This is a genomic window from Delftia acidovorans NBRC 14950, assembly GCF_001598795.1.
Lineage (GTDB): Bacteria > Pseudomonadota > Gammaproteobacteria > Burkholderiales > Burkholderiaceae_C > Comamonas > Comamonas acidovorans.
In genome coordinates, this window is record NZ_BCZP01000025.1 from 1 (window position 1) to 56155 (window position 56155).

At 65.8% G+C, this 56155-nt stretch carries 52 protein-coding genes and 1 riboswitch; of the genes, 21 read left to right on the forward strand and 31 right to left on the reverse strand.

The window, feature by feature from the left end:
- Positions 1-1131, forward strand: a 1131-nt coding sequence (locus DA1_RS30920) for a LysM peptidoglycan-binding domain-containing protein (protein ID WP_162269886.1), incomplete at its 5' end; no start/stop codon positions are given.
- Positions 1132-1162: 31 nt separating this feature from the next.
- Here the strand turns inward: DA1_RS30920 and DA1_RS23810 are convergent.
- From DA1_RS23810 to DA1_RS23865, 12 genes are all read right to left on the reverse strand, one after another.
- The gene (locus DA1_RS23810; RefSeq protein ID WP_034393543.1) at positions 1163-1924 is read right to left on the reverse strand and encodes an enoyl-CoA hydratase; all 762 of its coding nucleotides are present in this window, start codon (positions 1922-1924) and stop codon (positions 1163-1165) included.
- Positions 1921-3108 (reverse strand): CaiB/BaiF CoA transferase family protein, encoded by a 1188-nt coding sequence (locus DA1_RS23815; RefSeq protein ID WP_034393540.1) that lies wholly within the window; start codon positions 3106-3108, stop codon positions 1921-1923. Before DA1_RS23815 ends, DA1_RS23810 begins: the two co-directional genes overlap by 4 nt.
- A gap of 9 nt (positions 3109-3117) precedes the next feature.
- On the reverse strand, positions 3118-4101 hold the full coding sequence (locus DA1_RS23820; RefSeq protein ID WP_034393539.1) for a Bug family tripartite tricarboxylate transporter substrate binding protein: 984 nt from the start codon (positions 4099-4101) through the stop codon (positions 3118-3120).
- Between the two features lie 108 nt (positions 4102-4209).
- On the reverse strand, positions 4210-5109 hold the full coding sequence (locus DA1_RS23825) for a LysR family transcriptional regulator (protein ID WP_034393537.1): 900 nt from the start codon (positions 5107-5109) through the stop codon (positions 4210-4212).
- 70 nt (positions 5110-5179) lie between these two features.
- Positions 5180-7477, reverse strand: a complete 2298-nt coding sequence (locus tag DA1_RS23830; protein ID WP_034393534.1) for a putative bifunctional diguanylate cyclase/phosphodiesterase — start codon at positions 7475-7477, stop codon at positions 5180-5182.
- 110 nt (positions 7478-7587) lie between these two features.
- Complete coding sequence (locus DA1_RS23835) at positions 7588-7854, reverse strand: hypothetical protein (protein ID WP_373861124.1); 267 nt, start codon at positions 7852-7854, stop codon at positions 7588-7590.
- A gap of 398 nt (positions 7855-8252) precedes the next feature.
- The gene (gene eda / locus DA1_RS23840; protein ID WP_034393529.1) at positions 8253-8891 is read right to left on the reverse strand and encodes a bifunctional 4-hydroxy-2-oxoglutarate aldolase/2-dehydro-3-deoxy-phosphogluconate aldolase; all 639 of its coding nucleotides are present in this window, start codon (positions 8889-8891) and stop codon (positions 8253-8255) included.
- Complete coding sequence (edd, locus tag DA1_RS23845; protein ID WP_034393526.1) at positions 8876-10702, reverse strand: phosphogluconate dehydratase; 1827 nt, start codon at positions 10700-10702, stop codon at positions 8876-8878. The genes eda and edd overlap by 16 nt, the downstream gene beginning before the upstream one ends.
- 110 nt (positions 10703-10812) lie before the next feature.
- Complete coding sequence (locus DA1_RS23850; protein WP_034398544.1) at positions 10813-11832, reverse strand: TRAP transporter substrate-binding protein; 1020 nt, start codon at positions 11830-11832, stop codon at positions 10813-10815.
- 28 nt (positions 11833-11860) lie between these two features.
- The gene (locus DA1_RS23855; RefSeq protein WP_012205589.1) at positions 11861-13141 is read right to left on the reverse strand and encodes a TRAP transporter large permease; all 1281 of its coding nucleotides are present in this window, start codon (positions 13139-13141) and stop codon (positions 11861-11863) included.
- A 12-nt stretch (positions 13142-13153) separates the two neighbouring features.
- Positions 13154-13660, reverse strand: a complete 507-nt coding sequence (locus tag DA1_RS23860) for a TRAP transporter small permease (RefSeq protein WP_034393523.1) — start codon at positions 13658-13660, stop codon at positions 13154-13156.
- 18 nt (positions 13661-13678) lie between these two features.
- Positions 13679-14266, reverse strand: a complete 588-nt coding sequence (locus DA1_RS23865) for a gluconokinase (RefSeq protein ID WP_505538455.1) — start codon at positions 14264-14266, stop codon at positions 13679-13681.
- Between the two features lie 156 nt (positions 14267-14422).
- Here DA1_RS23865 and gntR point away from each other — a divergent pair, with 156 nt between their 5' ends.
- A complete protein-coding gene (gene gntR, locus DA1_RS23870) occupies positions 14423-15517 on the forward strand; it encodes an HTH-type transcriptional regulator GntR (RefSeq protein ID WP_051940755.1) in 1095 nt (364 codons plus the stop codon).
- 36 nt (positions 15518-15553) lie between these two features.
- Here gntR and DA1_RS23875 read toward each other — a convergent pair whose 3' ends face one another.
- The 5 genes from DA1_RS23875 to scpA form a co-directional block, all read right to left on the reverse strand.
- Positions 15554-16525, reverse strand: coding sequence for a chemotaxis protein (locus tag DA1_RS23875; RefSeq protein WP_012205585.1), 972 nt, complete (start codon positions 16523-16525; stop codon positions 15554-15556).
- Positions 16526-16677: 152 nt separating this feature from the next.
- Positions 16678-18726, reverse strand: coding sequence for an acetyl-CoA carboxylase biotin carboxylase subunit (gene accC / locus DA1_RS23880; protein ID WP_034393517.1), 2049 nt, complete (start codon positions 18724-18726; stop codon positions 16678-16680).
- A gap of 211 nt (positions 18727-18937) precedes the next feature.
- Positions 18938-20470 (reverse strand): acyl-CoA carboxylase subunit beta, encoded by a 1533-nt coding sequence (locus DA1_RS23885; RefSeq protein ID WP_034393514.1) that lies wholly within the window; start codon positions 20468-20470, stop codon positions 18938-18940.
- A gap of 56 nt (positions 20471-20526) precedes the next feature.
- Entirely contained in the window at positions 20527-21573 is a 1047-nt protein-coding gene (meaB, locus tag DA1_RS23890; RefSeq protein WP_034393511.1) for a methylmalonyl Co-A mutase-associated GTPase MeaB, read from the reverse strand.
- Between the two features lie 25 nt (positions 21574-21598).
- Complete coding sequence (scpA, locus tag DA1_RS23895) at positions 21599-23776, reverse strand: methylmalonyl-CoA mutase (RefSeq protein ID WP_034393507.1); 2178 nt, start codon at positions 23774-23776, stop codon at positions 21599-21601.
- 114 nt (positions 23777-23890) lie between these two features.
- Here scpA and DA1_RS23900 point away from each other — a divergent pair, with 114 nt between their 5' ends.
- Complete coding sequence (locus tag DA1_RS23900; RefSeq protein ID WP_012205578.1) at positions 23891-24526, forward strand: GntR family transcriptional regulator; 636 nt, start codon at positions 23891-23893, stop codon at positions 24524-24526.
- Between the two features lie 276 nt (positions 24527-24802).
- A complete protein-coding gene (locus DA1_RS23905; RefSeq protein WP_034393504.1) occupies positions 24803-26746 on the forward strand; it encodes an AMP-dependent synthetase/ligase in 1944 nt (647 codons plus the stop codon).
- Positions 26747-26884: 138 nt separating this feature from the next.
- On the opposite strand, the gene DA1_RS23910 is transcribed toward DA1_RS23905, so the two are convergent.
- From DA1_RS23910 to DA1_RS23925, 4 genes are all read right to left on the reverse strand, one after another.
- Entirely contained in the window at positions 26885-28486 is a 1602-nt protein-coding gene (locus DA1_RS23910; RefSeq protein WP_034393501.1) for a methyl-accepting chemotaxis protein, read from the reverse strand.
- Positions 28487-28766: 280 nt separating this feature from the next.
- A complete protein-coding gene (locus tag DA1_RS23915) occupies positions 28767-29111 on the reverse strand; it encodes a FlxA-like family protein (protein ID WP_012205575.1) in 345 nt (114 codons plus the stop codon).
- Positions 29112-29174: 63 nt separating this feature from the next.
- The gene (locus tag DA1_RS23920) at positions 29175-29471 is read right to left on the reverse strand and encodes an AzlD family protein (RefSeq protein WP_034393499.1); all 297 of its coding nucleotides are present in this window, start codon (positions 29469-29471) and stop codon (positions 29175-29177) included.
- A 3-nt stretch (positions 29472-29474) separates the two neighbouring features.
- Positions 29475-30212: an AzlC family ABC transporter permease gene (locus DA1_RS23925; RefSeq protein ID WP_034393497.1), complete on the reverse strand. Its 738-nt coding sequence runs from the start codon at positions 30210-30212 to the stop codon at positions 29475-29477.
- Between DA1_RS23925 and DA1_RS30690 the strand changes: the two genes are divergently transcribed.
- The 10 genes from DA1_RS30690 to DA1_RS23975 all read left to right on the forward strand — a co-directional run bounded on the left by DA1_RS30690 (position 30203) and on the right by DA1_RS23975 (position 42067).
- Complete coding sequence (locus tag DA1_RS30690) at positions 30203-30406, forward strand: hypothetical protein (protein WP_155294243.1); 204 nt, start codon at positions 30203-30205, stop codon at positions 30404-30406. The genes DA1_RS23925 and DA1_RS30690 overlap by 10 nt on opposite strands.
- A 126-nt stretch (positions 30407-30532) precedes the next feature.
- Positions 30533-30847: a DUF4148 domain-containing protein gene (locus DA1_RS23930; protein ID WP_034393495.1), complete on the forward strand. Its 315-nt coding sequence runs from the start codon at positions 30533-30535 to the stop codon at positions 30845-30847.
- 164 nt (positions 30848-31011) lie between these two features.
- Positions 31012-31548 (forward strand): MarR family winged helix-turn-helix transcriptional regulator, encoded by a 537-nt coding sequence (locus tag DA1_RS23935; RefSeq protein WP_013802445.1) that lies wholly within the window; start codon positions 31012-31014, stop codon positions 31546-31548.
- A 69-nt stretch (positions 31549-31617) separates the two neighbouring features.
- On the forward strand, positions 31618-33093 hold the full coding sequence (locus DA1_RS23940) for an efflux transporter outer membrane subunit (RefSeq protein WP_034398541.1): 1476 nt from the start codon (positions 31618-31620) through the stop codon (positions 33091-33093).
- Positions 33094-33225: 132 nt separating this feature from the next.
- On the forward strand, positions 33226-34587 hold the full coding sequence (locus DA1_RS23945; RefSeq protein WP_034393493.1) for an HlyD family secretion protein: 1362 nt from the start codon (positions 33226-33228) through the stop codon (positions 34585-34587).
- Positions 34588-34632: 45 nt separating this feature from the next.
- Complete coding sequence (locus tag DA1_RS23950) at positions 34633-36267, forward strand: DHA2 family efflux MFS transporter permease subunit (RefSeq protein WP_034393491.1); 1635 nt, start codon at positions 34633-34635, stop codon at positions 36265-36267.
- Between the two features lie 168 nt (positions 36268-36435).
- Complete coding sequence (locus tag DA1_RS23960; RefSeq protein ID WP_034393484.1) at positions 36436-37527, forward strand: MBL fold metallo-hydrolase; 1092 nt, start codon at positions 36436-36438, stop codon at positions 37525-37527.
- An 82-nt stretch (positions 37528-37609) separates the two neighbouring features.
- On the forward strand, positions 37610-38020 hold the full coding sequence (locus tag DA1_RS23965; RefSeq protein WP_034393482.1) for a polyhydroxyalkanoate granule-associated phasin: 411 nt from the start codon (positions 37610-37612) through the stop codon (positions 38018-38020).
- Positions 38021-38286: 266 nt separating this feature from the next.
- Complete coding sequence (gene cycA / locus DA1_RS23970) at positions 38287-39735, forward strand: D-serine/D-alanine/glycine transporter (RefSeq protein ID WP_013802451.1); 1449 nt, start codon at positions 38287-38289, stop codon at positions 39733-39735.
- A gap of 334 nt (positions 39736-40069) precedes the next feature.
- Entirely contained in the window at positions 40070-42067 is a 1998-nt protein-coding gene (locus DA1_RS23975) for a TonB-dependent receptor domain-containing protein (protein WP_034393479.1), read from the forward strand.
- Between the two features lie 81 nt (positions 42068-42148).
- Here the strand turns inward: DA1_RS23975 and DA1_RS23980 are convergent, their stop codons facing one another.
- Positions 42149-42640, reverse strand: a complete 492-nt coding sequence (locus DA1_RS23980) for a rod shape-determining protein (protein WP_230355448.1) — start codon at positions 42638-42640, stop codon at positions 42149-42151.
- 3 nt (positions 42641-42643) lie between these two features.
- Positions 42644-43093: a winged helix-turn-helix transcriptional regulator gene (locus DA1_RS23985; RefSeq protein WP_034393475.1), complete on the reverse strand. Its 450-nt coding sequence runs from the start codon at positions 43091-43093 to the stop codon at positions 42644-42646.
- Between the two features lie 76 nt (positions 43094-43169).
- Here DA1_RS23985 and DA1_RS23990 point away from each other — a divergent pair, with 76 nt between their 5' ends.
- On the forward strand, positions 43170-44381 hold the full coding sequence (locus tag DA1_RS23990; RefSeq protein WP_034393472.1) for an MFS transporter: 1212 nt from the start codon (positions 43170-43172) through the stop codon (positions 44379-44381).
- Here DA1_RS23990 and DA1_RS23995 read toward each other — a convergent pair.
- Entirely contained in the window at positions 44378-45145 is a 768-nt protein-coding gene (locus DA1_RS23995) for an AraC family transcriptional regulator (RefSeq protein WP_013802455.1), read from the reverse strand. The genes DA1_RS23990 and DA1_RS23995 overlap by 4 nt on opposite strands.
- A gap of 128 nt (positions 45146-45273) precedes the next feature.
- Between DA1_RS23995 and DA1_RS24000 the strand changes: the two genes are divergently transcribed.
- Positions 45274-46080: a sulfite exporter TauE/SafE family protein gene (locus tag DA1_RS24000; protein ID WP_034393464.1), complete on the forward strand. Its 807-nt coding sequence runs from the start codon at positions 45274-45276 to the stop codon at positions 46078-46080.
- Positions 46081-46089: 9 nt separating this feature from the next.
- On the opposite strand, the gene DA1_RS24005 is transcribed toward DA1_RS24000, so the two are convergent.
- Positions 46090-46281, reverse strand: coding sequence for a helix-turn-helix transcriptional regulator (locus DA1_RS24005; protein WP_012205558.1), 192 nt, complete (start codon positions 46279-46281; stop codon positions 46090-46092).
- Positions 46282-46359: 78 nt separating this feature from the next.
- Complete coding sequence (locus DA1_RS24010) at positions 46360-46749, reverse strand: hypothetical protein (protein WP_012205557.1); 390 nt, start codon at positions 46747-46749, stop codon at positions 46360-46362.
- Positions 46750-46845: 96 nt separating this feature from the next.
- A riboswitch (cobalamin riboswitch) is annotated at positions 46846-47071 on the forward strand.
- Positions 47072-47141: 70 nt separating this feature from the next.
- Here DA1_RS24010 and DA1_RS24015 point away from each other — a divergent pair.
- Together DA1_RS24015 and DA1_RS24020 are read left to right on the forward strand one after the other, a co-directional pair.
- Positions 47142-49064, forward strand: a complete 1923-nt coding sequence (locus DA1_RS24015; protein WP_034398536.1) for a TonB-dependent receptor domain-containing protein — start codon at positions 47142-47144, stop codon at positions 49062-49064.
- 5 nt (positions 49065-49069) lie between these two features.
- A complete protein-coding gene (locus DA1_RS24020) occupies positions 49070-50011 on the forward strand; it encodes an ABC transporter substrate-binding protein (RefSeq protein ID WP_034393462.1) in 942 nt (313 codons plus the stop codon).
- A gap of 57 nt (positions 50012-50068) precedes the next feature.
- Here DA1_RS24020 and DA1_RS24025 read toward each other — a convergent pair whose 3' ends face one another.
- Complete coding sequence (locus tag DA1_RS24025; RefSeq protein ID WP_012205554.1) at positions 50069-50389, reverse strand: heavy metal-binding domain-containing protein; 321 nt, start codon at positions 50387-50389, stop codon at positions 50069-50071.
- Positions 50390-50715: 326 nt separating this feature from the next.
- On the opposite strand from DA1_RS24025, the gene DA1_RS31415 reads away from it, so the two are divergent.
- The 3 genes from DA1_RS31415 (at position 50716) to DA1_RS24040 (ending at position 52427) form a co-directional block, all read left to right on the forward strand.
- On the forward strand, positions 50716-51186 hold the full coding sequence (locus DA1_RS31415) for a hypothetical protein (protein ID WP_230590794.1): 471 nt from the start codon (positions 50716-50718) through the stop codon (positions 51184-51186).
- A gap of 281 nt (positions 51187-51467) precedes the next feature.
- The gene (locus DA1_RS30695; protein WP_155294242.1) at positions 51468-51770 is read left to right on the forward strand and encodes a hypothetical protein; all 303 of its coding nucleotides are present in this window, start codon (positions 51468-51470) and stop codon (positions 51768-51770) included.
- Between the two features lie 315 nt (positions 51771-52085).
- Complete coding sequence (locus tag DA1_RS24040) at positions 52086-52427, forward strand: H-NS histone family protein (RefSeq protein WP_034393459.1); 342 nt, start codon at positions 52086-52088, stop codon at positions 52425-52427.
- 213 nt (positions 52428-52640) lie between these two features.
- Here DA1_RS24040 and DA1_RS24045 read toward each other — a convergent pair whose 3' ends face one another.
- From DA1_RS24045 to DA1_RS24060, 4 genes are all read right to left on the reverse strand, one after another.
- The gene (locus DA1_RS24045; RefSeq protein WP_012205544.1) at positions 52641-53009 is read right to left on the reverse strand and encodes an antibiotic biosynthesis monooxygenase family protein; all 369 of its coding nucleotides are present in this window, start codon (positions 53007-53009) and stop codon (positions 52641-52643) included.
- Between the two features lie 94 nt (positions 53010-53103).
- Entirely contained in the window at positions 53104-53808 is a 705-nt protein-coding gene (locus tag DA1_RS24050) for a glutamine amidotransferase (protein WP_034393456.1), read from the reverse strand.
- 50 nt (positions 53809-53858) lie between these two features.
- Positions 53859-54938, reverse strand: a complete 1080-nt coding sequence (locus tag DA1_RS24055; protein WP_034393452.1) for a 2Fe-2S iron-sulfur cluster-binding protein — start codon at positions 54936-54938, stop codon at positions 53859-53861.
- Positions 54935-55897: an AurF N-oxygenase family protein gene (locus tag DA1_RS24060; RefSeq protein WP_012205541.1), complete on the reverse strand. Its 963-nt coding sequence runs from the start codon at positions 55895-55897 to the stop codon at positions 54935-54937. Before DA1_RS24060 ends, DA1_RS24055 begins: the two co-directional genes overlap by 4 nt.
- Between the last annotated feature and the right edge of the window lie 258 nt (positions 55898-56155).

Genomic DNA, 56155 nt, shown 5'->3' on the forward strand with positions numbered 1-56155 from the left:
AAATGGTGGCAATCGCCTGGCTGGTACGACCAGGTGGACAATGCCAGCGTAACGACCTATGCATACGACGCCATGAACCGGCAGACTGTCAGCTTCGAATGGCAGATCCAGAAGGTAGGACTTGAGCAAATCACCTCCACCACCCTCAAGCACAACTACGCCTACGACCTGGCCGGCAACCGCACCAGCGACATTTCCAGTGAACAGACCTCTGGCAAGGCCGCCCAGGAAACGGTCAACAACTACGTCTACGACGACCTGCACCGGCTGGACAGCTTCAGCATCAGCCAGTCGGGCAAGGCCACGCAGTCCGGCCAGGTCCTCTACGACGGAGCCGGCCGCCAGGTCTATGCCAAGACGCTGAGCAGCACCGGCGAAGCCGAACACCGCTACAACCAGTACGACACCCTGGGCCGCGTGCAGGACACCCGCGTCGTCATGCGCCGCGCTGACAACCAGTCCAGGATCCAGCACACCGACGTCGCCTACCATGGCGCCCCCGGCACCACCGACCCCAGCCTGGGCTACGACGCCGCTGGCAACCTGCGCGGGCAAGTGCAGACCACGAATGGCAACACCGGTGATGCCACGCGCACCACCTACAAGTACCAGTTCAACGGCAGTTACCAGCAGACCGAGTCCACCACCACCCAGGGCGGCCGCACGGCCACCACCAACACGTGGCGCGACGCCAACGGCTTCATCAGCAACATCGAGCAGAAAGGGGAGGTCTACGACACCCGCTACAACCGGGCCTTCGTCAATGATGCCCAGGGCAATGCGCTCTACGTCAACCAGAGCGCCGGCTCGGCCTCGGACAAGGGTGGCCGCATAGAAAATCGCCCCCAGAACGGCGAAGTACCCAAATACGTCAACACCGTCGAATTCCACCTGAACGCCTCTGCCTTGAAGCTGCGCTACACCAACTTCAGCGCCATGAACTACACCGTGGTCGGCGGTGAAACCCTCAAAACCATCGCCCGCAACGTGCTGGGCGACAGCAGCCTGTGGTGGCGCATCGCGGGAGCCAACGGCCTGGCCGTCTCGGGCGACCGCGAGTTGCAGGCCGGCCCTCCGCATCCCCAAGCTGGCCCTGAACGCCAACAGTACCGGCAACTTCCAGCTGAATGACCCGAGCGGGATCACACTCGGTGTTGCACCATCACCCCATAAACCGCGCCACCCCCGCCCGAAACTCCCCACTCCCATAAACCGCCGACACCAGATCCTCATCATCCAGCCGCTGCTCCACGACGATGCGCCTCAGGCTTTCCTTGACCGCTGACTGGGTGGTTGCCGACAAGGCCATGAGCTGCTCGGCCAGCGCCTGTGCCTGGGCTTGCAATTGATCTGCCGGCACCACCGCATGCACGAACCCGCAGGCCTCGGCCTGCTCGGCTGAGAGGTAGTCCGCCAGCAGCAGCATGCGCTTGACGCGCGGCACGCCCAGGCTGGCCACCAGGCGCGCGATGTTGCGTGATGACAGCGTGTTGGACAGCGTCTTGGCAATCGGCGCACCGAAGCGCGAGCCGGTGCTGCAGATGCGAAAGTCGCATGCCGTGGCCAGGGCCAGGCCGCCGCCCACGGCCCAGCCGTCGATGACGGCGATGGTGGGCACGGCGATGCGCTCCACGGCATCGATCACGCGCTCCACGAATGCTTCGTAGGCAATGCCTTGCTGGCCGTCACAGAAGTCCTTGAAGTAGGCAATGTCGGTGCCCGAGATGAAGGATTTGCCGCCCGCGCCGCGCAGCATCACGCAGCGGATGGCCGGGTCGGCCTGGCAGCGCTCCAGGGCTGTGAGCAGTGCCTCGTACATGGGCAGTGTCATGGCGTTGTGGCGTTCGGGGCGGTCGATGAGGATCTCGGCCGCGCCCCCGGCGTGAAGGGTCAGCGCCACGGATTCATGCAGGGCCGTGCTCATGCGGCGGCCTTCAGTGCCTGGAGTTCGGCCATGATTTCTGCGTTGTGCTCGCCCAGCAGCGGCGGATGGCGGCGCACCTGCTGGGGCGTGCCGAGCATCTTGACGGGAAAGCCGATGTTCTTGACCTTGCCTTCGATGGGATGGTCGATCTCCATGCACATGCCGCGGTGCTGGCCGTGTTCCCCCTCGAAGGCCTGCGGATAGGTGAGCAGCGGGCCTGCGGGAATGCCTGCCTCCAGCATGCGGTCCACCCAGTCGGCGCTGTCGTGGTGGGCAAACTCCGCTTCCAGTGCCTCTATCAATGCCTCCCGGTGCTTGAGGCGCAGCGCCACGGTGGCGTAGTCCGGATGTTCCACCAGGTCCGGGCGCTCGATCAGCGCGCACAGCCTGGCCCAGAGTTTCTGATTGGTGGCGCCCATGACGAAATAGCCGTCGCGCGCCTTCACGGCCTGGTAGGGGGCGCTCATCTTGTTGCTGGTGCCCAGCGGCGCGGGCGGCACGCCGGTGCCCCAGTATTCGGACATGTCCCAGATCGAGAAAGCCATGGCCGAGTCGAACAGCGAGGCGTCTATGTGCTGGCCCTGCCCTGTCTTCTGCGCGCCGATGTAGGCGGCCAGCAGTCCGTAGGTGGCGAACAGTGCGCAACCGATGTCGGCCACGGGCACGCCGGCCTTGACGGGTTTCTCTCCCTTGTAGCCGGTGACGCTCATCACGCCCGACATGGCCTGGGCCATGAGGTCGAACCCCGGCCGCTGGGCCCAGGGGCCGCTTTGGCCGAAGCCCGAGATGCTGACATAGACGATGCGCGGGTTGATGCGGCGAATGCTTTCGTAGTCGATCTTCAGGCGCTGGACCACGCCTGGCCGGTAATTCTCGACGATGACATCGGCTGTCGTAGCCAATTGGTAGAAGGCCTCACGCCCCTCCTCGCTCTTGAGGTCCAGCGTCAGCGACCGCTTGTTGCGGTTCATGTTCAGAAAGCCCATGCTGTCCGGGCCCTTCATCTTGAAGCCCATGGCGCCGCGCGTCTGGTCGCCGGTGCCCGGAGGCTCGACCTTGATGACATCGGCGCCGAGGTCGGCCAGCAGCATGCAGGCAAATGGGCCGGCCATGACCTGGCTGACGTCGAGCACGCGGATGCCTTGCAGGGGCAGTTGCAGCGGGTTGGATTGGGGATTGCTCATGCCGGGTCCTCAGCTTTCTTCGGTGATTTTTGCGGCGCGCACCACGTCGCCCCACTTCTTGTATTCGGCAGCCATGAAGGCCGCGAACTTGTCCACGGAGCCGCCACCGTCCTCCACGCCGTATCCGTCGAAGCGGCTGACCACGTCGGGCATGGCCAGCACGCGGTTGATGTCGGCATTGATGCGCTGGGCCAGTTCCCTGGACATGTCGCGCGGGCCGACGACGCCGTACCAGCTCGATGCGTCAAAGCCCTTGAAGCCCTGCTCGTCCATGGTGGGCATGGCCGGGAATCCCTTGGCACGGTTCACGCGGGTCTGGGCGATGCCCAGCATTTTTCCTGCGCGGACCTGGGCAGTGGCGGCCGTCATGGTGTCGAAGCTGAAGTCGATCTGACCGCCGATCAGGTCGGTCTGCATGGGACCGGATCCTTTGTAGGGAACGTGGATGCTCTTGACACCTGCCGCCATGTTGAACATCTCGGCCGCAAGGTGCTGCACCGAGCCTGTGCCCGAAGAGCCGAAGCTGACCTTGCCGGGGCTTTTGCGGCACAGCTCCACCACCTCCTGCACCGAGGCATGGCCGTTCCTGCTGCTGGTCACCAGGATGTGGGGCGTTGCGCCGATCAGGGCAATGGGCGCGTAGTCCTTGAGCGGGTCATAGGTGATGGATCTGAAGATCTGCGGCGAGATGGCGTGCGTGTTCACATGGGCCATCAGCAGGTTGATGCCTTCTGTGAAGCGGGTCTTGGCAAAGTATTCGGCCGCCAGCGAGCCCGTGGCGCCGGGCTTGTTCTCCACGATCACGGGCCGGCCCCAGATCTCGGACAGCTTTTGGCCCACGATGCGCGCGAACACATCGGTGCCGCCGCCCGGTGCCCAGCCAACCAGGATCTTGACGGGCCCCTTGGGCAGTTCGGGGGCCGGGGGCGCGGCCCCTGCCCAGGGTGCGGCCAGCGCGGTGGCGCCGGCCGCGATGAAGTCGCGGCGTTTCATGTCTGTCTCCTGCACATCGTTGTTGTGCAGTCACTGTCGCCGGGCGCCGATATCGCGGCAAGCCTGTGTGCCGCATGCCTGGTTTCGCAATCTGCGAAACCAGAAGGGTCAGATCGCGCGCTCACCCTGCAGCAGGGCGGCGACGACGTTGCGCAGCGCCTGTTCCTGGGCTTGGCCTTCGATGAAGGACAGCACGTAGCTGCGCTCGTGCCAGTCGCCTTCCAGGGTGGCCCAACCCAGGTCGGGCTCAGGGTGGAAGCTGCGCAGCACACCGGGTGGCATCAGTCCCACGCCCAATCCTTCGCGCACCAGGGCCAGCATGGTGTCGAAGCCGCTGACGGCGAAATCGTTGCGAAACACCCTGCCCCGGCTGCGGTGGGCGCGGCGCAAAGCGGCCAGGATGGCCGAGCCCCGGCCCAGGCTGACGATGGGGCAGTCCAGCAACTGATCCAGCACCACCGGCTCGACGGCAAAGCTGAAATGCCTGCGGCTGTAGACCAGCACCAGGCTGTCCTTGCGGTAGTCGGAGCGTGGCAGATCCACGAAGCCGCTGGTCTTCTCGAAGATGCCGATGTCGATGACCTTGTCGCGCAGCAGTTGCTGGACGATGCGGCTGTTCTCCTCCATCACCTGCAGCGTGATGTGGGGATAGCGCCGCTGGGTGACGGCGATGTCGGCAGCCAGGAACTGCAGGATGGCGGATTTGGGGGCGCCGATGATGATGCGGCCGTCGCGCCCGCGGCCCAGCGCCTGGGCGTCGGCTTCCAGCCGCTCCACCAGGTTGCCTATCTGGCGGATATGGGCCAGCAGCTTGAGGCCAGGCTCGGTGGCGCGTACTCCATGGGGCTGCCGCTTGAACAGCCTGGCGCCCAGTTGCTGCTCCAGGTCACTGAGCCGCCGCGAGGCCGCTGCCACCGCCAGTTGCAGCCTGTCGGCCGCGCGCGAAATGCTGCCCTCCTCGGCAATCGCAAGCACAAGCTGCACGGTGGTGGAGTCGATCTTCATCATGGCGGCAAGGCACTCTTGCGCAGGCGGCGTCTGCTGAGGGCGCGATTGTGCCCCAGTGCAGCAACTGTGCTCAGGCCTGTGCGGGACACTCCAGCACGTCGCTGAGGCTGAAGCTCTCCAGGAACGGCAGGACATGCTCCTCGTTCATCGGGCGGGCGATCAGGAATCCCTGGACATACGTGCACCCGAGTTGCTGCAGGTACAGAAACTGCTCCGTGGTTTCCACGCCTTCCGCGACGACTTCAAGGCCCAATCTGCGGCTCAGTGCCAGGGTGGCCTCGACAATCGCGGCAGCCCCGGCGTCCTTGTCCATGGCCTGTATGAAGCTGCGATCGATCTTGATCAGGTTGAAGGGAAAGCGGTGCAGGTAGGAAAGACTGGCATGGCCGGAGCCAAAGTCATCGATGGCGAGATTCACACCCAGTGCCTTGACTTGCCGCATGACGGACAGCACCTGCTCATCATCTTGAAGCAGGGCCGATTCCGTCACCTCGATGTAGCAGCGCTCGGGGTTCAGGCCGGCGCGGTCCAGATGCTCCTTCAATTGCACCGCCATGCCTGGATCGAGAAATTCAAAGGCCGGGCAGTTGATGGACACCGAGATATCGGACGGCCATCCGTTGGCAACCAGCAGCGGGGAGCGCTCCACCATTTGGTCGATGGGAAGCAGCAGGCCGCGCCGCTCTGCCATGGCAATAAAGACTCCTGGCGGGACAGACCCTCTGGCCGGGCTGTTCCAGCGCATCAGCGACTCGAACCCCGATATTTTTCCCGTGGCCACATGGCAGATCGGCTGGTACGCCATGAACAACTGGCTTGTTCCGATGGCGGACCGGAAATCCTGCTCCAGCAGCAGTTGCTCCTGCATGGGGCCATCGGCGGAAGGCTCGAATTTCACGAATCGCCCACGTCCCTGGGATCGCGCCCGCTCCATTGCCGCGCGCCCGTCGCGCAGCAGCTGATTCCAGTCCTCGGTGTTCTTGCAGACCGCCGTCCCTACGCAGACAGACAGCAAAATGCTGCGCTCACCCAGCATGTAGCGCTTTTTACCCAGTCGGATGGAGAGTGTTTTCGCCATGGAATCGGGGTTCCCTTCATATTGGGCGACACAGAACTCCTCGATGGCAAGGCGGGCGGCTACGTCATTCTGTCCAATACAGGAGCGCAATTGTTTTGACAGTTGCGAGATCAGTGGGTTGTCCATTCCAGGAACCAGCGTATCTGCCAGCACTTGCAAATGCTCGATACCGATGACATGGATGGCAACAGGACGCCGCTGTGCTTGCGTTCTGTTCAGAAGTTGCTCAAATCCGGTTGAATTGAGCAATTCGGAAGCAGGGTCATGGAAAAGATGGTGCCTCAGCTGTGAATGCACCTGTACCAGATCCCTCGCCTCGAAATAGGATCTTCTGCGCTCACGCATCCACAATTGCGCCAGTAATAAAAATGAAACCAGGCTGATGGCCGCCCATGCCATGATGGTTTTGCCAAACCTCCACCATGGAGCCGCGAGCTTTGCCTTGGCGGCCAGCGTGGCATAGGCGAGATCCATGCCGCCTTGGCTGGAGCGGTGCATGGCGACGATCCAGGGGTGTCCTAAGCCATCGTCAGCGTCCAATATGCCCTCGCCTGCCGCCATCATTTTTGCAAGCCCGGAATCCATTCCGTCCAGAATGTGCGGATGCTCCTGGGGGATTCTGACCAGGTCTTTGCCGTTTGGCAGGCTGACCATGACCTGATGGCCATCCAGCAGCAGTGAACCGAATGCTTGGCGAATGGAATCCACGGAAATGAAGGCCACCACAATGCCAGTCAGCGCCCCACTGGAGTCACGTACCGGACGCCCCAGCACCAGGGACGGTATATCGAAGACCGGCGATCTGCTTGAATCCAGCAAGAAGAAGCCGCCAGGCTTTGTCTGCAGCGCTGCATTCCAGATGGGGCGCTCGGGGTTGTCGGGAGACAGCGGCAGCTTGCTGAAACGTGAGGAAATGGACCATTTCCCATGTCGATCAAGCACGCTCATGCTGATGACGCCGGGCAGCGCCGCCACCTCCTGGATCAAGGCATTGCGGATATCGGTGCTGGCATCAGGGTCTGCCGTGATTTCGCCTTGGCGGCCCGGTGCCAGCAAAAGTTGTTCTGTTCTCTCTACCGCCAAAGAGGTGGCAAGAATGATCTTGTTGGTTTCAGCGGCAGAGGCAGAGAGCGCATGCAGGAGATTCGATTTCTCTTCATGCAGCGATGTCTCGTAGCTGGAGATCAGAGAAACGCCCGCAACGCCAATGATCACCAAACATGCGATGAAAATACAGGCATACCAGCGCCTGGGCTGCCAGCTTGGAGGTCTTCTCTCTGCATGCATCATTCAACGCTCATCTGGTCAAAGTACCAGCGAACAGGCACCGTTCTCCCGGCAGGCAAGCCTGCCAGGAGAAACGTTTCCCGTTGGCTGTGACGCACTGGTCTGAATTTCCGTCAGGACGCGGAAAGACTCAGCGGCCTCATGGGTGAGGGGATTTTCCTCAAGACAGGGGCCTCCTTTTCCGCGGGGTCCAGCTTGAAAATGGAAACTGCCGAAACCAGGGCCTGCGCCTGCTGGCTGAGACTTCCGGCTGCCGCTGCCGACTCTTCCACCAGAGCGGCATTTTGCTGGGTGACCTGGTCCAGCTGGATGATCGCATCATTGATCTGATCGATGCCCTGGCTTTGCTCCCTGGTGGCCCTACTGATCTCTTCGATCATGTCTCGATACTCGACCAATAAAAATTGGCACTGGCGCCGCGAGGCGCCAGTGCCAATTTTTATTCTCAGGCCCTGCAACGACAATTGCATTTTTCTTGGTCGGTAAAGAATGATTGCGGCGGAAACTTCAGGCGGCAATTATTCTTGTGCATATGCGAGTGTTTCAAGACAGCCTATTGATATTGTCTTATCAAAAGGCTGTTTGAAGGATAAGCAATGATTGTAACGTTGTGTTATGAAATCAATTACTCCTTTCCTCGCACCTTGACTTTGCATTTTGCGCAAACATTGCCGCAATACGCATAATTTTCAATGGATTCAAGTCCCCATCCCCAATCGATGGCCCAGACAAACAAAAGCGGCCCCTTGGGGGCCGCTGGTTCCGGGGCAATGGCGACTCAGGCGCTGCGCAGGCTTTTGGCTGCGCCGGCCAGTGCGGTGATCCGCTTCCAGTCACCCTGCTCCAGCGCATCGGCAGGCACCAGCCAGGAGCCACCCACGCAGACCACGTTGGACAGCGCCAGGAATTGCGCCGCATTGTCCGCAGACACGCCGCCCGTGGGGCAGAACCGCACGTCGCCGAAGGGGCCTTGCCAGGCTTTGAGCATGGCCGTGCCGCCCGCCTGTACGGCGGGGAAGAATTTCAGCTCGTTGAAGCCGTCGTCCTGGGCGGCCATGATTTCGCCGCTGGTGGCCACGCCGGGCAGCAGCGGCAGCTGCAGGGCCTGGCAGGCCTGGCCCAGTGCGCTGGTGTAGCCAGGGCTCACGGCAAAGCGCGCACCAGCGCTGGCGGCGGCACGGGCATCGGCGGCGCTGCGCACGGTACCGGCGCCCACGATGGCCTCGGGCACGGCACGTGCGATGGCTTCGATGCTGGCCAGGCCCTCGGGCGTGCGCAGCGTGACTTCCAGTACGCGGATGCCGCCCGCGACCAGGGCCTGGGCCATGGGCACGGCATGTGCGACGTTGTTCAGGACGATGACCGGGATGACCGGCGCGTCCTGCATGATGGCCAGTGCCGTCAGTCGTTGATCCATGTGCAAGCTCCCTCTTCTGCGCTGAGCGCGTGGCGCCGGAATCCGGCAAACAGTTCGCGGCCAAAACCCCGGCCGTTGGCCTGGCGCAATGCCTGCGGCATGGTGGCCAGGGGCCGCTGCTGCCATTCGGTGTCATCGACCAGCACGGCCAGGGTGCCGGCCACGGCGTCCAGGCGTACCAGGTCGCCGTCTTGCAGGCGCGCCAGCGGTCCGCCCACGCAGGCCTCGGGCGAGACATGGATGGCGGCGGGCACCTTGCCCGAGGCGCCGCTCATGCGGCCGTCCGTGACCAGGGCCACCTTGTAGCCCTTGCCCTGCAGCACGGCCAGCGGTGGGGTGAGCTTGTGCAGCTCGGGCATGCCGTTGGCGCGCGGACCCTGCCAGCGCACCACGCAGATGACATCGCGGTCCAGCTCGCCGGCCTTGAAGGCCTGCTGCAGCGCTTCCTGCGAGTCGAAGATGCGCGCGGGCGCCTCGACCACATGGCGGTCCTCGGGCACGGCGCTGACCTTGATCACGCTGCGCCCCAGGTTGCCGGACAGCAGCTTGAGCCCGCCCGTGGCGCTGAAAGGCGCATCGGCCGGGCGCAGCACGGACAGGTCGCCGGAGACTTCGGCCTCGTGCCAGACGAGATGGCCGTCTTCCACGGCGGGAATGCGCGCAAATTCCTGCAGGCCCTCGGGCCGCACGGTGAGCACATCGCCATGCATGAGGCCGGCCTTCAGCAACTGGCCGATCACATAGCCCGGCCCGCCTGCGGCCTGGAACTGGTTCACGTCGGCGCTGCCGTTGGGATAGACGCGGGCCAGCAGCGGCACCACGCCCGAGAGTTCCGAAAAATCATTCCAGTCGATGACGATGCCTGCCGCACGTGCCACGGCCACCCAATGGATCAGGTGGTTGGTCGATCCGCCCGTGGCCAGCAGGGCCACCATGGCGTTGACGATGCAGCGCTCGTCCACCACATGGCCAATGGGTGCGAAGCGGCGGTTCTTGGTGATGGCCAGCACGCTGCGCATGGCCTCGCGCGTGAGCAGTTCGCGTTCGCCTTCGGCCGGGTTGATGAAGGCCGTGCCCGGCACATGCAATCCCATGGCCTCCAGCAGCATCTGGTTGCTGTTGGCCGTGCCGTAGAAGGTGCAGGTGCCTTCGCCGTGGTAGGCAGCCGTTTCGGCGGCCAGCAGCTCCTTGCGGCCCACCAGGCCCTGCGCGGCCTGCTCGCGCACCTTGGCCTTTTCGCCATTGGACAGGCCCGAGGTCATGGGGCCGGCCGGCACGAACACCGTGGGCAGATGGCCGAAATGCAGGGCGCCGATCAGCAGGCCCGGCACGATCTTGTCGCAAATGCCCAGCATCAGCGCGGCGTCGAACACGTCATGCGACAGCGCGATGGCCGTGCCCATGGCAATGGCGTCCCGGCTGAACAGGCTCAGTTCCATGCCGGGCGCGCCCTGGGTCACGCCGTCGCACATGGCCGGCACGCCGCCGGCGACCTGCGCCGTGGCGCCGAGCTTGCGCGCCTCGTCCTTGAGGATGTCGGGATAGCGTGCCAGCGGCGCATGGGCCGAGAGCACGTCGTTGTACGCGGTGACGATGGCGACGTTGGGCGCCTTCTCTTCCACGATGCGTATGCGGTCGCCGCCTGGAATGCCCGCAAAGGCATGGGCCACATTGGCGCAGCCCATGGACTGGGCGCCGGGCGGGCGCGCGGCCATGGCGTCCACCTGCTCCAGGTAGGCGGCGCGTGATTGGGCACTGCGCTCGCGGATGCGGCGCGTGACCTGCTCGACGATGGGGTGGATGGTGCTCATGCGGGGTTCCTGCGGATGCGCTGGCGCGCGTTTTCTCTCTGTCGCGTTGTCTTTATGGGAAATGTCGGCCGGGGCATCCCTCCCAGGTGCGTCCGGCCCTGCTCCGAAGCTTACTTCACTGTGCGCGCCTGCTTGACGGCGGCCTGCACCTCGTCCCATGTGCCTTGGCCCACGGTCTTGGCAATGCCGGCATTCACCGCCGCGAGCTTGTCGCGCATGCGGCTGGCTTCTGCGGCGGGCAGCTCGTTGACCTGCATGCCCTTGGCCTTGATGTCGGCCAGGGCCTTGGCGGCTTCCTCGCGCGTGTCCTTGCGTTCGAACTCGCGGCTCTTGACGGCGGCATCCTGCAGCACCTTCTTCTCGGCCGGGCTCAGCGTGTCCCACCACTTCTTGCTGACGGTGACGATCCAGGGGCTGTAGACGTGGTTGGACACCGTGAGGTACTTCTGCACTTCATAGAACTTGCTGGACAGCACGGTGTTGAAGGGGTTTTCCTGGCCATCGACGGCACGGGTCTCCAGCGCCGTGAACAGCTCGGAGAACGGCAGCGGCACGGCATTGGCGCCCAGGGCCTTGAAACTGTCCAGGAAGACGTTGTTCTGCATCACGCGCAGCTTCACGTCGGCCAGGTCTTCCATCTTGGCGATGGGGCGCTTGTTGTTGGTGAGGTTGCGGAAACCGTTTTCCCAATAGACCAGGCCCACCATGCCCTTGGGCTCCAGCGTGGCCTTGACCTTCTCGCCCACGGGGCCGTCCAGCACGGCGTCGGCTTCCTTGACATTGCTGAACAGGAAGGGGGTGTCCCAGACGGCCATCTCGGGCGACAGGCCCACCAGGGTGGCGGTGGAGCCGACCATCATTTCCTGTGCGCCGCCGATCAGCGCCTGCTGCATCTGCGTGTCCGAGCCCAGCGAGGCATTGCCGATGGCACGCACCTTCATCTTGCCGCCCGTGGCCTTCTCGACCTCCTTGGCAAAGAAGCGCGCCGCGCGGCCCTGGTTGGACTCATCGACCAGGCCATAGCCGAAGCGCACGATGCGCGGCTTGAAGTCCTGGGCCATGGCCTGGCCCGTGGCGGCCAGCGTGGTGACGGCGGCCATCAGGCCGGCGAGTGCAAAGGGAATACGCATGTTCATCTCCTTGGGTTGTAGTGAGGGATCAATGCATCCAGCGCAGAGGGGCCAGGATGATTTGCGGAAAAATCACGAAAAGCACGGCAAGCAGCACATAGACCATCAGGAACGGGTTCGTGCCCTTGATCACGGTCTCCATGCGCAGCCGGCCCACCCCGGCGACCACGTTCTGCACCGTTCCCACGGGCGGCGTGATCAGGCCGATGCAGCCCACGTAGATGAACATGAAGCCGAAGTAGATGGGATCGATGCCGGCCTTGACGGCCAGCGGCGCGCACACGGGGCCGAAGATCAGGATGGTTGGCGTCAGGTCCATGGCCGTGCCCACCACCAGCAGGAACAGCATCATCGTGGCCATGAACAGCACGGGACTGCCCAGCAGGCCCGAGAAGCTGTCGGCCAGCATGTTGGGCAGGTCGGCCAGGGTGATCATGTAGGCCGTCACCGTGGCGGCGCCGCACAGGAACATGACCACGGCCGTGGTCTTGGCGGCGGCCAGGAACACGGCGTACAGACGGCTCCATGTCATCTCGCGGTAGATCACCATGGACACGAACAGCGCATAGACGGCTGCGACCACGGCCGCCTCGGTGGGCGTGAACACGCCGCCCTTGAGGCCGCCCAGGATGATGACCGGCATCATCATGGCCCAGAAGCTCTTGGCCAGCGCCTTCAGGCGCGGGCCCCAGGCCATGCGCTCGCCGCGCGACAGGTCGTACTTGCGGGCGATGGACCACCAGGCAAAGATCAGGAACACGCCCATGATCAGGCCCGGCACCACGCCCGACAGGAACAGCTTGCTGATCGAGGTGTTGGTCGTCACGCCGTAGATGACGAAGGGCATGGACGGCGGAATGATGGGCGCAATGATGCCGCCTGAGGCCAGCAGGCCCGCGCTGTAGCTGTCGGGATACTTCTGGTCGCGCATCATGGGCAGCAGGATGGTGGCCAGGGCGGCGGTATCGGCAATGGCCGAGCCGCTCATGGACGCCAGCAGCACCGCCGCGCCAATGGCCACATAGCCCAGGCCGCCACGGATATGGCCCACATAGGCACGTGCCAGGTCGATGATGCGGCGCGACAGGCCACCCGCGTTCATCAGCTCGCCGGCCAGGATGAAGAAGGGCACGGCCAGCAGCGGGAAGTTGTCGAAGCCGGCCTGCAGGTTCTGCGCAAGCAGCTGCGAGTCGAAGAAGTCCAGGTGCCACATCAGCGCCACGCCGGTCAACACCAGCGCCTGGGCGATGGGCATGCCGATCACCATGCCGCCAATCAGCACGGCCAGAAAGATCAGGGTCACAACCATGGTGCGTACTCCTTACTCGACCGTCGTTTCGGCATGGTTTTCAGCCGGCGCGCCACGGCGCAGGTCGCGCAGCGTCACCACCAGCAGGCCCACGGCCAGCACCAGGGTGGCCGCAGCGCCCAGGGCCAGCGGGTAGCCCAGCACCGTGCTATAGCTGTTCAGTCCGGCCTCCACCTGGGCCCAGGAGCCCCACAGCAGCAGGCCCATGCAGACCAGGATCAGTGCCTGCGACACCCAGAACAGCGCCTTGCGTGCGCCAGGCCCCACGCGGGAAGTCACGAGGTCGAAGCCCAGGTGGCTGCCCTCGAAAGCGGCCACGATGGCGCCAATGGCCACCAGCCAGACGAAGAGCAGGCGCGAGATTTCCTCATAGGAAACGATGCTGGTATGGAACACATAGCGCAGCACCACGTTGATGAACACGGCAATGACCATGCCGGCCAGGGCCAGCACCATCAGCACCTCGGCAAAGTGCTGCAGGCGCGGCTTGGGCCGGACTGCGGTGGAATCGGATTGCATGGGGCTTGTCTCCTGGCGTTATGGGTTTTGGGAGAAGGTGTCGGCCTGCGCCGCGGGCAGGAGCTGCCAGCTTTGGGCGCGGTGCACGATGTCGGTCAGCGGCAGCGTGGCGTCCACGGACAGCACGGCGCACTCGCCATCAGGGCGTTCCAGCGTGGCGAACTGGTTGGCCACCAGCTCGGGCGAGAAGAAGTGGCCGGCGCGCTCCTGCACGCGCTGCAGCGCCGTCTCGTAGTTCAGGTCCAGGAACACGAAGCCCACGGCACCGGCCGGGCCGGCGGCACGCAGCCGGTCGCGGTACTTGCGCTTGAGGGCCGAGCAGGTCAGCACCACGCCCTGCCCCGGCATGGCCTGGGCCAGCAGCTGGGCCAGCCGGTCCAGCCAGCCGCTGCGGTCGTCGTCGGTCAGGGGGATGCCGGCCTGCATCTTGCGGATGCTTTCCTCGGCATGGTGGGCATCGCCCTCGTGCAGGGTCCAGCCCAGGGCATCGGCCAGGGCCTGTCCCACGCTGGACTTGCCGCAGCCGGAAACGCCCATGACGACCAGCGCCCGTGGGCGGGTGTCTGCGGGGGCGGTCGCGGTGATTGTTGGGATAGCGCTATCCATGTTCTTGCAAAAATTGGCAGACCAGGGTCTGCCTTGGATTTCGTTGTGCTTCAGAGGCCTTCGTCCGGGTTTACACGCAGGAGCAAGGGCCTTCGAATGATTGGGATAGCGCTATCATAATCTTCAACCCTCCCGCCCCCGACCTAGGACAATCCCTTGGCCCGTCAGATTCCGCCTGCCTCCCCAGAATCGCCCTCCGCCGATGTTTCCGGCCCGGCCCTGCCCGCCACGGGCCGCGCACGCTCCTCGCGGGCCAGCGGGCGCATCACGCTCAGCGATGTGGCACAGGCCGCTGGCGTCAGCCCCATGACGGTCTCGCGCGCCCTGCGCGGCGAGCGCCGCGTGGACCCGGCCCTGGTCGAGAAAATCCGCACGGCCGCCGCGCAGATGGGCTACGTGCCCGACCCCGCCGCACGCGCCCTGGCCTCGCAGAAAAGCGCCCAGGTGCTGGTGCTGGTGCCCATGCTGTCCAACACCCTGTTCGTGGACCTGATCGAGGCGGTTCACAAGGTGCTGTTCTCCGCGGGCTACCACGCGCTGATCGGCGTGACCCACTACGACCGGGCCGAAGAAGAACAGCTGCTGCGCACCTACCTGCCCATGCGCCCGGCCGGCCTGCTGCTCACGGGTTTTGACCGCAGCCCCGCTGCGCGTGAACTGGTACAGGCCAGCAAGGTCCCCTGCGTGCACCTGATGGAACTGGGCGGCGAGCCTGGTGCGCCCAGCGTGGGCTTTTCGCAGGCCGAGGCCGGAGCCGCCATCACGCGGCACTTGATGGAGCGCGGACACAGGCGCATTGCCTTTTGCGCAGGCCAGCTCGATGCCCGCGTGATGCAGCGCGCCGCGGGCTACCGCCATGCCCTGCAGGCGGCGGGCCTGCATGACCCCGCCCTGGAACTGCTCTGGCCCCGCCCCACGTCGATGGCGCTGGGCGCCGAGCTGCTGGACGCGGCCCTGCGCCTGGACCCTGCCGTCGATGCCCTGTTCTTCTGCAACGACGACATTGCCCAGGGTGCGCTGCTGGAGGCTCTGCGCCGGGGGATACGCGTGCCCGAGCAGATCGCCATCGCAGGCTTCAACGACCTGCCCGGCAGCGACCAGATGGTGCCGCCGCTGACCACCATCCGCACGCCGCGCGGCCATATCGGCACCGAAGGTGCGCGCATGCTGCTGCAGCTGATGCGTGGCGACGCTGTGGAGCCGCCCAGCGTGGATCTGGGCTACGAACTGGTGGTGCGGCAGAGCAGTTGAAGCGAAGAGGGCTTTGTGCGCCCTCCTCCGTGGCCATCAGCCCGGCAGCAGGCGGCGCAGGGTCTCGGCCAGATCCTCTGCCGCGAACTTGGCCACGTAGCCGTCCGCGCCAACGCTGCGCACATGGTCTTCGTTGGCCGATCCGGACAGCGAGGAATGGATGAGCACGGGAATGGAATGGAAGCGCGCGTCCTGCTTGATGTGGCGGGTGAGCGTGAAGCCGTCCATCTCGGGCATCTCCAGGTCGGTCAGCACCAGGGCGACCTTGTCGGCCACAGTCAGGCCCTCTGCCTGGGCGCTGTCGGCGATGGCGTTGAGGCGGTCCCAGGCCTCCTTGCCGGACTTGAGCATTTCATACGGTGCCTGCAGGACCTTGAGCTCCTTCTCGATCAGCGAGCGCGCCACGAAGGAATCATCGGCGGCCAGCACGATGGCGCCGGGCTTGAGTTTGAGCCTGGCGCCCACTTTTTCCGGCGTGATTTCCTGGGCGTCGGTGGGAGACACCAATTGCAGGATGGCCTCCACATCCAGCACCTGGGCCAGGCGCGAGTTGTCGGTGTCGCCATCCAGGCGGGCGATGCTGGTGACCAGCTTGCCGCCGGTGCCGCTGGCCTCGGCCGACAGCACCTGCTTCCAATCCAGGCGCACGATGTCCTCGACGGACTCCACAGCGAATGCCTGGGTGGTGCGCGCATATTCGGTGACCAGCATGATGTTCAGGCCGGTCTGAGGCTTGCAGCCCATGATGGCGGGAAGATTCAGCACCGGGATCACCTGCCCGCGCAGGTTTGCCACACCCAGCGAATGGGCCGTGCCCCCCGCGATGGGCGTGATGTGCGGCATGGCCACGATTTCGCGGACCTTGAACACATTGATCCCGAACAGCTCGGACTGGCCCAGGCCGGAGTCGCTGCCCAGCCGGAACAGCAGCAGCTCGAACTTGTTGTTGCTGGTGAGGTTGGTGCGCTCGTCGATCTCTCTTTGAGCTGCCTTGGAATTGAGGTTCATGCCGGTCCTGGAGAGTGACACATATTTTTACAAATTCTAAAGCGAGCGCCTCGGATTTAGCAAAAATTTATTGCACCTGAGTCGGAACAGCAACGCCGGGCGGCCGGCGACATGCTTCATGCATGCCACGGCCCCGCCCCGCGGCGCAGAAATCACTCGAATTCCAGGATCACATCGTCCACGGCCAGCGAATCGCCCTTGCTGGCGCTGATCTTGCCGACCACGCCGTCCTGCGAGGCGAACAGGATGTTCTCCATCTTCATCGCCTCGATCACCGCCAGCTTCTCACCGGCCTGCACCTTCTGGCCCGGCTGCACGGCCACGTCCACCAGCAGGCCCGGCATGGGCGACAGCAGGAACCTGGACAGGTCCGGCGGCGCCTTGTAGGGCATGAGGCGGTGCAGTTCGCCGCCGCGCGGCGAGAGCACCAGGGCGTCGATCTGCGTGCCGTTGTGGATGACGCGCAGGGCCAGCGGGTTCCTGGCCGTGCCGCGCTCGACCTGGGCCGTGAAGGGCTTGCCGTTGCAGCTGCCCTGCACGCACATGGCACGCATGGGGGTCTCGCTGCGGAAGGTGTAGGGCTTGCCATCCACCGTGACGGTGCTGGCGCGGCTTTCGGCGTCGAAGTCCGAGACCTGCACGGCGCGGTACTGGTGCTGGCCTTCGGCGCCCAGCACGACCACGCAGTAGTCGGCCGAGACCTTGAGCTCGTGCCCCCGCATCTGGCCGCTGATGGTGGCGGCGCGCGCGCGGTAGCGGCGGTTCATGTGGCCGGCCAGGGCGACCAGGAAGTCCGGGTCGCCGTGGGGCACGTCCTCGGCGTGGAAGCCGTGGGAGTAGTGCTCGGCGATGAAGCCGGTGTTGAAGTCGCCGCTCTTGAACTTGGGATGGGCCAGCAGCGCGGCCTGGAACGGGATGTTGGAGCTGATGCCCCGGATCACGAAGGCGTTGAGCGCCTCGCGCATCTTGGCGATGGCGTCGTTGCGGTCGCTGCCGTGCACGATGAGCTTGGCGATCATCGAGTCGTAGAACATCGGAATTTCGCCGCCTTCATACACGCCCGTATCCACGCGCACGCCGTGCAGGTGGCCGGTGTCGGCCTGCCACATGGTCTGCTCGGGCGGCGAAAAGCGCACCAGGCGGCCGGTGGACGGCAGGAAGTTGCGGAACGGGTCCTCGGCGTTGATGCGGCACTCGATGGCCCAGCCATTGCGCTTGACGTCTTCCTGCGCGATGGCCAGCTTCTCGCCAGCGGCTACGCGGATCATCTGCTCGACCAGATCCAGGCCGGTGATGCACTCGGTCACCGGGTGCTCCACCTGCAGGCGGGTGTTCATCTCCAGGAAGTAGAAATCCTGGTCCTTGCCAACCACGAATTCCACCGTGCCCGCGCTCTGGTAGCCCACGGCCTTGGCCAGGGCCACGGCCTGCTCTCCCATGGCGCGGCGTGTGGCGTCGCTGATGAAGGGGGACGGCGCCTCTTCGATCACCTTCTGGTGTCGGCGCTGGATGGAGCATTCGCGCTCGTTCAGGTAGATCACGTTGCCGTGGCCGTCGCCCAGCACCTGGATCTCGATGTGGCGCGGCTCCTGCACGAATTTCTCGATGAAGATGCGATCGTCGCCAAAGCTGTTGCGTGCCTCGTTCTGGCAGCTGGCAAAGCCCTCGAAGGCTTCCTTGTCGTTGTAGGCCACGCGCAGGCCCTTGCCGCCGCCGCCGGCGCTGGCTTTGATCATCACGGGGTAGCCGATGCCCTTGGCGATTTCCACGGCGGCCTCGGGGCCGGCAATGGGGTCGTTGTAGCCGGGGATGGTGCTCACGCCGGCCTTGTCGGCCAGCTTCTTGGAGGCGATCTTGTCGCCCATGGCCGCAATGGCCGCGTGCTTGGGGCCGATGAAGGTGATGCCCTCTTCCTCCACGCGCCGGGCGAAGGCCTCGTTCTCGGACAGGAAGCCGTAGCCCGGGTGCACGGCCTGGGCGCCGGTCTGCTTGCAGGCGGCAATGATGCGGTCGGCCTGCAGGTAGGACTCGCGGCTGGGCGCGGCGCCGATGTGCACGGCCTCGTCGGCCAGCTTGACGTGGCGTGCCTCGCGGTCCGCATCGGAGTACACCGCCACGGTCTGTATGCCCATCTTGCGGGCGGTGGCGATAACGCGGCAGGCAATCTCGCCGCGGTTGGCAATCAGGATCTTCTTGAACATCTTCTTAGCCCATTCTTGGAACTAAATCATGGGAACCGGAGCTGTCGTCAGCTTCGCTGTCCCTGTTTTGCGCTTCGCCAGCACTGTCAGTAACCGGCGCGACCAAAGCGAGGGACACCGAGGAAGGGCCGCCCCGCACCGAGGGTGTCGTCCCCCTCCCTCGCGAAGCGAGTTAGAGAGGGGGAAGCGGCGGAGCCGCTCAGGGGGTGCTTCACAAGGGGATGTTTCCATGCTTGCGCCACGGATTTTCCAGCTGCTTGTTCTTGAGCATCTGCAGCGAGCGGCAGATGCGCTTGCGCGTCTCATGCGGCTGGATCACATCGTCGATGAAGCCGCGCGCGCCTGCCACGAAGGGGTTGGCGAAGCGGGCCTTGTACTCGGCCTCGCGCGCGGCCAGCTTGGCAGGGTCGTTCTTGTCCTCGCGGAAGATGATCTCCACGGCGCCCTTGGCGCCCATCACGGCGATCTCGGCATGGGGCCAGGCCAGGTTGACGTCGCCGCGCAGGTGCTTGGAGGCCATCACGTCATAGGCGCCGCCGTAGGCCTTGCGCGTGATGACGGTGATTTTCGGCACCGTGGCCTCGGCATAGGCGTACAGCAGCTTGGCGCCGTGCTTGATGATGCCGCCGTACTCCTGGCTGGTGCCTGGCATGAAGCCGGGCACGTCCACGAAGGTGACCACGGGGATGTTGAAAGCATCGCAGAAACGCACGAAGCGCGCCGCCTTGATGGAGCTCTTGATGTCCAGGCAGCCGGCCAGCACCAGGGGCTGGTTGGCGACGATGCCCACGGTCTGGCCGTCCATGCGCGCAAAGCCGGTGATGATGTTCCTGGCGTAGTCGGGCTGCAGCTCGAAGAAGTCGCCGTCGTCCACGGTCTTGAGGATCAGCTCCTTCATGTCGTAGGGCTTGTTGGCGTTGTCGGGCACCAGGGTGTCCAGCGACCTGTCGGCGCGGTCCACGGGGTCCGAGGTGTAGCGCACGGGCGCTTTCTCGCGGTTGTTCAGCGGCAGGTAGTTGTAGAGGCGGCGCAGCATCATCAGCGCCTCCACATCGTTGTCGAAGGCCATATCGGCCACGCCGCTGCGCGTGGTGTGGGTGATGGCGCCGCCCAGCTCCTCGGCCGTGACCTCCTCGTGCGTCACGGTCTTCACCACTTCGGGGCCGGTGACGAACATGTAGCTGCTGTCCTTGACCATGAAAATGAAGTCCGTCATGGCCGGCGAATACACGGCGCCGCCCGCGCAGGGGCCCATGATCATGGAGATCTGCGGCACCACGCCGCTGGCCAGCACGTTCTTCTGGAACACGTCGGCATAGCCGCCCAGGGAGGCCACGCCTTCCTGGATGCGGGCGCCGCCCGAGTCGTTGAGGCCGATCACGGGGGCGCCGACCTTCATGGCCTGGTCCATGATCTTGCAGATCTTCTCGGCATGGGTCTCGGACAGCGCGCCGCCGAAGACGGTGAAGTCCTGGCTGAACACGAAGACCAGGCGGCCGTTGATCATGCCGTAGCCGGTGACCACGCCGTCGCCGGGGATCTTGCTGTTTTCCATGCCGAAGTCGGTGCAGCGGTGCTCGACGAACATGTCCCATTCCTCGAAGGTGCCGTCGTCCAGCAGCAGCTCGATGCGCTCTCGCGCCGTGAGCTTGCCCTTCTTGTGCTGTGCGTCTATGCGCTTTTGGCCGCCACCCAGGCGGGCCTGTTCGCGCTTTGTCTCCAGTTGATCCAGGATGTCTTGCATGCTGCGATTCCTCTAACGTCTAACGATACGGGTTGCTGGTGTTGTCTTGTCTGCTGTCACTGCGGCGCTGCGGCGGGTGCTGTCGCCGGCGCTGAAGATGGCGCCATCGCGGGCCCGGCCTGCGCCTGCAGCAGGTTTCTGGCGGCCGTGCTGGCCGCGATCCGCCCTGCTGCCACGTCGGCCTGCAGTTGGGGCAGCAGCGCCCGCACCTGCGGATGCTGCCGGAAGGCCTGCTTGAGGCCGGAGTCGATGCGCTCCCACATCCAGGACAGGGCCTGGCGTTCGCGGCGCAGCGCCAGGCGCCCGTTGGCCTGCTGCAGACGGCGAAATTCCTCCACCGCGCTCCAGAAGCCGTCAACGCCCTCTTGCTTGAGCGCGCTGATGGTGATGACCCTGGGCTGCCACAGGCGCTCGTCGTGGTGGGCGTGCTCGGGGTTGCCGTGCATGCCCAGCAGGCGCAGGCTGGAGGTGATCTGGGCCTGCGCGCGCGTGGCGGCATGGGGATCGATGTCGGCCTTGTTGATGACGACCAGGTCGGCCAGCTCCATCACGCCCTTTTTGATGGCCTGCAAGTCATCGCCCGCATTGGGCAGTTGCAGCAGGCAGAACATGTCGCACATGCCCTGCACGGCGATCTCGCTCTGGCCCACGCCCACGGTCTCGACGATGACCACATCGTAGCCAGCCGCCTCGCAGACCAGCATGGCCTCGCGGGTTTTCTCGGCCACGCCGCCCAGGGTGCCGCTGCTGGGGCTGGGGCGGATGTAGGCGTCCAGGTGGACGGACAACTGCTCCATGCGCGTCTTGTCGCCGAGGATGGAGCCGCCCGACACGGTGGATGAGGGGTCGATGGCCAGCACCGCTACCCGGAGGCCGCGTGCGATGAGGAACAGGCCCAGCGTTTCGATGAAGGTGCTCTTGCCCACGCCCGGCACGCCGCTGATGCCCAGGCGGAAAGACCCGCCCGTATGCGGCAGCAGGGCCGTGAGCAGCACATCGGCCGCCGCACGGTGGTCGGCGCGCGTGGATTCCAGCAGGGTGATGGCCTTGGCCATGGCCCGGCGCTGAACGGCGGGGTTGCCGTTCAGGATGCCGTCTTGCATTTGCTCGGGAGTCACTGCGGCGGGCTCAGAGGCTGTTGGCCTGGCGGATCTGTTCGAGCACATCCTTGGCGCTGGCCGGTATGGGGGTGCCCGGGCCGTAGACGCCCTTGACGCCGGCGTTGTAGAGGAAGTCGTAGTCCTGCGCGGGAATCACGCCGCCCACGAAGACGATGATGTCGTCCGCGCCCTGGCGGCGCAGTTCCTCGATGATGGCCGGCACCAGGGTCTTGTGGCCGGCCGCCAGCGTGGACACGCCCACGGCGTGCACGTCGTTCTCGATGGCCTGGCGCGCGCATTCCTCGGGTGTCTGGAACAGCGGTCCCATGTCCACGTCGAAGCCCAGGTCGGCAAAGGCCGTGGCCACCACCTTGGCGCCGCGGTCATGGCCGTCCTGGCCGAGCTTGGCGATCATCACGCGCGGGCGTCGGCCCAGCTGCTCGGACGATGCGTCGATCTCGCCCTTGAGCTTTTCCCAGCCCTCGGCCGAGTCGTAGGCTGCTGCATACACGCCGGTCACCTTCTGCGTATCGGCGCGGTGGCGCCCGAAAACCTTCTCCAGCGAATCCGAGACCTCGCCCACCGTGGCGCGCAGGCGCACGGCCTGGATGGCCAGGTCCAGCAGGTTGCCCTCGCCGCTCTCGGCGGCCTGGGTCAGCGCCTGAAGGGCGGCCTCGACCTTGGCTGCATCGCGGCTGGCCTTGATCTGGTTCAGGCGTGCGATCTGGCTGTCGCGCACCTTGACGTTGTCCACCTCGAGGATGTCGATGGCATCTTCCTTGGCCAGCTTGTACTTGTTGACGCCAACGATGACATCCTTGCCCGAGTCGATGCGCGCCTGCTTCTCGGCGGCGGCGGCCTCGATCTTGAGCTTGGCCCAGCCCGAATCCACGGCGGCGGTCATGCCGCCCATGGCCTCGACCTCCTCGATGATCTTCCAGGCGGCGTCGGCCATGTCCTGGGTCAGCTTCTCCATCATGTAGCTGCCGGCCCAGGGGTCGATCACATTGGTGATGTGGGTCTCTTCCTGGATGATCAGCTGCGTGTTGCGCGCAATGCGGGCCGAGAACTCGGTGGGCAGCGCGATGGCTTCGTCAAAGCTGTTGGTGTGCAGGCTCTGCGTGCCGCCGAACACGGCGGCCATGGCCTCGATGGTGGTGCGCACCACGTTGTTGTAGGGGTCCTGCTCGGTCAGCGACCAGCCGGAGGTCTGGCAGTGCGTGCGCAGCATCAGGCTCTTGGCCTTCTTGGCGCCGAAGCCCTTCATGATGCGGCACCACAGCAGGCGGGCCGCGCGCATCTTGGCGATTTCCAGGTAGAAATTCATGCCGATGGCCCAGAAGAAGGACAGCCGGCCCGCGAAATCGTCCACATCCATGCCCTTGGCCGTGGCGGTCTTGACGTACTCCTTGCCGTCGGCCAGCGTGAAGGCCAGTTCCAGCGCCTGGTTGGCGCCCGCCTCCTGCATGTGGTAGCCCGAGATCGAGATCGAGTTGAACTTGGGCATGTTCTTGCTCGTGTACTCGATGATGTCGCCGATGATGCGCATCGACGGCTGGGGCGGGTAGATATAGGTGTTGCGGACCATGAACTCCTTGAGGATGTCGTTCTGTATGGTCCCCGACAGCTGGTCCTGGGCCACGCCCTGCTCCTCGGCCGCCACCACGTAGCCGGCCAGCACGGGCAGCACGGCGCCGTTCATGGTCATGGACACGCTGATCTTGTCCAGCGGGATCTGGTCGAACAGCACCTTCATGTCCTCGACCGAATCGATGGCCACGCCGGCCTTGCCCACGTCGCCCGTCACACGCGGATGGTCGCTGTCGTAGCCGCGGTGCGTGGCCAAGTCGAAGGCCACCGACACGCCCTGCCCGCCGGCGGCCAGCGCCTTGCGGTAGAAGGCGTTGGACTCCTCGGCCGTGGAAAAGCCCGCGTACTGGCGAATGGTCCAGGGCCGGCCCGCGTACATGGTGGCCTGCGGGCCGCGGATGTAGGGCTCGAAGCCTGGCAGGCTATCCGTATGGGGCAGGTTGGCCGTGTCTGCCGCCGTGTACAGCGGCTTGACGTCGATACCGTCGGGCGTGGTCCAGTGCAGTGCCTGGATGTCGCCCCCGGGAGCGGCCTTGGCGGCCGCCTGGGCCCATTTCTGCAGGTCGGCAGTTGCGAATTCCTGGCCGTTCTGCGCTGTCGGATGGTCTTGTCTCATGTTCTCAGGCTCGTGAATGACAGGTGCCCTTGAGGGCATGCCCCAGAGCTGCCGCAGTTTACATCATTCATAATTATTCATTCAAAATATCTTTGCCGATACAATCCGGGCCACATGTCGACAAACACCCTCACTCCCCGCGCTCTCTACGAACAGGTTGCAGAGAAGCTGCGCCTGCGCATCTTCGAGCACGAGCTGGCGCCCGGTGACTGGATCGACGAACTGAAGATTGCCGAGGAATACGGCATCAGCCGCACCCCGCTGCGCGAGGCCCTGAAGGTGCTGGCCGCCGAGGGCCTGGTCACCATGAAGGTGCGCCGTGGCGCCTATGTGACCGAGGTGTCGTCCAAGGACATTGCCGATGTCTATCACCTGCTGAGCCTGCTGGAATCCGATGCCGTTCAGGTGGTGGCCGAATCGGGCAGCGACGAAGAGCTTGCCGCCCTGCAGCAGACCCACGAGGAACTCAAGGCGCAGACGCGCGATGCAGACCGCTTCTTCGAACTCAACGAAAGCTTTCACATGCAGCTGCTGCAGATTGCCGACAACCGCTGGCGCAACCAGCTGGTTGCCGATCTGCGCAAGGTGATGAAGCTCAACCGCCACAAGTCGCTGTTCAAGCAGGGCCGCATCGAGGATTCGCTGGCCGAGCACGAGACCGTCATGCAGGCCCTGCTGCGCCGCGATGGCGCTGCAGCGGCCCAGGCCATGCGTCAGCATTTCCAGAACGGCCTGGCTGCGGCGTCCTGAAGCCTGCCGTTCGGCGCTCTTGCACAGCCGGCACCATCTGGCGCGGCCATGACGCGCAGGCGGCCGCTCCGTCTGGAATCGGGCCCGATGTGCAACGGTGGCGACGTAGGCAGACATGCGGCTCCTGGTTGGTTTCAGAGTGGACACACGAAAACGCTGCAGTGCAGCATAAACGCGTGCGCCGCACCCTCTCATGTCCGATGCTGACGCCAGGGCCTGCGGAAAGCCCCGGCTATCATCAGCGGCTACATACACTTCGGCCTGCACCCTCCTCGCATGAGCATCCAAGACCCAGCCCGCGCCCCTTCCCTGGCCATGAGCCTGCCAGCCGATGCCAGCATGGCCACGGCCTCCACCCTGGTGGAAATGCTGGCCCTGCGCGTGCGGCAAACGCCCGCAGGCGAGGCCTACCGGGCCTATGACGAGGATGCGCGCAGCTGGAAGACGCTGAACTGGGCACAGGCCGGCGAGCGCGTGGCCCTCTGGGCGCAGGCGCTGGCCGCGCAGGAGTTGCCGGCAGGATCGCGCATCGCCATCCTGCTGCCCAACGGTCTGGACGCCATGTCCATCGACCTGGCCAGCCTGCGCTGCGGCCATGTGCCCGTGCCGCTGCACGCCATAGACAACGCGGGCAGCATTGCCTACATCCTGGCCAACGCCCAGGTGTCCATGCTGTTCGTGGCACAGCAATCCACCTGGGACAAGATCTGCGCCACGGGCCAGGCCCTGCCTGCGCTGCGCAAGGTGGTCGTGGCATCGGCCAAGCCGGCTTCCCGGGCCGCAGAGCCTGAAACCGAAGGCGATGCCGCCGCACTGGAGGCCCTGCGCCAGATCCCCGTGCAGCCGCTGGCCCAATGGCTCGCTGAAGGCGGCGCAGTCCCCCTGCCCCCGCCTCCCTCTGCCGAGGACCTGGCCGCCGTGGTCTACACCTCGGGCACCACGGGCAAGCCCAAGGGCGTGATGCTCACGCACCGCAACGTGGTCTCCAACGTGCAGGCGGTGATGCAGCGGCTGCAGCCGCGCAGCGATGATGTTTTCCTCTCCTTCCTGCCGCTGTCGCACACCTTCGAGCGCACGGCTGGCTACTACCTGGCGCTGGCCGTGGGCGCCTGCGTGGCCTATGCGCGTTCTGTGGCCCAGCTGGCCGAGGATCTCAAGACCCAGCGCCCCACGGTGCTGGTGTCCGTGCCACGCATTTACGAGCGCGTGCACGCCAAGGTCATGGAGACGCTGGCCCGTGCACCGCTCAAGGCCCAGCTGTTCGAGCTGGCCCAGGCCAGGGGCTGGCAGCGCTTTTGTGAAACACAAGGCATTGCCGATGCGCAAGCGCCCCAGCCCGAAGTGCCGGTCTGGATGCAATGGCTGCCCTGGCCGGTGCTCAACCACCTGGTGGCCAAGCCGCTGCTGGCCCAGTTCGGTGGCCGCGTGCGCGTGGCCGTCAGTGGCGGCGCGCCGCTGTCGCCGACGATTGCGCGCTGTTTTCTCGGCCTGGGCCTGCCGCTGATCCAGGGCTACGGAATGACCGAGACCTCGCCCGTGGTCTGTGCCAACACGCTGGAGGACAACCACCCCGCCACCGTGGGCCACGCCTTGCCCGGCGTGGAGGTGCGGATTGGCGAGAACCGGGAGCTGCAGGTGCGTGGCCCCTGCGTGATGCGCGGCTATTGGGAGCGCCCCGAAGACACCGCCAAGACCTTCACCGACGACGGCTGGCTGCGCACGGGCGACCAGGCGGTGATCGAGGACGGGCGCGTGCGCATACAGGGACGCATCAAGGAAATCATCGTAACCTCCACCGGCGAAAAGATTCCGCCGGCTGACCTGGAGCTGGCCATTACCGGCGACCCGTTCTTCACCCAGGTCTTTGTCGTGGGCGAAGACCGCCCTTTCATCGCCGCCGTGGCCGTGATCGAACGCGGCGAATGGCAGGCCATGGCCCAGCGCCTGGGCCTGGATCCCGAAGACCCCAAGAGCCTGAATCACTCCGCCGCCGAACGCGAGGCACTGGCACGCATCGAAAAGCAGGTGGCCAGCTTTGCCCGCTATGCCGTGCCACGCGCCGTGCATCTGGAGCTGGAGCCCTGGACCATAGAAAACGGGCTGATGACGCCTACTCTCAAGCTCAAGCGCAACAACCTCATGACGCGGTTCGAGTCGCAGATCGCCGCCATGTACAGCAAGCCTGCCGAGCGCTGGCAAGGCCGCAACAGCGCGGGTTGACCCCCTGTTCCTGATAAGCAGCCGCCGCTCAAAACGGCGGCTTTTTTTATTCTTGATATGGATTCAATTCATGTAAGTTACATTGAATTGATCAAAAGAAAGGAAGAGCGCACTGCGCACGCTCTTCCTGGGTCTGCGTCAAGCAGCTGCCAGTGTCAGGCCAGGGCTCGCCATGCCGATCTCCTTCACCGAGCTGATCTGGAACGTGGCCACCGCCTGTGCCAGCACCCGCGCCTGCCGTTCCAGGCTGGCTGCAGCGGCTGCCGACTCTTCCACCAAGGCGGCATTCTGTTGCGTGACCTGGTCCATCTGGGAGACGGCCTGGGTGATCTGCCCCAGGCCACCGCTCTGCTCCACGCTGGAGGCGGAGATGGCCTCGATCAGCGACGCCACCTCGCTCACCTGGGCTTCAATGGCATCCATGGCCTTGCCTGCTTCCCGGACCTGGTTTCCGCCTGTTCGCACCTTGTCGGTGGATGCCGTGATCAGTGCCTTGATCTCCCGCGCCGCTGCGGCGCTGCGCTGGGCCAGGGAGCGCACTTCCCCGGCCACCACGGCAAAGCCCCTGCCCTGCTCGCCAGCCCGCGCGGCCTCCACCGCTGCATTGAGCGCCAGGATATTGGTCTGGAAGGCAATGGAGTCGATCACGCCCGTGATCTCGGCAATCTTTCCACTGCTGGCCGAGATTTCGTCCATGGTGCCGATGACCCTGGCGACCGCGCCGCCGCCCACGCCGGCCACCTCCTTGGCACGCACGGCCAGGGCGCTGGCCTGCCGCGCGTTCTCGGAACTCTGGCCCACGTTGCCGGCCAGCTGCTCCATGGACGCCGCCGTTTCCTGCAGGCTGGAGGCCTGGTGCTCGGTGCGGCTGCTCAAATCCTGGTTGCCGGCAGCGATCTGGCTGGAGGCCGTGGTCACCGACTCCACGCCGCGCCGCACATCGCCCACGATGTTTGCCAGCGACTCGCGCATGGCGCTCATGGAGCGCAGCAGGTCGCCGACCTCGTCACGCCCAGTGGCCTGGATTTCCGAAGCCAGGTCGCCCTGCTCGATGTGCCGGGCCACTTCCACGGCCGACTTCAACGGCACCGTGATGGAGCGCGTGACCATGTAGCCCAGGGCCACGGCCAGGATGACGGCCGCCGCCACAAAACCGTAGATCAGCATCTGCGACCGTGCAAAAACCTCCCTGGAGTCCCCATAGACATCCTCCGACGTCTTGAGCTGCAGCTCAACCAGCTCGCCGATCTTGGCGCTGATGGGGTCGATGCTGGCATACAGCGCGCCGTCGAACTCATCCAGGCTGCCGGCTTTCTTGCCGTCCAGCTGCTTGAGGCGCTGCAGCAGTTTGTCGATGCTCTGGTTGGCCGGCGCGAACAGTGCCTGGGCCTGCTTGGCCAGCACGGCCTCCTGCGCTGTGAGCTGGGTGGACGAGTAGCTGCGCCAGGCGGCCTCGATCGCGGGCAGCGTGCCCGAGATGCTGGCCGATGCCTCCTGCGCCGTGATCAGGCCCGCATTGGCTTTATTGACCGTGTCTATGACGTTGACGGCATAGGCATCCGCAATCTGCTTGAGCTGCTTGAGTGGAACCACACGGTCCTGGTACAGGGTCTCCGTGCCCGAAAACACATGGCCCAGCGCCCTTGCGCCGACGCCCCCTACGGCCATCAGGCAGACCAGCAGGACAAGAAAGACGGCTGTAAGCCGGGTACCGATACGCACATCGCTGAGTTTTTTCATCGCAGAACCTCTGGCCCAGTGCTGCCGTCGGTATAGGCCATCGCTATCGCATCCAGGCAGTCACATTAGCTGCCTTATCGGTAGCGCTGGCCGATTTCTTGAGAGACAAAACTCAATAAGTTCCGCGAGATGTGTAAAGACGCCCGCCACAGTGAGGATGCCCAGCCCCTGCCCTCAACCCCGTTGCCAGGCCAACCCATCCAAGGCACGGCCAATCCATTCATGTAAGTTACATTAATATCATCAAAAAATGGCCCGTGAAAGCACGAGCCATTTCCACTCAGACGTAGACGTCGACCACGCCACCCAGTCCGGGCGCCTTGTTGCTCTTCGGCTGGGACGGCGACTTGGCTTCGGCCGCCTGCTGCTGCTCGCGCTGCTTGTCGATCTGGGCCTGCTGCCTGGCGCGCATGAGCGCCTCGATCTGGCTTTGCACCATCATGATCTGCGACTGCAGCAGCTTGGCCTTCGTCTGCTTGGCCTTGGCGTCGATGTTCTCGGAAGACACTTCCTTGAGCGCCTGCTGCAGCTCCTTGAGCTTGCGCTGCAACGCAACGATGTCATTGCCGCCGGAGGATGAAGCGGCTCCCGAGGCGGAAGCCGATGTGGAGGATGAGACTTGCATGCCCCGTACATCGACCACCGGCGCACGAACTGAAGGCCAAAAACACCGCTGACCCGCCCGCAATCACCCCAGCACATGCCGCAGCGCTGCCGCCGATGCAATGCCGATCAGCACCGTCGGCAGAATGGGCAGCCGGCTCGCCGCCACCATCGTCACCACCAGGGCCAGCAGATCGGCCGGCCGCTCGGACACAAACGCCGGGGCGATCACCGAGATCAGCACGCAGCCCGGCAGGCTTTCCATCACGTACTGCATGCGCGGGCTCAGCGTGCGCCCGCGCAGCAGCAGGTAGCCGATCACCCGCGTGAAATACGTGCTGCAGGCCATGAGCACCAGCGTCAGCAAGGTTGTGGCTTCCATCGCTCAGCTCCTGGGCGCCAGCAAGGCCGCGCAGACCAGGCCAGAGACGGCGCCGGCCGCCACATACCAGGCGCCAGGCACCAGCTTGTAGACCAGGGCCGCCGTCAGCAGGCTCACCAGCCAGGGCCGGCAAGGCCTGACGCCCTTCCACATGCCGCGCAGCAGCACCAGAAACACGGCGGTGAACGCCATGTCGAAGCCGTACTGCTCCAGGTCGCCAATGCGCGGCCCCAGAAAGGCACCGGCCGCCGTGCACGACACCCAGGCCATGTACAGGCCCGCCGACACGCCCATGTAGTAAGGCAGGCTCACGCGCCGGGCGGCACTGCGCTGCGCGTCTGCGAGGGCCAGCGCCCAGCTTTCGTCACACATGAAGAACAGGGCCGGCAGCGCCCGGCGCCTGGGCAGATGGCGCAGATAGGGCGCCAGCGCCGCACCCATCAGGATGTGCCGGCAATTGACCAGGAAGGACATGGCGACGATCAGCAGCACATGCGGCGGCGAGGTCCACAGCCGTATGGCCGTGAACTCCGAGCCGCCGCCGAAGTTCATCCCGGTCATGAGAGGAACTTCCAGCGGTGCAAGCCCCTTTTGCACGGCCTGCGCGCCCAGCACCAGGGCAAAGGGCACGAAGCCCAGCATCACGGGAATCGCATCCCTGAAGCCGCGAAAGGCCTCGGAACTGCAGGAGACGGAATCTGCCGAAACGGCAGCGGGGGAAAGTGGAATGGATGAAGACATGGAGAGCGGCGATTGTCGGCCTGCGGCGCTGGAATTTGCTGCCGATTCATGCTTCCATCAGCCATTTCACGGACGTTTATGCCGATTTATTCGAGCAACTGGAAATAATCTGCCGCACAAGCGCTGCACAAGCGCCGCTCAACCCATTTCCATGGCTGGCGGCGCTCCTCGGATGGCCGCGCCTGCCCTCCTGACATTTCACGAAACCCAACAGCCATTGGCTCCCGCCATGCTGCAGTGCGTCGCAAACGGCTGTGCCGGCCAGGGCGGCGGCGGGACCATGAAGCCCTCATCACTTCGCTTCACCTGAAAGGTTCCCCATGCGCACTTCCCACTTCACCCGCTTCATCACCCTGACCGCCCTCAGCCTGGGCCTGGCCGGCACGGCACTCGCCCAGGACGCCACGCCCTCCTCCACTGCTGCCCCCACCGACCTCAGCCGCGCCCAGGTGCTGGCCGACCTGGAAATGTGGCACCGCGCCGGACTCACCTATGTCTCGGACCGCGAGATCGATGTCCGCTCCACCGAATACCAGCGCGGCCTGGAGCGTTACCAGCAACTGCGCGCCAGCCCCGCCTACCGCGAGGCCGTGGCAAGGCTGGAGAAGGGACATGCGGTGGCCCAGGACAAGTGAGCTTGAAGGCGGCCGGTGGCGGATCTGAGGAGCTGAAAGCCACCGGCGGGTCTGGATAACCCTGATCCCGTCCCCGGCACCCTCGCGTCACACGGTCAACAGGTGTTTCTGCAATAATTGCCGCAACAATCATTGCGCAGTCAATTATTTCACCCGCAGACACCATGACCCAGCCTCCCCTGCCCAACGGCCTGCAGCCCTCGGACTTCTACAGCCCAGGCAGCTACACGCCCTTCGAGAGCGTGGGGTTCCTCATGCGCAAGGTGCTCAGCTCCATCCTCCAGCAGGCCGATGCGCAGTTGGCCGAGCATGAGCTGACCTATGTGCAGTGGCTGCCGCTGTACAAGCTGCTGCTGTGCAGCGACGCCACGAATGCCGGCATGGCGCGTGACCTGGGGCTGGATCCGGCCTCCATCACGCGGGCGCTGGACCGGCTCGAATCCAAGGGCATGCTGCGGCGCGAGCGCTCCACGGTGGACCGCCGCGTGGTCAAGCTGGTGCTGACCGATGAAGGCCGTGCCATGGCGGCCAAGGTGCCGCAGGTGCTGTCCAGCGTCATGAATGCCCATATGGCCGGCTTCAGCCATGACGAGTCGCGCCAGTTGCTGGACATGCTGCGCCGCCTGCTGGCCAACGGCGATGCGATGCGCGCGCCGGAGGCTGCGCCGCCGGCCCCTGCGCCTGCCACGCCCGCGGCCTGACAGCGCCAGCCCCCTTTTCCGCCCCGGTTTCCGATTTCCTGATTCTTGACCCCCAACAGGCAGACCACCATGCCCAAATCCTTTGTTTCCGTGTCCGCCGCGCCCCGCCGCGTGGCCGCCGCAGCGGCCACCCTGTGCGCCGCGCTGGCCCTGGCCGGTTGTGCTTCCCAGGGCCCGGCCCATGAGCCGCTGGCCCGGCTGGGCGCCGCCGAACTGGGTCTGACGGCCCAGTCCGAGACAGCCGCCAATACCAGCCTGCCCGCCGCCGATTGGTGGAAGTCCCTGGGCGATGCCCAGCTGGATGCGCTGATCGCCCAGGCGCTGCAGGGCAGCCCCAGCCTGGCCATGAGCCGCGCCCGCTTCGACAAGGCGGCCGCCCTGGCCACGGCCACCAGCACGGCCACCGATGTGCGCGGCACGCTCGGCGTCGACGCCACGCGCCAGCACTACAGCGCCAACGGCCTGGTGCCCGCACCCATTGCCGGCCATACCTACAACACCGGCAACCTGCAGGCCGGCCTGAGCTGGACGCCGGATTTCTTTGGCCGCCATGCCGCCGACCTGCAGGCCGCCCTGGGCCAGGCCCGTGCCGCCCAGGCCGACAGCGCCGCCGCCGCCAACCAGCTCGCCGCCCAGGTGGCGCGCAGCTATGTGGCGCTGGCTCGCCTGATTGCCCAAAAGGATGTGGCTGGCCGTACGCTGACCCAGCGCCAGTCGCTGCTGGACCTGAGTCAGCAGCGCACGCGCGCCGGGCTGGACAGCCAGGTGGAGCTGACCCAGGCCCAGGCCGGCCTGCCCGATGCCGGCACCCAGATCGAGATGCTGGACGAGCAGATCACGCTGGCGCGCCGCACCATCGCCGTGCTCTGCGGCCAGGCGCCCGAGGCGCAGCTGCAGCTGGCGCCCCGTCTGGCCGCGCTGCAGATCCAGGCCATGCCCGGCCAGTTGGGCGCAGACCTGCTGGGCCGCCGCCCCGATGTGGTGGCCGCGCGCTGGCGCGTGGAGTCCGCAACGCAGGGCATAGAGAGCGCGCGGGCGGATTTCTACCCCGATATCAATCTCACGGCCTTCATCGGCCTCAATGCCGTCGGGCTGGACAACCTGTTCAAGGGCAGCTCGCGCCAGATGGGCGTGACGCCCGCGCTGCGCCTGCCCTTGTTCGACGGCAAGCGCCTGCGCGCCCAGTTGCGCGGCACGCAGGCCGATCTGGATACCGCCATTGCCCAGTACAACGGCGTGGTGCTCGATGCGGTCAAGGAAGCGGGCGACGCCATCACTTCCGTGCAATCGCTGGTGCGCCAACAGCAGCTGCAGGCCGAGTCGCTGGAGAAGGCCGAACGCGCCTACGACTTTGCCGTGCAGCGCTACAAGGCCGGCCTGGCCAGCCAGGTGACGGTGCTGAACACCGAAACCCAGGTGATCACCCAGCGCCGCCTGGACGTGGACCTGCGCGCCCGCGCGCTGGACACGCGCGTGTCGCTGATGAAAGCGCTGGGCGGCGGCTGGACCGATGGCACGGCTGCCGTGCAGGTCAGCCAGCACTGAGATCGCAACCCGCACAGGAATCCACCGCACTCTTGACCCTCCACCGGGCAGACCGCCAGCCAGCGTGACAGACCGCCAGCTCCCTGCCCCGGCCGCAAAACCACATTCACAGATAACAAAGCGCCGTACACCATGACTGACACCAACAAGCAAGCATCCAGCCCTGCCGCCGCACCGGCCGCAGCCTCGCCCGTGGCCAATCCGCAGGGCCGCCGCAAGGGCCTGACCCTCATCGCCGCCGCCGTTGCGGTGGCCGCCGTCGCCTGGGGCGGCTGGCACTGGATGGTGGCCCGCAACTACCAGACCACGGACAACGCCTATGTGGCGGGCAACGTGGTGCAGATCACGCCGCAGATCGGCGGCACGGTGATCAGCATCGGCGCCGACGACACCGACTACGTCAAGCCCGGCCAGCTGCTGGTGCAGCTGGACTCGGCCGATGCCCTGGTCGCCCTGTCCCAGGCCGAGTCCCAACTGGCCCAGACCGTGCGCCAGGTGCGCACGCTGTACGCCAACAATGCCCCCCTGGTCGCCCAGGTGGCCCAGCGCGAGGCCGATCTGGCCCGGCTGCAGGCCGACGCTGCCCGCGCCCGCGAGGACGTGGACCGCCGCCGCCCGTTGCTGGCCACGGGCGCCGTGGGCAAGGAAGAGTTCGACCACGCCCAGTCCCTGGCCCGCACGGCAGGCAATGCCGCCTCTGCAGCAGAAGCCGCCGTGCGCGCCGCCAAGGCGCAGCTGACCGCTGCCGAAGCCCAGACCAAGGGCAGCAGTGCCGAAGAGCACCCCAGCGTGATCGCCGCTTCCGCCAAGGTGCGCGAGGCCTATCTGGCGCTGCAGCGCACGCGCCTGGTCTCTCCCGTGGAAGGCTATGTGGCCAAGCGCGGCGTGCAACTGGGCCAGCGCGTGGCCTCGGGCGCGCCGCTGATGACGGTGGTGGGCCTGCACAACCTCTGGGTGGATGCCAACTTCAAGGAAAGCCAACTGGCCCAGCTGCGCATAGGCCAGAAGACCGAGCTGACGGCCGATGTGTACGGCGACAAGATCAGCTACCACGGCACCGTGGTGGGCATGGGCGCAGGAACCGGCGCGGCCTTCTCGCTGCTGCCCGCGCAAAACGCCACCGGCAACTGGATCAAGGTGGTGCAGCGCGTGCCCGTGCGCATTGCCCTGTCGCCGGAAGACCTGGCCCAGCACCCGCTGCGCGTGGGCCTGTCGATGGAGGCCAAGGTGGACGTGCGCGACCAGCAGGGCGAAGTACTGGCAACCGCCACGCGCAATGCCCCCGTGGCCCAGACCTCCATCTACGACATGGCATTGCCCCAGGCGGAGGAACGCATTGCCCACATCGTGGCAGGCCAGAACGTGGCGCCGCTCAAGCAGTTGCCCGAGCTGCCGCCCGTCGCCATGGCCGATGCGCAAGACAGGTCACAGGGCAAGGCGCCAGCCGCAGTGGCCTCCGCGCCGGTTGACGCGCAGGCCACGCAGTCCAAGTAAGCAGGCATTGCTTCCCCGCCTTCCCAGAACCTACGCGGACTGCCTATGACTTCCTCTACCACCGCCGTGCCGGAGCCGGCGCAGCCGGGTGGGCCGACCGTGCCGCCTGCCGCGCCACCCTCGGCACCGCCTGCCATGCCCGCACGGCCCGCACCGCTCAAGGGCGCCCAGCTGGCCCTGGGCACGCTGGCCCTGTCGCTGGCCACCTTCATGAACGTGCTGGACTCGTCCATTGCCAACGTCGCCATTCCGGCGATCTCGGGCGACGTGGGCGTCAGCCCCAGCCAGGGCACATGGGTGATCACCAGCTTTGGCGTGGCCAATGCCATCTCGGTGCCGCTCACGGGCTGGCTCACGCAGCGCTTCGGCGCCGTGCGCCTGTTCACCATGAGCGTGCTGCTGTTCGTGCTGACCTCCTGGCTGTGCGGCTTTGCCTCGTCGCTGGAGATGCTGGTGCTGTTCCGCGTGCTCCAGGGGCTGGTCGCCGGGCCCATGATCCCGCTGTCGCAGACACTGCTGCTGTCCAGCTACCCGCCGGCCAAGGCCGGTGTGGCGCTGGCGCTTTGGGGGATGACCACCCTGGTGGCGCCCGTGGTCGGCCCGCTGCTGGGGGGCTGGATCACGGACAACATCTCCTGGCCCTGGATCTTCTACATCAACGTGCCCGTGGGCCTGCTGTCGGCCCTGATGACCTGGAGCATCTACCGCAGCCGCGAGACCCCCACGCGCAAGCTGCCCATCGACTCCGTGGGCCTGGCCCTGCTGGTGCTGTGGGTGGGCGCGCTGCAGCTGATGCTGGACAAGGGCAAGGAGCTGGACTGGTTCGCCTCGGGCGAGATCGTCACGCTGTGCGTGCTGGCCATCGTGAGCTTCGTGGTCTTCCTGGTCTGGGAGCTGACGGATGCGCACCCGGTGGTGGACCTGCGCCTGTTCATGCGCCGCAATTTCGCGGCGGGCTCGGTGGCGCTGTCGATTGCCTACGGCCTGTTCTTCGGCAACGTGGTGCTGCTGCCGCTGTGGCTGCAGCAGTGGATGGGCTATACCTCCACCACGGCCGGCATGGCGCTGGCGCCGGTGGGCATCTTCGCCATCATCCTGACGCCGCTGGTGGGCCGCAAGGTCACGCAGTGGGACCCGCGCAAGATGGCCACGGGCGCCTTCGTCGTGTTCGCCCTGGTGCTGTGGATGCGCTCGCGCTTCACGGTGGAGACGGACTTCATGCACATCCTGGTGCCCACGCTGGTCCAGGGCGGGGCCATGGCGTTCTTCTTCATCCCGCTGACGACGATCACGCTGTCGGGCATCTCGCCGGACCGTATCCCGGCCGCCGCCGGCCTGAGCAACTTCGTGCGCATCACGGCGGGTGCCATGGGCACCTCCATCGCCACCACGCTCTGGGAAAACCGCGCCGCGCTGCACCACGCCCATCTGACCGAAGGGCTGATCCAGGGCCAGGGCGTGTTCGGCGTCACCCTGCAGGGGCTGCAGGCCGCAGGTCTGAGCCAGGCGCAGGCGCTGGCCCAGATCAACCGGCTCATCGACCAGCAGGCCTATACGCTGGCGGCGGACGACATCTTCCTGGCGTCGTCCGTGCTGTTCCTGGTGCTGATCGTGCTGATCTGGATGACGCGGCGGCCCGCAGGCCATGCCGGCGGTGCCGAGGCGGCCGGCGCCCATTGAGGCCCAGCTTGCGGCCATCACGACAAGGAGCTGCCTGCAGGGGCAGCTCCTTTTTTGTTTACATGACGACACGCAAGGCGCCTTGAATCGGGCCGCCAAGACCACCATCTCGACAGGGCTGCGCCACCGGTTCCATGATGGCGGCGGCCTGAACACCGACGGAGCACCGTGAAAACACCCCGCATCTTCCGCGCCCCGATTGCCGACTACGCCCAATCACCCCAGTCGGTGGGCGGGCGCTTTCGCAACGTCCATCCCCGCCCCGCCAACGCGCCCCAGCCCGACGCCAAGGTGATGTGGGACTTCTTCTTCAACAAGCCCAAGGACACCGAGCCTGCCGCGCCCCTGCCCGTGCAGCGGCTCACCCCGGCCGACCTGGCCGCCGCGCCCGAGCGCAGCCTGTACCGCCTGGGCCACTCCACGCTGCTGATGAAACTGCGCGGCGGCTGGTGGATCACCGACCCGGTGTTTGCCGAGCGCGCCTCGCCCTTCTCCTTCATCGGCCCCAAGCGCTTTCATGCGCCGCCCATCGCCCTGCATGAACTGCCTGCGCTGCGCGGCGTGGTGCTCTCGCACGACCACTACGACCATCTGGACCGTGCCACCATCCGCGCCCTGGCGCCCCGGGTCGACTTCTTCCTGTGCACGCTGGGCGTGGGCGACCGGCTCATGGACTGGGGCGTGGCCCCCGAGAAGGTGCGCCAGTTCGACTGGTGGCAGGACGTGCAGGTGGACGGCCTGCGCTTCACGGCCACGCCGGCCCAGCATTTCTCGGGCCGGGGCCTGCGCGACGGCAACCGCACGCTGTGGGCGTCCTGGGTCATCGAGGACCTGGAAAGCGCCGACACGCTGCGCGTCTTCTTCAGCGGCGACGGCGGCTATTTCGACGGCTTTGCGGAAATCGGCCGGCGCTTCGGTCCCTTCGACCTCACGCTGATGGAAACCGGCGCCTACGACCCGCACTGGCCCTATGTGCACATGCACCCAGCCCAGACCGTGCAGGCCCATCGCGACCTGGGCGGACGCTGGCTGCTGCCCATTCACAACGGCACCTTCAGCCTGGCCATGCATGCCTGGTGGGACCCCTTCGAGCGCGTGCTGGCCCTGGGTGCCGAGCACGGCATTGCCGTGGCCACCCCCATGATGGGCGAGCGCGTGGACCTGGATGCCCCCCATGCAGGCGAGCGCTGGTGGCGTGCCCTGGTATCCCCTGCCGTGCAGGACGCAGCCGCGTCAGCGCCACAGGCCCAGCCGCGATAAATCCGTTTTTGCTGCATTGCGTCATCGGCCTACGCGGGCGGGCATCCATCTGGATAAAGTGAACCCAGCTTCAGGAGTGCACATGGCAAATCGCAAAAATCCCCGGGCCGCCCTGGTCGCCCGCCAGGCCACCGACCTGGCCGTCGCAGCGCCCCAGGTCGTGGCCCATCGCCTCACCCGCATGGCCATGGCAGGCGCCAATCCCTCCGCGCGGGACCGGCGTGAATTCACACGCATGGTGTCCGAGAAACAGACAGCCTTCCAGCAATCCTGGACGGCGATGGGCATGCAGTCCATGGTTGCCAGCCAGGCCTTGATGCAGGCCTGGATGCGCATGTGCTGGACCCCCTGGAGCACCTCCACCTGGAACGGCGGAGCCCTGGCATCGCAGGCCTCGCAATGGCAAAACGCCATGTGGGGCGTGGTGGGCAAGGGCCTGGCCCCCGTGCACCGCACGGCGGTGGCCAATGCCAAGCGCCTGGCGCGCGGCTGAGCGCGGCCAAGCACGGTTAAGTGCGACTGATCGCTGCTCAACGCGGCTGATCCACCCATATCAAGCCCGCTCCATTCACCGGAGCGCGGCCGCGCGGCAGGGCCGATGCGAGGGCGAGGTTCGGGTATCCTCGCGGCCTTCGTTCCGTTTTGCTGCGCTGCCGCATTTCCAGGCATGGACTCCATGCAGAGACTGAAAACACGGCCGCGGCAGGCGGATTTCCCCCTTTCTGCCATCGCTTTGCCAGTCTTCCCCGGAGTTCTCTGATGACACACAAGGCCCCGCCAACCGGCCAGGGCCTGCACGGTCAAGACGACCTGCAGCGCAATCTCACCAACCGCCATATCCAGCTCATCGCCATCGGCGGGGCCATCGGCACGGGCCTGTTCATGGGCTCGGGCAAGACCATCAGCCTGGCCGGCCCGTCCATCATCTTTGTCTACACCATCATCGGCGTGATGCTGTTCTTCGTGATGCGGGCCATGGGCGAGCTGCTGCTGTCCAACCTGCAGTACCGCTCCTTCATCGACTTCTCGTCCGACCTGCTCGGCCCCTGGGCCGGCTTCTTCACGGGCTGGACGTACTGGTTCTGCTGGATCGTCACGGGCATTGCCGATGTGATTGCCATATCGGCCTACTCGCAGTTCTGGTTCCCCGACCTGCCGCAGTGGGCACCGGCCATCGCCTGCGTGGGCCTGCTGCTGGGCCTGAACCTGCTGACGGTGAAGCTGTTCGGCGAGATCGAGTTCTGGTTCGCCATGATCAAGATCGTGGCCATCGTGGCCCTGGTGGGCACGGGGCTGTACATGGTGGGTGCCGCCTTCGTCTCGCCTGCGGGCCGCACGGCCAGCCTGTCCAACCTCTGGAATGACGGCGGCATGTTCCCCAACGGGATGATGGGCTTCTTCGCGGGCTTCCAGATCGCGGTGTTCGCCTTCGTGGGCATCGAGCTGGTGGGCACCACGGCGGCCGAGGCCAAGGACCCCGAGCGCACGCTGCCGCGCGCCATCAATTCGATTCCCGTGCGCATCATCGTGTTCTACGTGCTGGCCCTGATCGCCATCATGGCCGTCACCCCCTGGCGCGACGTGGTGCCCGGCAAGAGCCCGTTCGTGGAGCTGTTCGTGCTGGCGGGCCTGCCGGCCGCCGCAGGCGTGATCAATTTCGTGGTGCTGACCTCGGCCGCCTCGTCGGCCAACAGCGGCGTGTTCTCCACCAGCCGCATGCTCTACGGCCTGGCGCTCAAGGGCGATGCGCCCCGGGCCTTCCACCGGCTGTCGCGCAGCAGCGTGCCCTCGCGCGGGCTGCTGTTTTCCTGCACCTGCCTGCTGGCCGGCGCGTTTCTGATGTGGGTGGTGCCCGATCTGGTGGAAGCCTTCACGTTGGTGACCACGGTATCGGCCATTCTGTTCATGTTCGTGTGGTCGCTGATCCTGCTGTCGTACATGGCCTACCGGCGCCAGCGCGCGGCTCTGCATGAGGCTTCGCGCTACAAGATGCCCGGCGGCGTGGCCATGTGCTGGGCCTGCCTGGTGTTCTTTGCCGCCATCCTGGGCCTGCTCACCCTGCAGGCCGACACGCGCCAGGCGCTGGTGGTGACGCCGGCCTGGTTTGCCCTGCTGGCCATCGCCTACCAGTTCGTGCGCCGCCAGGCATCGCGCCAGTCGGCGGAGCGTTCCACCGCCCTTGCAGGCACGGCAGCCGAACCGCGCTGACCCTCTCCCGGCCGCCCCCCCTGCGCATGGGGGCGGCCATTGCAGGAGGCCTTTGGCGCCCGCGCTCCCTCTGCGCACCCCCTTCAGCGCCTCCCTCAGCGCCTCCGCTGCCCCTCTTGCTGCGCACCAAACTTGTGCACAGCATCTTTGGCCTGTCCAGCAGTTAGATAACGAGTGAACAAAAAAACAACTGTCTTTACGCCGACAAAAAGATGTGGATACAAATCGTTATCATTCGCACCTTGATTTTTAACCAAACCGGAACTTTACAAAGATGGTCAGAATCTCGGTGCTCCGCCCGCTTCCTCTTTGCGCCGCCCTGGCATGCACAGCCATGGCCCATGCCCAGTCAGCCGACAACAAGGCCGACACGTCCCTGTCCACCGTGGTGGTGACCGCCTCGGGCACGGCCGTGGACATCAAGGAAGCGCCGGCCAGCATCAGCGTGATCACCCGCGAGGACATCGAGCGCAAGCCCGTCACCAGCATCGGCGAGCTGCTGTCCACCATTCCCGGCGTGACCGGCGGCCTGTCCGGCACGGGCGCCCAGTCCAAGATCAAGCTGCGCGGCCTGCCCGAGAAGTACACGCTGATCCTGGTGGACGGCAAGCGCCAGGGCAACTCGGCCGGCATCAACTACCGCGACGACCTGGGCTCGCAGGATCTGGACTGGATCTCGCCCGAGATGATCGAGCGCATCGAGGTGGTGCGCGGCCCCATGTCCTCGCTGTACGGCTCCGACGCCATGGGCGGCGTGATCAACATCATCACGCGCAAGATCGGCAAGCGCTGGAGCGGCTCGACCACGCTGAACTACAGCAAGCCCTCCGACGGCGACCGCGGCGACACGCGCCAGCTGGGCTTCAACATCAGCGGCCCGCTGTCCGACAAGTTCGGCCTGCGCCTGGGCGGCAACTACACGGACCGCGCAGCCGACGAGAGCACGGGCGGCTTCCCGGGCACCTACCAGTCCACGGCCGGCTCGCGCAAGCAAAACCTCAACGCCCTGCTCAACTGGCAGCTCACGCCCGACCAGGTGATCGGCATCGAGGCCGCGCAAGGCATCCAGCGCGCCACGGGCTCCGACGCGCGCACGGCGTCGGGCGACCAGGTGGTCTATCCCTGGGGCCTGAGCAAGCTGGAGCAGACCAAGTTCGGCCTCAGCCATGACGGCCGCTGGGGCGACCTGACCTCCAAGCTCAACCTCGTGCACAACAAGTACGAGGACAAGGGCGACACCATCGGCAACAACTCCAAGGAAACCACGCTGGACGGCCGCATCGACAAGCCGTTGAAGCTGTGGGGCCTGGACCAGGCCATGACGCTGGGCATGCAGTGGCGCCGCGAGTCGCTGGACAACCGCGACACCATCGGCCTGGCTCCCATCGACTACGCGGGGCACCCGGTCTCGGGCTCGGGCCTGAGCGCCACCACCTGGGCGCTGTTCGGCGAGGACCAGATCTTCCTGCGCGAGAACCTGGCGCTGACGCTGGGCCTGCGCATGGACCACCACCAGAAATACGGCAACAACTGGAGCCCGCGCGCCTACCTGGTCTACCACCCGGCCTCGGAGTGGACGGTTCGCGGCGGCGTCTCGCGCGGCTTCCGTGCGCCCAACCTGAAGGAAAACTCGGCCAGCGCCGCCACGCAATCCGGGGGCAACGGCTGCCGCAGCCTGGCCGGCATGGGCTGGACCAACACCAGCGTGAATGCCGACGGCACGCGCGGCTGCTACATGGCCGGCAACCCCGACCTGCAGCCCGAGACCAGCACCAACTTCGAGCTGGGCACGAGCTGGGACCGCAATGGCTGGGCCCTGGGCGCCACCTACTTCCACACCAACTTCAAGAACAAGATCGACTACCAGCCGCTGGGTTTCTACAACGGCTTCTGGTGGACCCGCATGGCCAACGCCCAGCGTGCCCGCACGCGCGGCCTGGAAGGCTTCGTGAACGTTCCCCTGGCCAAGGGCCTGACCTGGAACACCAACATCACCAAGATGTTCGAGTCCAAGAACCTGAGCACGGGCGCCTCGCTGCTGGCCGTACCCGAGCTGTCCATCTACTCGTCGCTGCAGTGGCAGATCCGCCAGGGCTGGTCCGCCATGTTCAGCGCCCGCCACGTGGGCAAGGAAGTCGTGACCACGGGCACGGCCACCACCTTCGCCAAGGCCTATACGACCTTTGACGTGTCCATGAACTACAACGTGACCGACACCCTGACCCTGCGCGCCGGCATCATCAACCTGGCCGACAAGGAAACCCGCACCATCGGCGCCAACTATGACAACGGCGGCCGTACCTACTTCGTGGGGATGACGGCGCGGTTCTGATGGCCCGTTACCGGCCCTTGCGCTGACCCAGACAAAGCGCCCGTTGTGACGGGCGCTTTTTTCATGGCGAAGAGCAAAGCCTCACTCCCAGACACCGCCCTGCGCAGGGGGCTTGCGCGTCAGCAATTCCTCGTCTGTCAAGGGCCGGCCTGTCCAGACATTCACCTTCGAGGCGCCGGCCGCGTTGGCCAGCTCGCGCAAGGCCCTCAGTTCCACCTGGGTGAATCCGCCCTCGGGGTCGCCGAGCGGATGGATGACGATGTGCGGGGAGGCCGCCAGCCAGGCACGCCGATGCATGCGCCTGAGCTGGTACTTCAGAAGCTGCTCGGCCAGGATGAAGTCCGATATCAGCGAACGCGGGTGGGCGAAGGGATTGACGACTTCGGCAGGCTCCGATGCAGCCGCGAGCCTGGCCTGCGGGCCGGCCGCGAGAATCCGGCGCCGGGGCGGCGGACTCAGGGCCAGCTCGGGAACCTCCGACAAGGTCTGCCCGGTCTTCGGATCCTTCAGCGTCAGGCGCTCGGGAGAAATCTGTACGTAGATGAGTGATACGAAGGCAGAGAGCATGGACATCCATCAATCGATTTTCTGAACCACGGTCTGGCCCGGCAGCAAGGCCCGGCCATCACCACCGCGCGGCAGCATCGGCGCGACAGGCTGGCCGGTCTGGCGGTCCAGCAGCAGCGAATGCGCCTCGCCCGGCGCGAACAGATGGCCTTCGCCCCATTGCCGCAACGCCACGATCACCGGGAACAGCTCAAGGCCCTGGGCCGTGAGCACGTATTCCAGGTAGGCCGAGCCTTCTGCGGCCGGTCGGGTTTCGAGGATGCCGGCCTCCACCAGCCGCCGCAGCCGGTCGGCCAGGATATTGCGGGCCGCACCCAGGCTGCGCTGGAAATCGCCAAAACGGCTGATGCCGTCGAAGGCATCGCGCACGATGAGCAGCGACCAGCGGTCGCCGATCACATCCAGGGAGCGGGCCACCGGACAGGGCTGCGGTGCGTCAGGTCGGGGGTCTTCTTTCATGGCGCTATTTTGGTTGCATTTCAAAACTGGTTCAACTAGCATCCAACTAGTTTTGTTTTGCAACTGGATTCAACCAATGAACGCCTTCCCTGCCCCGGACACGGTCCGCATGCCGCGCAGCCTGGTGCTGTTGTTCGCCGCTGCCAGCGGCCTGAGCGTGGCGAATGTCTACTACGCCCAGCCGCTGCTGGAGGCGCTGGCGGCCGACTTCGGCATCAGCCATGCGGCCGTGGGCGGCGTGGTCACCGCCACGCAGGCCGGCTGCGCGCTGGCGCTGGTGCTGCTGGTGCCGCTGGGCGACCGGCTGGAGCGGCGGCGGCTCATGCTTTTGCAGTTGCTGGGCCTGGTGCTGGCCCTGGCGGCAGTCAGCACCGCGCGTTCGGCCGTTCTGCTGCTGGCGGGCATGCTGGCCGTGGGCCTGCTGGGCACGGCCATGACGCAGGGGCTGATCGCCTATGCGGCCAGCGCCAGCCAGGCGCATGAGCGCGGGCGCGTGGTGGGCGCAGCCCAGGGCGGTGTTTTCATCGGCCTGCTTTTGGCGCGCGTGTTTGCCGGCGCCGTGGGTGACCTGGCTGGCTGGCGTGGCGTCTATGCCTGCTCGGCCCTGTTGATGCTGGTCCTGGCTTGGCTCCTGTGGAGGCAACTGCCCCGGCTGGCGGTGCCCTTGCATGCACCCAGCTACACGCAGCTGCTCGCCTCCATGCTCCAGCTGCTGCGCCAGGACCGCATGCTGCGCACACGCGGCATGCTGGCCCTGCTGATGTTTGCCACCTTCAACATTTTCTGGAGCGCCCTGGTCCTGCCGCTGAGCGCACCGCCCTACAGCCTGTCGCTCACGGCCATCGGCGCCTTTGGCCTGGCCGGCGTGGTGGGCGCACTGGCAGCAGCCCGTGCCGGGCACTGGGCCGACCAGGGTTTCGCGCAGCGCACCAGCCTGGGCGCGCTGGCGATACTGCTGCTGGCCTGGGCGCCGATTGCGCTGCTGGAGCAATCGCTGTGGGCGCTGGTCGCCGGCATCGTGCTGCTGGACCTGGGCGGCCAGGCCCTGCATGTGACCAACCAGAGCCTTATCTTTCGCAGCAACCCGCAGGCGCACAGCCGGCTGGTGGGCCTGTACATGCTGTTCTATGCCGTGGGCAGCGGGCTGGGGGCGCTGATTGCCACCAACGCCTACGCGCGGTTTGGCTGGCACGGCGTCTGCGTTGCGGGGGCGGCGTTCAGCTTGGCGGCCCTGGTGTTCTGGGCCATGACGCGGGAGACGGCAGCCCAGGCCAGCGTTCCCCCCTAGACCCGGCTCACCAGCTCCGAAGGCACCCGGCCCAGCGCCTTGCGAAACATGGTGGAAAACGCGCTGGGGCTGTCATAGCCCAGGTCCAGCGCCACCTGCGTGACCGATGCGCCCGCAGACAGCCGGGACACCGCTGCCAGCAGGCAGGCCTGCTGGCGCCAGGCGCCAAAGGCCATGCCTGTGTGCTGCTGGAAAAACCGGCTGAAGGTGCGCAGGCTCTTGTTCAGCGCCTGTGCCCAGTCCTGAGGTGTGGCGCGGATGCTGGGTTGGGCCAGGAACTGCTTGCACAGGGCGGCCAGCTTTTCGTCGCGGGGAATGGGCGCGAACAGCGGCAGGCTGCGGGCCGAGGCCAGCTCGTGCAGCACCAGCGTGACCAGGGCGCCGTCGCGGCCCGCTTCGTCGTACAGCGCCGGCAGGTCGGCGCAGGACAGCAGCAGCTGGTGCAGCAGCGGGGTGACGACCAGGGCCTCGCAATGCACACCCGGGCGGGGCGCAGCAGCCGGTTCGATGTACAGGCTGCGCGTGCTCACGCCCTGCATGCGCACGCTGTGCGGCTTGCTGGCCGGAATCCACACGCCGCTGTAGGGCGGGATGGTCCAGGCCCCGTCGTCGGTTTCCACTTCCATCAGCCCGCTCATCCCGTAGAGAAACTGGGCACGCCGGTGGCTGTGCGTGGGCAGCAGCGTGCCAGGCGTGTAGTCGGTGCCGATGGCCAGCACATCGCGCGCCACGGCGTCCACGGAATGCAGTGGGATGTTGAGCATGGGAATGTCCGGAAAACAGCCAACAGGCTTTGGCAGGAATTCGAGGATTATTGACCTATCCGCGAAAGCAGGCCAAACCGCAGCATCCTAAGGTTCAGTCCTTGTTCGTTTTTTCCAAAGGACTGTCTGTGTTCCCTCTCCTGCTGCTGGCTTTCGGTGTGCTTGCCGGCGTGACCACCGTGCTCTTCGGCTTTGGCGGCGGCTTCGTGGCCGTTCCGCTGCTTTATGCGCTGCTGACCTCCATCCACGGTGCGGACTCCGCCGTGGGCCAGGCGGCCATGCACATTGCCGTGGCCACCTCCACCTGCGTGATGATTTTCGGCGCCTCCATGGCCACGCTGCGCCAGCACCGCGCGGGCGCCCTGCCCTGGGAGCAGGTGCGACCGCTGGCCGGCTTCATTGCGGCCGGCGCCGTGGCGGGCGCGGCGGCCGCCACCTGGATCAGCGGGGAATGGGTGCGCTGGGCCTTCATCGCCTACCTGGCCCTGACCATCGCCGACGCGCTGCTGCGCCCAGGCTTCGTGCACGGCACCGCCGTCGGCATGCAGCCCATGGGCCGGCGGGCGGCGGCCACGGCGGGCCTGGCCATTGGTGCGATCGCGGCCTTCCTGGGGGTGGGCGGCAGCGTGATGACCGTGCCGCTGATGCGCCGGCGCGGAGCCAGCATGGCGGCCGCCACGGCCATGGCCAGCCCGCTGTCCCTGCCCATGGCCGTGGCGGGCACCGCTGCCTACATGCTGGCATCGCAGGGCGCGGGGCTGGGCCCCTGGCATGTGGGCTATGTGGACCTGCAGGCCTTTGCCCTGCTGACGGTCGGATCGTGGACGGGCATCAGGCTGGCGGCACCGCTGATCGGCCGCATTCCCGATGCCCTGCATGCCAAGGCCTACCTGGCCCTGCTGGGCCTGGTGCTGCTGGTCATGATCGTGGCCTGAGCGCTGCGCTCAACCCTCCTGGAAGATCGCCTCGATCCGGGTCTCGAACACCCGGGCGATGGCAAAGGCCAGCGGCAGGCTGGGGTCGTAGCGGCCCGTCTCGATCGCGTTCACGGTCTGGCGCGACACGCCCAGCAGGTCCGCCAGCGCAGCTTGGCTCCAGCCGCGCTGGGCGCGCAGTTCGCGGATGGTGTTTTTCATCGCAGGGCCGCCCCAAGTTGAAAAGCAAGGGTAGCGTGGGGGGCATTTTTCATCGGTGGGCGACCTTGGCGAAGCGGCTCATCGACTGCGCAGCCAGTGGGCCACCGAGGCAGCCACCCAGAGCGCACCCATCAAGGGCCACACCATGAACATGCTGAGCTTGGGAAAACCTGCCATTTCCAGGAATCCGTAGGTGAAGGTGATGCCGGCCGTGCCCGCCGCCGCAATCGCCAGTTGCTCCAGCATGGACTTGCGCAGGAACTCGTCGGTATCGCGCACCAGGCGCACGATGGCCCGCACGGCCAGCGCAAACGCCAGCATGGGGCTGAGCAGCAGGGCCGTGCGCAGGGCCCCGGCCTGCATGTCGGCGCTGAGCAAAAGCGCCCCCACAAGCAGCGCCATGTAGAGCAGCAGCGCAAATCCCAGTTCCTTCTGGTAGCGGCGGTTGGTGACCGTTGTTTGATTCATGGAAGTCTCTCGCAATGTGTAAAGGATGCTTGACATTGTGCGATGCCACCCGCTGGCATGTCAAGCAAGCTTTACATCGTCACTGAACGCCCCGCCGTACAATCGCCGCCGTTGGTGCCAGCAGCCCCAGGGGCTGCGGTTAAACGGGAAACATGGGGCGGCCAGATAAAGCTGCCCGCATGTACTGCCCCCGCAACAGTGAGTGAAACGCCGCGTGCATGGCACCGGCCCCCGCCAAACCCGTGCCACTGGGCGTACAGCCCGGGAAGGCCTTGGCGAGTGCGTCACCAGTCTGGATACCGGCCAACAGGCGGCCGGCCGCGCATGCAGCGCAGCCGGTCTTTGTGGTTTCCGTGCCGGCGGGGTCGCTGGCGCGCAACTGGCTCGCATCCATGCACACCCTCGCCCTCGCGCGCGCCCCTGGCGCCGCTCTTCGCTCGCCCTCGGCGTTTCCCGTACTGCGCACGTTGTCCGCCCTGGCTGCGGCCTCGCTGCTGGCCTGCCAGGCCCATGCACAGGCACAACAGGCACAACAGGCACAACAGGCGCAGCGCGCACAGGCCTCCCAGCTCGATACCGTGGTCGTCACCGCCTCGCGCAGCGAACAGTCCCTGCGCACCGTCACGGCCGACATGACCGTGATCGACGCCGAGACCATTGCCCGCAGCGGCGCCACCGGCGTGGCCGACCTGCTGGTGCAGGTGCCGGGCGTGCAGATCAACCGCAATGGCGGGCCGGGCCAGGTCACCTCGGTCTACCTGCGCGGCACCAGCAACCAGCACACTGCCGTGTTCATTGACGGCGTGCGCTACAGCTCGCAGGAGCTGCAGGGCGGCGCGGTCTGGTCCACCCTGCCGCTGGCGCAGATTGACCGCATCGAGGTGCTGCGCGGCCCGGCCGCCGCCATCTATGGCTCAGACGCCATGGGCGGAGTGATCCAGATCTTCACCAAGCGGGCGGACGGCCAGACCCGCGCCTATGCCGAGGCGGGCATAGGCAACCAGGGCACCAGCAAGCTGGCCACGGGATTTCAGGGCGGGGCCAACGGCTTCACCTATGGCCTGAACCTGGCGGACGAGCGCAGCGACGGCTTTGACGTCTACCCCGGCAACACCTTTTCGCCCAACCCGGACGAGGATGGCTACAGCAACACCTCGCTGGGCCTGAACGCGGGCTACAAAACGGGCATCCACCAGATCGATGCCAGCCTGCTGCACAGCCGCCTGCGCACCCACTACGACCAGAGCCCGCCGCCTTTCGACGACTACGACGTGGTCAAGAACACCACCGGCAGCCTGCGCTGGCAGGCCGGCTGGAACGCCATGTACAAAAGCGTGGTCCAGGTCTCCCATACCGACAGCCAAAGCGACCGCCACACCCAGTCGCCCGAAAGCGCCAAGGGCCGCTCCACAAACTACCTGCTGCAGAACCTGTTCACGCTGGGCCAGCACCGTTTCAACATCGACCTGGAGCGCCGCGAGGACAAGCTGGACACGCAATACGCCTGGACGCAGAACACCGACAGCCGGCGCGTGCAGAACTCCCTGTCGGCCGGCTGGCGCCTGACGGAGGGACGCCACCAGTTCGACGCCAACCTGCGCCACGACCAGGTGCGCGACCAGCAGAACAAGACCACGGGCGGGCTGGGCTATGGCCTGCAGATCGACGAGCGCTGGCGCTGGGTGGCATCGGCCGGCACGGCCTTCAGAACCCCCACGCTGTACGAACGCTTCACGGGCCAGGCGGCGGCCGACCTCAAGCCAGAAAGCAGCACCAACGTGGAAACGGGCCTGCACTATGCGGCCGGTGCCAACCGCCTCTCGGCCGTGGTCTACCGCAACAAGTTCAAGAACCTCATCACCTACGACTGGAACAGCGCCGTTCCCTGCAACTGCTACCGCAACTGGCAGAGCGTGGAGATCACCGGCCTGACGCTGTCGGGCAGCACGCGCCTGGGCAGCGCCAACCTGGGCGCCTCGCTGGACTTCATGAACCCCGAGAACCTGGAGACCGGCAAGCTGCTGCCCTACCGCTCCAAGCGCATGCTCAAGCTCAACGCCGACACCCAGGCGGCCGGCTGGACGCTGGGCGGCGAAGCGCAGCTGTACAGCGGCCGCTACGCAGACGAGGCGAATACCTTCAAGCTGGGCGGCTACGGCGTGGTCAACCTCTACGCCCAGCGCCAGCTGACCAGGCAATGGGCGCTGCTGGCCCGCGTCAACAACATCGCCGACCGCGACTACGCCCCCACGCGCGGCTACGCCAACGCAGGCCGCACCGTGTTCGTCAGCGTGCGCTGGACTCCCCTGCCCTGACCGCCATGCACCTGCTTGTGCGCCTTCCCCGCCTTCTGCTGCTGATCGCCGCCCTGGCCTGCGCGGGCGGCGCCGTCGCGCAAAAGGCGGTGGATGCGAACCAAGGCAGCACAGGCGCGAGCACAGCCACGCCGTACACCGTCACCGACATGCGCGGGCGGCAGGTGCGCCTGGAGCGGGTGCCGCAGCGCATCGTCTCGCTGCTGCCCTCGCTGACCGAATCGCTGTGCGCACTGGACGCCTGCGAGCGCATCGTGGGCGTGGACGAGTTCTCCAACCACCCGGCGCGTGTGGCCGCCTTGCCCAAGCTGGGCCACACCTTTGCCCCGCTGGTCGAGGCCACCGTGCGGCTCAGGCCCGACGTGGTGCTGATGGCGTATTCCGCACCCGTCATCGCGCAGCTGGAGCGCTTCGGCATTCCTGTGCTGGCGCTGGACGCCAATGACATGGCGCAGCTGGAGCAGGTGCTGCACAAGCTCGACCAGTTGCTGCAGGCGCAGCGCGCCAACGCCCTGCTGGCGCGCATGCAGGCCGAGGTGGACCAGCAGGCCAAGGCGCTGGCTGCGCACGCGCCCGCCGGGCAGAAGGTGTATTTCGAGGTGGACGCCACGCCTTACGCGGCAGGGCCGGACTCCTTCATAGGCCAGCTGCTGCAGCGCCTGGGCGCGCGCAATATGCTGCCGCAGAAACTGGGTCCCTTCCCCCGCATCACGCCCGAATACGTGCTGCGCCAGCAGCCAGAACTCATCATCCACACGCCGCAGACTCCATCGGCCAGCTTTGCCACCCGCCCCGGCTGGAGCCGCATGCCCGCCGTGCGCTCCGGCCGCATCTGCGCGCTGGACCTGGTCGAGACGGACGTGGTCTCCCGCCCCGGCCCGCGCCTGGGCGAGGCGGCGCGGGCGCTGGCCCGCTGCCTGCAGATGCCGGGCGCAGCGCCGCGTTGACTTCGCTGGCCTGATTGGCCCGCTTGACCCGCTTGGCCTGCTTGCCCGATGACTTGCCTACTCCAGCACCACGGCCGTGCCGCTGGCAGACACCATCAACATGCCGTTGCCCTGGCCCAGCACCTCGTAATCCAGATCCACCCCCACCACGGCATTCGCGCCCAATTCCTGGGCGCGTTCCTCCAGCTCCTTGAGCGCAATCTCGCGCGCCCGCTGCAGCTCGCGCTCATAGGTGGCCGACCGCCCACCCACGATGTCGCGCAGCCCGGCAAACAAGTCCTTGAACACATTGGCGCCCAAAATCGCCTCGCCCGCGACCACGCCGCAGTAGCGGGTGATGCGGCGGCCTTCGATCTGGGGGGTGGTGGTGATGATCATGAGAAATCCTCGGTGAGTGACGGAGATAAGCCTTGAGCGCCAAGCCGGCCGGCGATCGGTTCAAGGAAGAACTGAACCAGGGCAGTCTGCCATAGGCCTGGAGTATCATCTCGCGCAAAGTGCTGAACACACTTCTTGCTAGCCGGTAAGCCGCTCCCGAAAGCATTGTTGGAAAAATGCTTGGAGGCCTTATGGCTATTTTCTTTGCGGGCGTTTCAAGGCCCTTCCCCATCTCAATTTCCACTGCGCCACAGCTCTCTGATCTGTACATCGCTTCTTACCCTTTCTCCGCGCCCGGCTCCAAGCCATTTCGCTAAGGAGTCGCCATGTTGTACTTTCAGATGTCGGAAGATGAGTTCAACCAACTGAACCGCGTGCGAGAACAATGGGGACTCATCTCAAGCTTGCTGATTGGCGCTTACCCCAGCAATCCCATGGAGGTTGTCGATTCCAATGAGCTGCTTGCCTTTATCAATGCGCAGATTGAGGCGATGGAGGCAGTTGTGGGGGCGATAAGGCAAAGGGGCGTGATGAAACAGCTGACTGAGGAGAAAATCCTGGCGAAAGCCGTATCCGAGATCCGTCTTCTCCTGAGCGGATATCTGGGGAGCAACGTGGATGCGGATCCGAGCGTACGGATCGCAGCGCACCTGGCCTATGCCCTGCACAACGATGCATTGGCCGTGCTGGAGGGAAATGGCTTCAGCGCCGACGAAGCGCTGAAGCGGGTGGCGGCCGTGGACTCGCTTCTAGGAGTCGAGGTGGGGAGTGAATTCGTTCGCAGCTTGGAAGCTTAGAGCCCTCTCAAGACCAAGGGGCAATGACAGCATTGCCCCTTTCCTTCTTCCCAAGCCGCCCCAGAATGCCCAGCCTCGACCTACAGTTCGCCTGCATGCGCACCAGCCAGACCTACAACGGTATGATGCCTGCCGGCACCGAACACCAACACTGATGCTTTGGAGCAGATAACAGCTCTTACCTGATTGATGCCATGGTGCGCTTGCGAGATCCGCCCCTTGAGAGCATGCGTTTATTCAATTAAAAACATCTCAGAAATGCATTCTTAATAGGAGTAGAAATGCACTGCCAAAAATGTAGTCATGAATTTCAAGCGACCGATGTTCGCTGCATCAACTGCGGAGCGACCTTGATCTATGAAGCAAACGGTCATTCCAAGGAATACAAGGAAGCCGCAAGCTTCCTGGACTCAAAAATTTTTGCTGGAATGGGGGCCTTGATCGGATTTTCCATCGTGGCCTTTCTGTTGAAATTCATCTTTACTTCTCATTGGCTTTCAGATAGAGCAGTTTTCATGGCTGCGATGTGCGGCGGCTTGATCGGCGGTGTACTTGGACGCTTTATTCAAAAGCGCCAGCAATAATCAAAAAACGGAAGAAGGCACGAAGGCTTGGATCAGGGGTTGCATCTGTAGCCACAGTCGTTGCCTACAGGTCGTGATCGGTTCGTGCCGCATGGTGACGCGGGACATTCCGCCTAGCGTGATCGCTGCGGCCGTGCCTCACGGTGCGCGCGATCACGGATGAGGGCAAGACCGGCTTTCCTGCCCGGGCCTGCGGTCACCCGGCTCGGCAGCAGGCTCAGGCGGGCTGCCTTCCTTTCATCGGCCTGCATGATCCGGACACCACGCGGCTGCCCGAACAGCCCCATAATCTGGCTTCAAAATTTCACGACACCAATGACACAGTCCCTCAAAGAACTCCTTGCGGCCAAGGCCGCGCTGGACATGGAAATTGCCAAGGCCCGCACCTCGGCGGCCGACGCTGCCCTGTCCAAGGTCCAGAAGCTGGTGACCGATTTCGGGTTCACCCAGCAGCAAGTGTTCCCCTACATCCCTGAAAAAACCAGTGCGCCGGCGAAGTATCGCGATCCGGCTACGGGAGCGACGTGGACAGGTCGAGGCAAGCCTCCGAACTGGATCAAGGACCAGGATCGCGACGACTTCCTCATCGAAAGCAAACCCGAAGCGGCCCAAGGCCCGTTTCTCGCCGAAATGGCGGCAGCGGCAGCTCGCAACTGAAAGCGCTGCACACGGCGGCACGCAGGATGCCGTGCGGTGCGGTGGAGTTCCGATGCGAAGGAATCTGTGCCTGCCGAAAAAAAGCCCTCTGAGCATTCAGCGGGCTTTTTTTCCGGCCTGGCGCCGGCGACGTAGTCACTTCCGGCATCTTTCGAGGGCGTGCATCGCGCTCCGGCAGGGGGATCAGCCGGGCCTTTGCGGCACCGCAAGCGCTCAGGCGTGGCTGACCGGGCAGCTGCCCGCCTTGCCCATGATGCTGTCCGCAGGCGCCTGCGCGCGGTCATTCAGTCCGTAGTCGCGCAGCACCTGGGTGACGCGCACGCGGTAGTCCTTGAAGATCTTGTCGCGGCCGGCGCGCTGGGCGCTGAGGTGGGCTTCCACGTTGCGCCACTGGACGACGGCTTCCTCATCGCGCCAGGTGGTGACGGACATGACTTTCTCGGGGTTGAGCGTGCTCTGGAAGCATTCCACGGAGATAAACCCCTCCATGGGCTTGAGCATGGGGGTGAGCTTGTTGACCAGGTCCACATAGGTCTGGTTCTGGCCGGGCAAGGCCTGCAGTTCGAACAGTACGACAACCATCTTCAACTCTCCTTTTTTCGGGAACAGAGATTCCGGCGCCGCGCAGCGGCGGCTCCGGCGTGGGGGAAATGGGTGAATGGGCGGCGCCGCAGGTTCAGCGGCTGCGCGCCAGGTTGGTCAGCCAGGCGGCCAGCACATTGCGCGCGGCCAGGGCCAGCAGGCCGCCGTATTTCTGGGCATCGGCACGCAGGGTGCGCGGGTCCACCTGGGCGACGCCCAGTTCACAGGCATGGCCGACCAGCCAGCGCTCCAGCCGGGCCGCGTCGGCCTCCAGATGGAATTGCAGGCCCAGCACCTGCGGGCCCACGGCGAAGGCCTGGTTGGCGCCGATGGCGGTGCCGGCCAGGTGCACGGCGCCTTCGGGAATGTCGAACTGGTCGCCATGCCAATGGAGCACGGGCACGCCGTCCAGTTTGGCGAGGGGCGAGGCCAGGCCGGCGTCGGTGAGCGTGAGCGGCGAAAAGCCGATTTCCTTGACGCCCAGCGGGTAGACCCTGGCGCCCAGCGCGCGCGCAATGAGCTGGGCGCCCAGGCAGATGCCCAGCAGCGGCTTGCCGCTGTCCAGCCAGCGGCGCACGGCCGCCAGCTCCTGGGCGACGAAGGGATAAAGCGCCTCGTCATAGGCACCTATGGGGCCGCCCAGCACGACAAGCAGGTCGGCACGGCCCAGGTCCAGGGTGTCAAGCTCGCCGATGCTGGGATCGACGTACTGCACTTCGTAGCCGCGGCTGGCGAACTCGGCATGCAGGGTGCCCAGGTCTTCGAAGTGGATGTGGCGCAGCGCGATGGCTTTTTTCATGGGAAAACTCAGGTGGATACAGGAGGATGGCTTGGAACGTGCGGAGCCAGTCAGGCGCCGGGCTTGAGATCGACGTGGATATGGCCTGCCGAGGGGAAGGTGCAGCAGGCCAAGGCATAGCCGGCTTCCTTTTCCCTGTCGCTGAGGCAAAAGTCCGCCTCCAGCCGTGAACTGCCTCCCGTGATGCGGATGCGGCAGCTGCCGCAGATGCCGGCCCGGCACTGGCTGCGGATGGCAATGCCCACGCCTTCCAGGATTTCCAGCAGGCTTTTGCCGGACGCGGCTTCGACAATCTGCCCGCTGTGCGCGATCTGCAGCTGGCATGCCTGCGCGGTCTCGCCTGGCTGGGCAGTGGATGCGGCAGGCGGCGTGAAGGCCTCGATGTGCTGTATGGCACCGGGAAAGCAGGCCCGCGCATGCTCGCGAAAGGTCTGCGCAAAGGCGTGGCCGCCGCAGATGACCACCGCCTGGGGCTGGCCCAGCGCCAGCAGGGACTGCTGCGAGGGGCGGCCCGGCACGAAGGGGCCGTGGGCGGCAATGTCTTCGCGCGTGATGTGGATACGCAGGTCGAACCAGGGGGCCGTTTCGCACAGCTGCTGCAGCTCCTGCAGGAACGGAATGTCGGCCATGCGCGCAAAGCACAGCAGCAGCGTAGTGCGCGGCACGCGCCGGCCCTGCTGTTGCAGCCGGTCCAGTTCGCGCAGCAGCGCCAGCGGCAGGGTCAGGCCGATGCCGCCGGCCAGCATGACCAGGCAGTCCAGGCCCAGCACCAGGTCGGCCGTGATGTCACCGGCCACGTGGCCGAGCGGCAGCGTGGAGCCTGCGCGCAGCACCGCATGCATGTGGTCGGAGACGCTGCCCCGGCCCGAGCTTTTGACGGCAATGTCGAACTGGCCGGCGCCGTCGTGCTCGCTGCAGGGCTCGTAGCGGGTGATGGAGTACAGCCGCTGCTGCACGGCGCCACTGGCGTCGGGATGCTCGACGGCCACATGCCGACCGGGCCGCAGGCCGCCGAGGAACTGCGCCGAGGCGCCCTGCACGCGCAGGGTGTAGACCATGACGCCGCCCGCCTCTGCCCGTGCCGCGGCGCAGCGCGCCAGCGTGCTGCCTGCCTGGAGGGCGGCGCTCATGCCTGCATCTCCTCGAGGACCGAGGACACCAGCGCCACGCTGCCGCCCAGGTTGCGGCCCGCAAGGCCGATGCGGTCGATCAGGCTTTGCACCGAGTCGGTGTAGACGCCGATCTCGTTGCTGTCGCCCACGTCGTGCAGGATGTCGCGCGCATGCGGCATGCCGACCATGGTGAAGACGGTGGACCAGGCGCCCAGTTCGTTGTTGGCGAACATCTGCACGGTCTTGAGGATGATGGAGCGCAGGTAGCTGCGCTCGCGGTTGCTCAGGCCCTGGACGATGTCGGTGGCCACCGAGCTGAAGACGCTGGAGTGGCTCCATTCGTCCACGGCGTGGGTGCGCGTGACCTCGTGGCAGATGGGCTGGATGGAGCGGTCCTCGGCCATGGTCTTGAGGTAGTCGGTGATCAGGGTCTCGCTGGCACAGGCAATGGCGAAGCGGGCCAGGCGGCGCTCCCATTCCGCGCCGCACTGCGCCAGCACGCCGTTGCGCCAGCCGACGAGGTTGAAGTCCGCGTAGTCCAGCGGCGCCAGGCCGCGCATCTCGTAGATGTAGTTGCAGGCCATGATGGACATGCGGGTGTGCAGGGCCTCGTCCAGCAGGGCCTGGGACATGACGTCCTGCAGCAGCGCCCGGTTGGCGCTGGGCGGCGGGGTCTTGATGATGTCCTCGCAGGCCGGCGTGACCACGTTGCACTCGATGTAGATGGTCTTGAGGTTGTAGATGCCCCAGGCGTAGGACAGGCATTGGTCGCGCAGGTGCTGTGGCGCCTCCACCCATGCCTGGTGGTCGCGAAACGGCAGCAGCGAGGCGGTGAAGTCCTGCCGGGCGGGGTCGAACGCCAAGCCGCAGTAATCAGGCAGGTCCTGATTCACGGCCGCTCTTGACTTCCAGAGCAGGGACAGCTTTTTGAGCGCATCGCGCACGGCGTCATCTGTCCGAGAGATATCGAGATTCATTTTTCAACTCCGTGTAATTGAACTTGGTTGATCTGAGTCAAATCGCCTATTCCCTCCCCCCGCTTTCTCCATCCGCCGCAATCACCAATGGCGCTGCAAATGACGATGCAAATGACGATGCACATGGCGCTTCAAATGACGCTGCAGATGGCAGATACGTTGTCATGGATTTCTTCACTCTGTCATATTCCGCCTTGAATCAATCTGCCCGACTGCAAATTGCGGATGATTCCTGGCGGTATTGAATCTCATGACTTT

What these genes read in the sequence shown, in the direction of transcription:
- DA1_RS24005 (WP_012205558.1), bottom strand. Translation starts at nt 46,281, where the DNA reads ATGAAAAACACCATCCGCGAACTGCGCGCCCAGCGCGGCTGGAGCCAA.
- DA1_RS23885 (WP_034393514.1), bottom strand. Translation starts at nt 20,470, where the DNA reads ATGCAAGACATCCTGGATCAACTGGAGACAAAGCGCGAACAGGCCCGC.
- eda (WP_034393529.1), bottom strand. Translation starts at nt 8,891, where the DNA reads ATGGATCAACGACTGACGGCACTGGCCATCATGCAGGACGCGCCGGTC.
- DA1_RS23865 (WP_505538455.1), bottom strand. Translation starts at nt 14,266, where the DNA reads ATGGATAGCGCTATCCCAACAATCACCGCGACCGCCCCCGCAGACACC.
- scpA (WP_034393507.1), bottom strand. Translation starts at nt 23,776, where the DNA reads ATGAGACAAGACCATCCGACAGCGCAGAACGGCCAGGAATTCGCAACT.
- meaB (WP_034393511.1), bottom strand. Translation starts at nt 21,573, where the DNA reads ATGCAAGACGGCATCCTGAACGGCAACCCCGCCGTTCAGCGCCGGGCC.
- DA1_RS23855 (WP_012205589.1), bottom strand. Translation starts at nt 13,141, where the DNA reads ATGGTTGTGACCCTGATCTTTCTGGCCGTGCTGATTGGCGGCATGGTG.
- DA1_RS23975 (WP_034393479.1), top strand. Translation starts at nt 40,070, where the DNA reads ATGGCCCATGCCCAGTCAGCCGACAACAAGGCCGACACGTCCCTGTCC.
- DA1_RS23950 (WP_034393491.1), top strand. Translation starts at nt 34,633, where the DNA reads ATGACTTCCTCTACCACCGCCGTGCCGGAGCCGGCGCAGCCGGGTGGG.
- cycA (WP_013802451.1), top strand. Translation starts at nt 38,287, where the DNA reads ATGACACACAAGGCCCCGCCAACCGGCCAGGGCCTGCACGGTCAAGAC.
- DA1_RS23990 (WP_034393472.1), top strand. Translation starts at nt 43,170, where the DNA reads ATGAACGCCTTCCCTGCCCCGGACACGGTCCGCATGCCGCGCAGCCTG.
- DA1_RS23995 (WP_013802455.1), bottom strand. Translation starts at nt 45,145, where the DNA reads ATGCTCAACATCCCACTGCATTCCGTGGACGCCGTGGCGCGCGATGTG.
- DA1_RS30695 (WP_155294242.1), top strand. Translation starts at nt 51,468, where the DNA reads ATGCACTGCCAAAAATGTAGTCATGAATTTCAAGCGACCGATGTTCGC.
- DA1_RS23940 (WP_034398541.1), top strand. Translation starts at nt 31,618, where the DNA reads ATGCCCAAATCCTTTGTTTCCGTGTCCGCCGCGCCCCGCCGCGTGGCC.
- DA1_RS23920 (WP_034393499.1), bottom strand. Translation starts at nt 29,471, where the DNA reads ATGGAAGCCACAACCTTGCTGACGCTGGTGCTCATGGCCTGCAGCACG.
- edd (WP_034393526.1), bottom strand. Translation starts at nt 10,702, where the DNA reads ATGAGCACCATCCACCCCATCGTCGAGCAGGTCACGCGCCGCATCCGC.
- DA1_RS23935 (WP_013802445.1), top strand. Translation starts at nt 31,012, where the DNA reads ATGACCCAGCCTCCCCTGCCCAACGGCCTGCAGCCCTCGGACTTCTAC.
- DA1_RS23850 (WP_034398544.1), bottom strand. Translation starts at nt 11,832, where the DNA reads ATGCGTATTCCCTTTGCACTCGCCGGCCTGATGGCCGCCGTCACCACG.
- DA1_RS23830 (WP_034393534.1), bottom strand. Translation starts at nt 7,477, where the DNA reads ATGATGCATGCAGAGAGAAGACCTCCAAGCTGGCAGCCCAGGCGCTGG.
- DA1_RS30690 (WP_155294243.1), top strand. Translation starts at nt 30,203, where the DNA reads ATGAAGACATGGAGAGCGGCGATTGTCGGCCTGCGGCGCTGGAATTTG.
- DA1_RS31415 (WP_230590794.1), top strand. Translation starts at nt 50,716, where the DNA reads ATGTTGTACTTTCAGATGTCGGAAGATGAGTTCAACCAACTGAACCGC.
- DA1_RS23905 (WP_034393504.1), top strand. Translation starts at nt 24,803, where the DNA reads ATGAGCATCCAAGACCCAGCCCGCGCCCCTTCCCTGGCCATGAGCCTG.
- accC (WP_034393517.1), bottom strand. Translation starts at nt 18,726, where the DNA reads ATGTTCAAGAAGATCCTGATTGCCAACCGCGGCGAGATTGCCTGCCGC.
- DA1_RS23985 (WP_034393475.1), bottom strand. Translation starts at nt 43,093, where the DNA reads ATGAAAGAAGACCCCCGACCTGACGCACCGCAGCCCTGTCCGGTGGCC.
- DA1_RS23900 (WP_012205578.1), top strand. Translation starts at nt 23,891, where the DNA reads ATGTCGACAAACACCCTCACTCCCCGCGCTCTCTACGAACAGGTTGCA.
- DA1_RS23925 (WP_034393497.1), bottom strand. Translation starts at nt 30,212, where the DNA reads ATGTCTTCATCCATTCCACTTTCCCCCGCTGCCGTTTCGGCAGATTCC.
- DA1_RS23945 (WP_034393493.1), top strand. Translation starts at nt 33,226, where the DNA reads ATGACTGACACCAACAAGCAAGCATCCAGCCCTGCCGCCGCACCGGCC.
- DA1_RS23965 (WP_034393482.1), top strand. Translation starts at nt 37,610, where the DNA reads ATGGCAAATCGCAAAAATCCCCGGGCCGCCCTGGTCGCCCGCCAGGCC.
- DA1_RS24045 (WP_012205544.1), bottom strand. Translation starts at nt 53,009, where the DNA reads ATGGTTGTCGTACTGTTCGAACTGCAGGCCTTGCCCGGCCAGAACCAG.
- DA1_RS23835 (WP_373861124.1), bottom strand. Translation starts at nt 7,854, where the DNA reads ATGATCGAAGAGATCAGTAGGGCCACCAGGGAGCAAAGCCAGGGCATC.
- DA1_RS23810 (WP_034393543.1), bottom strand. Translation starts at nt 1,924, where the DNA reads ATGAGCACGGCCCTGCATGAATCCGTGGCGCTGACCCTTCACGCCGGG.
- DA1_RS23980 (WP_230355448.1), bottom strand. Translation starts at nt 42,640, where the DNA reads ATGTCCATGCTCTCTGCCTTCGTATCACTCATCTACGTACAGATTTCT.
- DA1_RS23875 (WP_012205585.1), bottom strand. Translation starts at nt 16,525, where the DNA reads ATGAACCTCAATTCCAAGGCAGCTCAAAGAGAGATCGACGAGCGCACC.
- DA1_RS23815 (WP_034393540.1), bottom strand. Translation starts at nt 3,108, where the DNA reads ATGAGCAATCCCCAATCCAACCCGCTGCAACTGCCCCTGCAAGGCATC.
- DA1_RS23860 (WP_034393523.1), bottom strand. Translation starts at nt 13,660, where the DNA reads ATGCAATCCGATTCCACCGCAGTCCGGCCCAAGCCGCGCCTGCAGCAC.
- DA1_RS24050 (WP_034393456.1), bottom strand. Translation starts at nt 53,808, where the DNA reads ATGAAAAAAGCCATCGCGCTGCGCCACATCCACTTCGAAGACCTGGGC.
- DA1_RS23820 (WP_034393539.1), bottom strand. Translation starts at nt 4,101, where the DNA reads ATGAAACGCCGCGACTTCATCGCGGCCGGCGCCACCGCGCTGGCCGCA.
- DA1_RS23915 (WP_012205575.1), bottom strand. Translation starts at nt 29,111, where the DNA reads ATGCAAGTCTCATCCTCCACATCGGCTTCCGCCTCGGGAGCCGCTTCA.
- DA1_RS24020 (WP_034393462.1), top strand. Translation starts at nt 49,070, where the DNA reads ATGCACCTGCTTGTGCGCCTTCCCCGCCTTCTGCTGCTGATCGCCGCC.
- DA1_RS24025 (WP_012205554.1), bottom strand. Translation starts at nt 50,389, where the DNA reads ATGATCATCACCACCACCCCCCAGATCGAAGGCCGCCGCATCACCCGC.
- DA1_RS24010 (WP_012205557.1), bottom strand. Translation starts at nt 46,749, where the DNA reads ATGAATCAAACAACGGTCACCAACCGCCGCTACCAGAAGGAACTGGGA.
- DA1_RS23910 (WP_034393501.1), bottom strand. Translation starts at nt 28,486, where the DNA reads ATGAAAAAACTCAGCGATGTGCGTATCGGTACCCGGCTTACAGCCGTC.
- DA1_RS24015 (WP_034398536.1), top strand. Translation starts at nt 47,142, where the DNA reads ATGCACACCCTCGCCCTCGCGCGCGCCCCTGGCGCCGCTCTTCGCTCG.
- DA1_RS24040 (WP_034393459.1), top strand. Translation starts at nt 52,086, where the DNA reads ATGACACAGTCCCTCAAAGAACTCCTTGCGGCCAAGGCCGCGCTGGAC.
- DA1_RS24060 (WP_012205541.1), bottom strand. Translation starts at nt 55,897, where the DNA reads ATGAATCTCGATATCTCTCGGACAGATGACGCCGTGCGCGATGCGCTC.
- DA1_RS23825 (WP_034393537.1), bottom strand. Translation starts at nt 5,109, where the DNA reads ATGATGAAGATCGACTCCACCACCGTGCAGCTTGTGCTTGCGATTGCC.
- DA1_RS24055 (WP_034393452.1), bottom strand. Translation starts at nt 54,938, where the DNA reads ATGAGCGCCGCCCTCCAGGCAGGCAGCACGCTGGCGCGCTGCGCCGCG.
- DA1_RS23930 (WP_034393495.1), top strand. Translation starts at nt 30,533, where the DNA reads ATGCGCACTTCCCACTTCACCCGCTTCATCACCCTGACCGCCCTCAGC.